Genomic DNA, 57671 nt, shown 5'->3' on the forward strand with positions numbered 1-57671 from the left:
CTCATGCGCCACCGGATGGACCGCAACCGCGCCCAGACCCGGGTCGGCTGGATGAACGGCATCCGGGAGGAGCGCCCCGAACTCCTGAAGGCGGTCCTGGAGGAGGTCGCACGGATCGGCCCCGCCACCGCCCGCGGCGTGGAGGCCGCGCTCGCGCACGACGTGCCGCGCGCCAAGAACCACTGGGGGTGGAACTGGTCCGAGGTCAAGAAGTGCCTGGAGTACCTGTTCTGGGTCGGCGACCTGACCTCCAACGGGCGCAACTCCCAGTTCGAACGCCTCTACGACCTGCCCGAGCGCGTGCTTCCGCCGGAGGTGCACGCCGCTCCGCCGACCGCTCCCGAGGAGGAGCACCGCGCGCTGGTGTCCATCGCGGCCCGTACGCACGGGATCGCCACGGAGCCGTGCCTGCGCGACTACTTCCGCCTGAAGTCCGCCGAGTCCAGGCCCGCCGTGGCCGACCTGGTGGACTCCGGCGAGCTGGTCCCCGTGCGGGTGGAGGGCTGGGACCGTCCCGCCTACCTGCACCGGGACGCCCGGGTGCCGCGTTCGATGTCGGCGCGGGCGCTGCTCAGCCCGTTCGACTCCCTGGTGTGGACGCGCGACCGCGCGGAGGAGCTGTTCGGGTTCCGCTACCGGCTGGAGATCTACGTGCCCGCCGCCAAACGGGTGCACGGCTACTACGTGCTGCCGTTCCTGTTGGGCGAGGACCTGGTCGCCCGGGTGGACCTCAAGGCGGACCGGGCGTCGGGGACGCTCCTGGCACAGCAGATCACGTTGGAGGACGGGGCTCCCCCGGAGACCGTGCCCGAGCTGGTCGAGCAGTTGGCGGAGATGGCCGCCTGGCTCGGGCTGGAGAACGGCGTCGGAGGCCCCGCCCTGACCCGCTGAGGTGCGGTCGGCCCGCAGCCGCGGCGCCGGGCAGGCCGGATGCGGAGCCGCGTGCCCGTCGCCGGGCTCGCGGCTCCGGTCCGCACGGTCAGACGCGCTCGATGACGGTGACGTTGGCCTGCCCGCCGCCCTCGCACATGGTCTGGAGGCCGTAGCGGCCTCCCGTGCGGTGCAGCTCGTTGACCAGCTTGGTCATCAGGATCGCGCCGGTCGCCCCCAGGGGGTGGCCGAGGGCGATCGCGCCGCCGTTGGGGTTGACCCTGGCCGGGTCGGCGCCCAGTTCGTCGATCCACGACAGCGGCACGGGGGCGAACGCCTCGTTGATCTCGGTGACGTCGATGTCGTCGATGCTCAGGCCGGCCTTCGCGAGGGCGATCCTGGTCGCGGGGATGGGGGCGGTGAGCATGTACACGGGGTCGTCGCCGACCAGGGAGAGCTGGACGATGCGGGCCAGCGGGGTCAGTCCGTGCTGCTCGACCGCGCGCTCGGAGGCGATGAGCAGGGCGCCCGCGCCCACGGAGATCTGGCTCGCGACGGCGGCGGTGAGCTCCCAGCCCTCCCGCAGCGGCTTGAGGCCGGCCATCCTCTCCAGGGTGGTGTCGGCGCGGATGCCCTCGTCCCGGCCCACCCCGGCGATGGGAGCGATCTGGTCGTCGAAGCGGCCGTCCTCCTGCGCCGCGGCGGCGCGCCGGTGGCTCTCCAGGGCGAACTCCTCCAGCTGTTCGCGCTTGTAGCCCCACTTCTCGCACATGAGCTGGGCGCCGCGGAACTGGGAGATCTCCTGGAGGCCGTAGCGCTCGGTCCAGCCCTCGCCGTACAGGGGCAGATCGTTGTCGAGGGCGAACTGGACGTTGGCGCCCATGGGGACCATGCCCATGTTCTCGACCCCGGCGGCCACCACCAGGTCCTGGGTGCCGGACATGACGCCCTGCGCGGCGAAGTGGATGGACTGCTGCGAGGACCCGCACTGGCGGTCGATGGTGACGCCGGGGACGCTCTCGGGGAGGCCGGCGGACAGCCACGCGGTGCGGGCCAGGTCGAGGGCCTGCGGGCCCGCCTGGCTGACCACGCCCATGATGACGTCCTCGACGGCGGCCGGGTCCACTCCGGTGCGACCGACGAGTTCCCTGAGCACGTGCGCACCGAGGTCCGCGGGGTGCACGGCCGCGAGGGCGCCCTTCCTGGTACCGACGGGGGTGCGAACTGCGCCGACGATGTATGCCTCGGCCACGGGGTCCTCCAAGAGCGTGGGTGACGATAACCGAACTGTATTCGGTTTCCTGGATCCGGCAAGCCCCCGACCCCGCGGAAACGTCGCCCGCGCAGGTCCGGGAGGCGCCGCCGCCGGTCGCTCCCCGGACCGCAGGCGGCTACAGCCTGTGGGCGCCCTCGCCGAGGCGTGAGGCGTCGCCCTCGTCGCCGAGGGTGTCCGTGGTCATCCGCTCCAGGGCGGCGACCACCTCGGGGTGCTCCTCCGGCGCGTAGTCGGCCAGCAGCGAGCGCAGGGCGACGCGCTGGGCGTCGAACACCGTGTGCGCCGCGTCGACCCCCCGCCAGTTGAGCTCCCAGGGCCCCTCCTCGCCCGTCAGGTATCCCGCCTCCACGAGCTCCTGGTGCACGCCCTCCCAGTGCTCCTCGCCCAGGCCGGACATCTCCGCCAGCTCCGCGGGGGTGAGCGGTCCGGTCACGCCCAGGTGGCTGAGCGCCCAGCAGGCCCGCGGGGAGATCTCCAGGCCGGCGGCTTCTCGCAGGCGTTCGTACATCTCGTCCGCGCCCTCCCTGCCGCAGGCCCGGTACACCTCGCGTTCGACGTGCTCCATCGGGCTGCGGCTCCCCGCCGCGACGGGCGGCATGGACTCGTCCAGGTCGGGCGTGCCGATGGTGGTGCGCAGGGGGACCTGCCGGAGGAACAGCGCGAGCACGAACCCCGCCACCGCCACCGGCACCGCGCACAGGAACACGGTGTCCACGGAGTCGGCGTAGGCCTGGAGGAACGAGGCCTGGGCGTCCGGGGGGAGCCGGTCCAGGCTGCGCGGGTCGCTCTCCAGGGAGGACGGGTCGACCCCCGGCGGCAGTCGGATCTCCCCCGCGCGGGCCGCCAGGTTGGAGGCCAGCTGCCCGGAGAACACCGCGCCGAACACGGCCGTGCCGAACGACCCTCCGATCGACCGGAAGAACGTCGCCGAGGACGTGGCCACGCCGAGGTCCGCGTAGGCCGCCGCGTTCTGGACGACCACGACCACCACCTGCATCACCAGACCGAGGCCGAACCCCAGGACGAAGAAGTAGAACCCCATCTCCCACAGTGAGCTGTCCGGTCCCAGGCGCGAGAGGAGGAGGAGCCCGACCGAGGTGACCGCCATGCCCGCCACGGGATAGAGCTTGTAGTGGCCGGTGCGGGTGACGAGACGGCCGCTGGTGATCGAGGTGAGGAACATGCCCAGCACCATCGGCAGCAGGTGCAGGCCGGAGGCCGTGGGGGACAGGCCGTGCACGATCTGGAGGAACAGCGGCAGGAACGCCATCGACCCCATCATCGCGAAGCCCACGCAGAACCCGATGGCCATGGCGACCACGATGGTCGGGTTGCGGAACAGGCTGAGCGGCATGACCGGGTCGGGGGCCCTCCGCGCCGTCAGCCACCACCCGACCCCGAGCACGGCGCCCGCGACGGCGAGCCCCACGACCTGCGGGGAGGCCCACGGGTAGACGCTGCCGCCCCAGGCCGCCACCAGGGTGAGGCACACGGCGGTCGCGGCCAGCAGGAGGATTCCGGCGTAGTCGACCCGGCGGCGGCCGGTCGCCGCGCTGGCGGGCAGGACGGCCAGCACGGTGGCGAACGCGACGACCCCCAGCGGGAGGTTCACGTAGAACACCCAGCGCCAGGACAGGTGGTCGACGAACAGTCCGCCGAGCAGGGGTCCCGCCACGCTGGAGATGCCGAAGACGGCGCCGAACAGCCCCTGGTACTTCCCGCGCTCGCGGGGGGAGACGACGTCGCCGATGATCGCGGAGGCGAGCACCATCAGTCCGCCCCCGCCGAGCCCCTGCACCGCCCGGAAGACGATGAGCTGGAGCATGTCCTGGGCGAGGCCGCACAGGGCGGAGCCGACCAGGAAGATCCCGATGCACAGCAGGAAGAGCTGCTTGCGGCCGAACTGGTCGCCGAGCTTGCCCCACAGAGGCGTCACGGCGGTGACGGCGAGCAGGTAGGCGGTGATCACCCACGACAGGTGGTTGAGCCCTCCGAGCTCGGACACGATCGTCGGCAGCGCGGTGGAGACGATCGTCTGGTCCAGAGCCGCCAGGAGGACGGTGAGCATCAGGGCGGTCATGATCACCGCGATCCTGCCGCCCCGGTGCTCTCTGCGGTCCCGGTGGTCGGCCTCATGCAGCGCCATCGGCTCTCCCCCGTGTCCGGCCGCGCACGGCTCGCGGCCTCGCTGCGGCCACAGTAGGAACCCGGAGGCTCCGGGGCGCGGAAAACCGCCCGCCGGGACGGGAACTTTGCCGTGGCTTGGAGCCTTCCCTTCAAAACCGAATATGGTTCGGTTACTGTGGCGTCATCCAGTGATCCCCGACACGTCCGGAGCAGAGCATGAAGCGGGAACTCTTCGACGCCGACCACGACCTCTTCCGCGAATCGGTGGCCGAGTTCCTCAAGCGCGAGGTCGCTCCCTTCCACGCGCAGTGGGAGAAGGACGGGATCGTCCCACGCGAGGTGTGGACCAGGGCGGGCGAGGTCGGCCTCCTCGGACACGGCGTGCCCGAGGAGTTCGGCGGCACCGGCCTCGACGACTACCGGTACAACGCCATCGTCAACGAGGAGATCTGCCGGGCCCACGCCAGCGGCCTGGGCGTGACCCTCCAGAACGACGTCATGGCCCCGTACATGGTCAGGCTGACCGACGACGAGCAGAAGCGCCGCTGGCTGCCCGGCTTCGCCGCCGGCGAGCTGATCACCGCCATCGCCATGACGGAGCCCGGCACCGGCAGCGACCTCCAGGGCATCACGACGTCGGCCGTCCGCGACGGCGACGAGTTCGTGGTCAACGGCTCCAAGACCTTCATCACCAACGGCATCAACGCCGACCTGGTCATCGTGGTCTGCCGGACCGACCCCGGGGCCGGGGCGCAGGGCTTCTCCCTCATCGCGGTCGAGCGGGGCACACCCGGTTTCGAGCGGGGCCGGAACCTGGACAAGATCGGCATGAAGGCGCAGGACACCGCCGAGCTGTTCTTCGACGACGTGCGCGTGCCCGTCGGGAACCTGATCGGCACGGAGGGTCAGGGCTTCATCCACCTGATGGAGAACCTGCCTCAGGAGCGGCTGTCCATCGCCACCTGCGCGGTCGCCTCCGCGGACGCGGTGCTCCAGCACACCGTCGCGTACTGCCGGGAGCGCACCGCCTTCGGTCGGTCGATTGGGCGCTTCCAGAACAGCCGTTTTGTGTTGGCCGAGATCGCCACCGAGGTGGACATCGCCCGCGCCTACGTGGACCGGGGCATCCAGCTGCTCAACCGGGGTGAGCTGACCGTCGAGGACGCCGCCATGGCCAAGTGGTGGACCACCGAGATGTGCAACAGGGCCGTGGACCGGTGCCTCCAGCTTCACGGCGGGTACGGGTACATGATGGAATACCCCGTGGCACGGGCCTGGCAGGACACCCGCGTCCAGACGATCTACGGTGGCACCACCGAGATCATGAAGGAGATCGTGGGACGCGGCCTCGGCCTGTGACCCGACAACCCCCGGGAAGGGTCGGAGCAGTCATGAGCGGTGCGTGGGACGGCCTCATCGTCATGGGCCTGCTGGTCGTGCTGCTCGTGATCGGCGTGCGCAGGCTCCGGCCCAGGATCCACATCCCGTGGGCGACCAGCGGGATCGTGGTCTTCTTCATCTTCGTCTGCCTGCTGCTGTGGGCCTGGTCCTGGAGGTAGGACCCCGGACGCGCACGTCGCCCGCCCGCCCCGGAGCGGGCGGAACGGGCGTCGCGGCGGCGCCTACGCGTAGGGGTCGAACTCGATGCCGTCGGGCTTCGCCTTGTCCAGAGCCCCCGGGAACGAGCCGTCCCTGAGGTCGAGCTGCGCGCTCCCGTAGTCGGCGGAAGTGAACGCGTCCCGGATGCCCGGAGGGTAGTTGTCCCAGCTCACCAGGGCCGGGTACTGCCACACGCCGTAGTGGTTCTCCGGAGGGTCGTCGTGCCCGGCCGCGAACCGGAAGGCGTGGGTGGACGCCCCGTCCTTGTGGTAGACGATCTTCGGGTGGGTGCCCTCCCACAGCACCTCGGAGGCGGGTCTGGTGTCGTAGTCGCCGTGCGCGGACGCCGAGACGTAGCGCGCCTCGTCGTCGAGCACCCACACCACGACGTGTTCGAGGTCGTGCCGGTGGCCGCAGCAGCCGTGGACGGTCTGGTCCTTCTCGAAGTAGAGCGCGTACATGTACGCGCACCACCCGCTCGCGTCGCACTTGGAGCGGGAGTACGAGTTCGTGTTGTCGAGGTCGGACCGGTCACGGCAGTTGCCGTTGAGGGCGCCGGAGGTCTTCAGCCCCTCGGCGATGGTCCCGTCGGAACCGATGGCGGGGGACGAATAGCAGCCGTCCGTGTCGTAGTCGAAGGCCGGCTGCCATTTTCCGTCGGCCTCCGCATAACTCGCCGGAAGCGCCGGGGGCGGTTCCGCGAAAGCGTAGGCCGGGAGCGCGATCACCAGCGCGACGGCTCCGACGAGGGAGCGGACGGCCAGTCGCGGTACGCGGCGGCGCAGCCCTCGCGCGGTTCGGGTCCGCTGCGCCGGAGCGGCTTCCCGGTGCGCCGCCGGGCCGCGTGGGGAACGGGGACCCACGCCCCTCCTGGCGAACGCGGCGATTCTCGCGCGGGCAGAACTGGTACGGGGAACCATTTCTGCGTCTTCCATCAACGCCCTCCACAATTCTGTTCGGTAACCGGTACATCCTTTTTCTGTTGTCGTCGGACAAATTAACCGCAAGGTTCCGCCACGACAAGGAGGGCAGGGCGGACATCCTCGTGTTCGCCGGGCGTTCGCCGCCCGGTCCCGCTGTCAGGGACCGCCGCCCGGCCCCGACGGCGGGGCCGGACGCCCCGCCCCTCACAGCCTCCCGGCGTCGATGATCCGCTGGAGGAACCGGCGGGTCCTCGGCTGCTCCGGGTCCCCGAGCACCTGGCCGGGCGGCCCCTGCTCCAGGATCCGGCCGCCCTCCAGGAAGCACACGGTGTCGGCGACCTGCCGCGCGAAGCCCATCTCGTGGGTCGCCAGCAGCATCGTCATCCCGTCCTCCCGCAGCCCCCGCACCAGGTCGAGGACCTCGCCCACCAGCTCCGGGTCCAGGGCCGACGTGATCTCGTCCAGCAGGAGCAGGCGCGGCGAGTTCACCAGGGCCCGCACGATCGCCGCCCTCTGCTGCTGGCCGCCGGAGAGCCGGTCCGGGTACTCGTCGGCCTTGGCCGCCAGCCCGACCCGGTCCAACAGCTCGCGGGCGCGCTCCGCGGCCTCGGCACGTTCTCGGCGGTGCACGCGGCGGGGCGCCAGGGTGACGTTGTCCAGCACGCTCATGTGCGGGAACAGGTTGAAGGACTGGAACACCATCCCGATCCGGCGCCGCACACGGTCCGGGTTCACCCTCGGATCGGTGATGTGCTCGCCGTCCAGGTGGATGGACCCGTCGTCGATCGGCTCCAGGAGGTTGGCGCACCGCAGCAGGGTGGACTTCCCCGAGCCGGACGCGCCGATCAGCACCACCACGCCGTGTTCGGGAACGTCCAGATCGAGACCGTCCAGCACGGCGGTGCCCCGGAACTCCTTGCGCACCCCCCGGAGGCGCAGCACCGGCACGGCGCCGTCGCCCGCCGCCGACAGGTGGGCCAACCGTTCCAGCTCGCTCATCGGCCGCCCTCCGCGGACTGGCGGCGTGCCGCCCGGACCGTCACCCAGTCGGTGACGGCCACCAACGGGATCGCCATCAGGACGAAGAGCACGCCCGCGACGATGTACGGGGTGAAGTTGTAGGTCTGCGCGGTGGCGATCTGCGCCGCCCGGATCGCGTCGATCGGACCCGCCAGAGAGATCAGCCCGACGTCCTTCTGCAGCGCGACCATGTCGTTGAGCAGCGGCGGGGAGACCCGCCGCACCGCCTGCGGCAGGACCACCCACCGCATGCTCTGCGCGTAGGTCAGGCCCAGGGAGCGGGCCGCCGCGATCTGGCTGGGGTGCACCGACTCGATCCCGGCCCGGAACACCTCGGCGATGTAGGCGCCGTACGTGATCACCAGGGCGATCCCGCCGAGCACCAGCACGCTCGGGGTGCCCTCCAGCCGCAGCCCGGGCACCCCGAAGGTCATCAGGTACAGCACGATGATCAGCGGGGCGCCCCGGAAGCCGTAGGTGTAGGAGGCCGCCAGGGCGCGCAGCGGGAAGAAGACGGGGCCCCGCAGGGTGCGCATGACCGCGACGACCAGCCCCAGCACCAGGGCGCCCAGCGCGCAGAACACCAGCACGCGCACGTTGAGCCACAGACCCGTGAGGATGGCGGGAAGCGCCTCGCGGGCCACGGAGGCGTCGAAGAAGGTCTCGCGCACCCGTTCCCAGCCCGGCGATCCGACGACCACCGTCACGAGGACGGCGCCGAGCAGCGCTGTGGACACCGCGCCGACCAGCACCGACCTCACCCCCTGGCGGCGCCGGAGGGCGGTCCGCTCGACCTCCAGGGGGCTGGGGGCGTACGCGGGGGCGTCGCCCCTCACGACAGCTCGGGCGCGTCGGCGGCCTCGGCCAGCCACTCCTGTTCGAGGTCGGCCAGGACGCCCTCCTCGCGGAGTGCGTCCACGGCGGCGCTGACGCAGTCCGTGAGCGGCGAGTCCAGGTCGAGCACGAGGCCGAACTGCTCGGCCTCCGCGTCCGACTGCGGGAGCTGGCCGACGATGGCGGCGTCCTCCAGTTCGGCCGACGTGACGTAGAAGGCGGTGGGCAGGTCGAGGACGACGGCGTCGACCTGGCCGTTCTCCAGCGCCTGCTTGGCGTCGTCGTTGTTGTTGAACACCAGGGGCTCCTGGTCGGGATCGACGCTCTCCACCAGTGCCTCGTAGCTGGTGGTGCCGACCTGGGCCCCGATCGTCAGGTCCCTGAGGTCCGCCAGCGACTCCGCTCCGGCGGCCTCCCCGCCGGACAGGGCGACGACCGCCTGGCGCACGTCGTAGTAGGGGGCGGAGAAGTCGACGGCCGACCGGCGCTCCTCGGTGACGGAGAACTGGTTGACGTCGAAGTCGTAGGCCTTGGGCCCGGGCTGGATCGCGTTGTTGAACGTGACGACGGTCCACTCGACCCGGTCCGCGGGGTAGCCGAGCCGGTCGGCGACGGCGTACGCCACGGCGGACTCGAAGCCCTCGCCGTTCGCGGGGTCGTCGTCGACGAACCACGGCGGGTAGGCGGGACTGTCGGTGCCGATGGTGAGCGTCCCCCCGGTCAGGGTGGGGAGGTCGCCCGGTGCGCACTCGGCGGCGGCGCCTGCTTCCGGTTCGGCCGCCTCCTCCGCGGGCGCACAGGCGGTGGCGGCGAGGACGGCCGCTCCGGCGGCGCAGGCCAGGACACGGCGGAACGGGCGGGGGCTGGGGGTCATCGTGGCTCCTGAGGGGGACGTGATCACCACAAATTACCTACTGGACCAGTGGGATATCCAGGTCTTCTACGTCACGAAACCGTCTGGCGCAGCGGCGTCACCGGCCGTGACCCCCAGGGGGGATCACTCCTCCGGCTTCTCCTCGTCCGTACCGTGCATCGGCATCTCGAACCAGACCGCCTTGCCGTCCGGCGTCGGCCGCGAACCCCAGCGGCTGGCCAGCTGCTCCACCAGGTAGAGGCCGCGCCCGCCCTCGTCGTCGGCGGCGGCGCTGCGGATGCGGGGCAGGCGCAGGTCGTGGTCGAAGACCTCGACCCACACGGCGGAGGCGCCGCGCCGCAGCCGGAGCAGGAACTCCTTGTCGGCGGGGTCCTCGACGGGCTCGTCGCCCTCCTCGGCCGCCTCCTCCAGAAGGTCCGTCCAGTCCTCGTCGAACTCGTCCGGCATCGACCCGCCGCCCAGCGGCGTCTCCGAGTCCAGGACCCCGTTGCCCGTGAACTCGCGGTGCACGGGGTGCGGGGTCGCGTGGATGACGACGTTGGTGACGATCTCCGAGACCAGCAGGCAGGCCAGCTCGGACTGGTCGCGGTCCATCCCCCACTCCTTGAAGGTGTTGGCCGCCAGATGGCGTGCCTCGCCCACGGTGGAGGCCTCCGACGGGAACCAGCCCTCGCGCAGTGCCAGCTCGTCGGAGTGGGTGCGCACGACCAGCAGCGCGGTGTCGTCGTCCAGCTCGCCGGGGACGCTGTGCACGGCCGCCTCGGCGATCTCGTCCACGTCCTTGTCGGCGACCTCGGCGACCCGCTCGGCGAGCTTGGCCAGTGCGCGCTCGGGGTCGGGCGTGCCGCCGACCGGCCGCCGGTCCACGAGCCCGTCGGTGTACATGACCAGGGTCGCTCCGAGCGGGAGCCGCAGTTCGGCCTGGTGGTAGACGATGTCCTCGGCCGACCCGCCCTTGGCGCGCACGCCCAGCATGCGGTCGGCGACCGCCAGGTCGAGCTTGTCGACCGAGTCGGAGGTGACCAGCAGCGGGGTGGCGTGCCCGGCGTTGGCGTAGGACAGCTCGCGCGACCACGCGTCGTAGACCATGTAGAGGCAGCTGACGCTGGGGATCCAGTGGCCGCCGTCCTCGCCCTCCTCCTCGGGCTGGCCGAGCTGGCGGACCCACTCGTCGAGCTCGCGGAGGATGTCCGCGGGTTCGCGGTCGGCCTGGGCGAAGGCGCGCAGGGCGGCGCGCAGCTGCCCCATGACCGCGGCGGCGTGCGGCCCGCGGCCCTCCACGTCGCCGATGACCAGTCCGACGCGTCCGGCGGAGAGCGGGATGGCGTCGTAGAAGTCGCCGCCGACCTGGGTCTGCACACCGTACCCGTGCGCCTGGAGCGGCCCGGCGGGCTGGTAGCGGTGGGCGATGGTCAGCCCGTCCAGGTGCGGGAAGTGGTGCGGGAGGAGGCTCCGCTGGAAGGCGAGCGCGGTGCTGCGCTCCTCCTCGAACAGGCGCGCGTTGTCGATGCTCAGGGCCACCCGGGAGGCGATGGCGCCGACGAGGTCGCGGTCGAACCCGCCGTAGGTGCTCTTCTGCCGGGGGGAGAGCCCGGACAGCGCCAGGGTGAGTACTCCGAGGACCTCGCCCCGCGCCCGCAGGGGGGCGGCGATGGCGGAGGTGACGCCCACCTGCCGGGAGACCGCGTCGGAGCGGCTGCTGGGGGAGTTCTCGAACAGGTAGTCGCTGCTGACGATCGTCTCCAGGCGCCGCAGCGCCTGGGTGACGAAGTGGCGTTCGGGGTAGCGGACCTCGTCGCCGACCTCGAACCAGGTACGGGGCGGCGGTGTCCACCCCTCGGCGTGCACCGACACCTGTCTGACCAACCGGTCGTGGTCGTAGAGGTCGATGAAGCAGTGGTCGGCGAACTGCGGCACCAGGATGCCGGCGACGCCCTTCACCGTGGAGTCGAACTCCAGGGAGCCGGCGAGGCGGCTGCCGATGCGTTCGAGCAGGCCGTACTGCTCCTCCACCCGGCCGCTGCGCAGGGCTTCGCGGGCGATGAGGGTGATGCCGTCGATCTCACCGGACTCGTCGCGCATGGGCACCGCCTGGGCGCGCACGTGGATCCACGTGGAGTCGCCCTTGAGCACCGCGAACGTGCCCTCCCAGGGTTCGCCGCGCAGGACGCGGCGGGCCAGCTCGGAGGCGTGTTCGCGGTCGGACTCGTGGATACCGATGTCGAGGAGGGAGAGGCCGACGTAGTCCCGGCCGCCGACGAACCCGAAGAGTTCGCGGGCGAAGGGGTTCCAGTAGCGCAGAAGGCTGGACCTGTCGATGACGACGATGGCGATCTGCGCCTTGTCCACCACGGCGGCCGTGGCCAGCGCGTCGCTCTCCCGGAAGGGCTCACCCCACCGTGTCATCTAGCCGCCACCTCGCCGTCATGAGCTGCATACATGCCCGCTCCGGGTACCCCGAACGACCGCACCTTGGAGCGAGCGTAGCAACACCGTCAACGTTCCCGCAGCGCAATGTGACAATCCCGATGAGCAACCAATCAACGTGTTCGCGTGGTTCACGGCTTGGCGACGAAAATGTGTCCGGCGACGACCTCGGAGAGGTAGGAGCCCTCGGATTCGCCCCCGATCACGTGTACGCCCTCGTCAGAGGCCCGCAGCACCACTTCCTGCCCGGGTTGTACCCCGGATTCGCGCAAGGTGAGCATGATGTCGGCGTCCGACTGGATCTGCTCACTGATGCGCCGTACGGTCACGGTGGTCTCGCTGTTGCCCGCGACGTCGATCATCGGAACGATGGAGTCGTCGGTGAAGGGCTCGGGCGAGTAGTCCTCCAGGCCGAGCTCGTCCAACCCGGGGATCGGGTTGCCGTGAGGGCACACCGAGGGGGCGTTGAGCAGCGTCACCAGACGCTCCTCCACCGCCTCGGAGATCACGTGCTCCCAGCGGCAGGCCTCGATGTGCACGTCCTCCCAGGGCAGCCCGATGACGTCGACGAGCAGGCGCTCGGCGAGCCGGTGCTTGCGCATGACGTGCGTGGCCAGGCGACGGCCCTCGGCCGTCATGACGAGGTGCCTGTCGTTCTCGACCCGCAGCAGGCCGTCGCGCTCCATACGGGCCACGGTCTGGCTGACCGTGGGTCCGCTCTGGTGCAGGCGCTCGGCGATACGTGCCCGAAGCGGGACGATGCCCTCCTCCTCGAGCTCGAAAACCGTCCGGAGGTACATCTCCGTGGTGTCGATCAGCCCGTGTGCGGTCAAGTCTCCCCTCCCAAGGCTCTGCGCCCGACGCGCGGTCGCGGCGGGCACGGCAGGTCTCTCACAACACAGGCCGGGACCAGGTGATTCCCAGGGGCCGAGTGGGGACCGGGGCGTCCGCAGGACCGCGGGAGCGACCACCGATACGGCAAGCATATCGCGCCTCGGCGGAGCCGGATTTCTCCGGCGTCCCACAATGTGGACAGCGGGGGGCGACGCACGCCCCCGGACGCCGGAGTCGCTGGTCCCGGGCTTCCCGGGCCGTTCGGCTTCGGACGGATGCCCGACAGACTCTTGCGAAACGTCCGGCGGTGACCCACAGTGGCCCGGACGCACCCCGGGGCGACCGGGATCACGGAGGGCGGAGGGCCGCGCGGAGGGCCCCCGCTCCCCTGCGGGCGTCAGGGGGACAGCCGGTCGATCTCCCAGTCGTCCCCGTCACCGCGCAGGTAGCGGAACCGGTCGTGCATGCGGTCGGCGCCGCCCTGCCAGAACTCGACCTCCTCGGGGAGCAGCCGGAAACCGCCCCAGTAGGAGGGTCTGGGGATCTCCTCGTCCTCGGGCCACACGGTCTCGAAGCCCCGGTACAGCCGGTCGAGCTCGGCGCGGCCCTCCACCGGCCGGGACTGGCGCTCGCTGGCCCAGGCCCCGAGCTGCGAGCCGCGCGGCCGGGAGGCGAAGTAGAGGTCGTTCTCCGCGTCGGAGAGCCGCTCGACCCGTCCGGCCACCAGGACCTGCCGGCGGATGGCGTGCCAGGGGAAGAGGACGCTGGCGCGGGGGTCCGCGTCCAGCGCCCGGGCCTTCCTGGACGTGTAGTTGGTGAAGAAGCGCAGCCCGGTCCTGTCGTAGCCCTTCAGCAGCACGGTCCGGGCGCGGGGCATCCCCGTGGGCTCGACGGAGGCCAGGACCATGGCGTTGGGCTCGCCCAGGCCCGACGCGTAGGCCTCGTCGAACCACAGGTCGAACTGCGTCATCGGATGGGCCGCGAGGGAGGAGCGTCTCAGGGGTTCACCCGTGTACGGTTTCCGCAGTTCGGCGGGGTTTCGGTGGTCCACAACGGGCATCTTCTCGCGTCGGGCCGCCGCGCGCCACCCCGCCCCGCGCCCCTCGTGCGCCTCACCCGCACCCCGGTTCGTCCGGCCGGAGGTCGGCGCTGCTCATGCCGCACCGGTGGATGACGTGCTGGCGGTCGCCTCCGGAGCTCGGACCGACCAGGACCAGCTGCACCAGGCGCTCGGAGAACCAGTTGCCGTCGACCGAGCGGTCGAACTCGATGTAGCCCGACATGCCGGTGAGGCCGCTCGTCCCCTGGATGCCGGCGAGGAGCTGGTCGCGCCTGCCCTCGTAGTCCTCCTGGGTCCGGAGGAACGGCGTCCGGTCCAGGCCGACGAGGCGCAGCGGCCCCCGTGCGGAGAGCTCCTCCGGGGTCAGGCCGGTGTGCGGCATCGCCCGCGAGACGACGAGGAGGGCGTCGCTGGCCACGGCGGCGTGCGCGATGGACGGGAGCTCGGTCCGGGGCACGGGCCGCCCCTCGTCGTCCCCGTCCTCCTGGTAGAGCTCCTGGACGAGGCGGTCCACCGCGGTGTAGAACCCCTGCGCGTCGTCCTCCGCCAGGACCTCCGACTCGCCCCAGTCCCCGCTGGCGGCCAGCGGCGTGTAGAAGACCGGGTGCCGCAGGGACTGGCTGATGCGGTCCTCCTCGTCGGCGACGAACTTGGCGATGTCGTCCCCTCCCAGGATCGTCATGTCCCCTCCGACGCACGCCGAGCCGCCCGCCGTCTTGAAGTAGTCGTGGAAGGCGGTGAAGTCCGCGGAGCGTCCGGCGAAGTAGAGGAGGTCCGGCGGGTCCTCGGTGCACAGCCGGTCGAGGTGGTCGCGGAAGGTGGTGTCCTCCTCCAGGTCACCGCTCCGGTACAGCAGGGTTCCGTCGGCGTACTCCTGCGCGCCGAGCCCCCGCACCCCCTCCCAGACGGTGCCGCCCTCCTCCTCGAAGGCCGTCATGAACAGCTCGGCCAGGTGCGGGCCGTACTGTTCGTGCTCCCCGCCGTCCGCGGCCCTCCTGCCGCTGGCGATGGCCACGGCCGTACGGGCGGGCTCCAGCCCGTGCTCGGCCCCTTCCTCGGTGGTCCACGGCACCCCGTGGTAGGCCCAGTACGCGGCCTGCTCGGCGATGCGGCTGTTGGCGGGGGCGACGGGGAAGAAGAACTCGTTGTGCTGCCGCGCGCCGTGCTGGGCGACGTCGTCGTACGTGGCGGTCGTCCCGACCATCGGTATCCCGGCGTCACCGACGATCTGGATGGCCTCGCTGTTGGGCGCGACGCTGTGCCCGAAGCCGACCGCCCCGATCGGCCGGTCCATGCCGAGGTACGTGTTCTCGGCGCGGGCGGCGATCTCCCGCGCGGTCCTGTCGGCGTGGCCCCACCCCTCGCCCGCGTTGCCGATGAGGAGCTTGATCTTGGGCGTGCCGTCCCGGCCGACGAGCTCGTTGTGCTGGTCCTGCTGGAAGGCCAGGCCGAGCAGCTCGCCCTGGGCGCCGGACAGCGAGGGGTCGTCGGGGTTGGCGATGCCGAGCTCGGCGATGTAGGCGATGGTGACGTAGGGGTCCCCGCTCCCGTCGACCGCCCGGTTCTGGTCCCGGATGCGCTCGGTCACCTCCTCCAGCCGCTCGTGGAACACGAAGTCCCCGAAGGTGACCCCCACGCATTCGCCGTTCCTCGTGTCGACGCCGACCGGGACGACCAGGCCCCGCTGCACGCAGGGGTGGAGCGCGGGGACGACCACGACCCCCATGACCACCGCCAGGGCGACGCAGGCGGCGGAGCCCGCCGTCCAGAGCCCGGCGAGCACGGGGGCGGTGAACACCCAGACGGGTTCGGGCTGCCAGGAGCGCCCGAGCCAGGCGTCCTGCAGCGGTCCCACCTCCTGGCGGACGAGCCGGTCGGTGCCGAGCGTCCCGGCCGCGTGCCGGGCCCGGGTCCAGCGGCCGACCTCGGGCGCCTGCGGTGTGGCGCCCTCCCCCTCGGGGAGGGACGGGTACCTGCCGGTGTCCACCGCGCCCGCCACGAGCGAGGGGGTCCGGGCGTCGCGGACCTGCACGATGAGGAGCGGATCGGGGAAGCCGCGCCGCAACCGCTCGTCCTCGACGAGGAGGACGAGGTAGCGGGCCACGGGGTCCAGCCGGTCCTGTTCGAGGATGAGGGCGGGGCGCTGCCTGCGCTTGCGGCGCCGGCGTCCGGCGGCGCCGTAGGCGTGGTGGAGGTCGTCGAGGAAGGCGTTGACGGCGAGCCGGTGGACCCCGGGCGGACGTGTGTCGGCACTGATCCGGCCCGGGCCCCCGTCGGGGGCGTTGAGCTGGCCGAGAACGTGGATCCCGCGCTCCCGGTGGTTGGGGAGGGCCTTGTCGCCGCCCGCGCCGTGGGCGACGTAGCGGTGCCTGTTGAGCCAGCGGTAGGGCCGCCAGGGCAGGAGGAGGAAGAAGGCGACGACCGCGTAGGCGGCGGTCAGGCCGACGCCCGCGAGAAGGCCGATCAGCTCGTTGAGCTGTTGGGCGACCAGGCCGAGGACGGCGAAGGGGGTGGCGGTGACGACGAGGGAGACGACGAAGGCCAGCGGGGTGAGCACCTTCTCGTCGAGCTTGCCGAAGGTGACCTTGTCCGAGACGCGGGTCGCCCACCGGGACGTGCGGGAGGCGGCGAAGGCGAGCCAGCGCCAGCGCACGACGTAGAGGCTCCGGGTCCGCTCCCACCGGGAGGGCGCGTCGGCCGGGGCCGCGTCGTCCTCGGGCGCCGAGGTCCTCTGCTTGGCCAGGTCGAGGAGGAGCTCGCGCCGCTCCCTGGCCCTCTCCAGGCGGACGCGCCGCAGTTCGTTGATGACCTCCACCTGGGTCTTGCTGTCGCTGTGGAGCTCGGCCCGGTCCTGGGAGACCTCGGAGCCGGACACGTTGGTCTGCACGACGGCCAGATCGCACCTGCGCAGCCAGAGCAGGGAGCCCAGGCGGGTGAAGCGGGGCGGGGCCGGGGGCTTGCGGTGGCGCGGCGGCTCCGGCTGGTCGCCGAGGGGGGCGAGGCGGCCGTCGACGAGGTGCTCCAGCAGGTCGTAGAGCTGGTCGGTGGTGACGGGGGTGTCCGCGTCCGCCCCCTCCCCTCGCGGCGGCGGATCGGCCAGGGGTGCGCCGGTGCCCTCCACGTCGGTGTTCCGCGGGAATCTGCGCCTTCTGAACCGGTCCAGGGAGCCGCTCCCGCCGGCCCGGCCCGTCCGCACGGGCGCAGCGGAGCCGCTGCCGCCGCTCGCGCCCTCCACGGCCCCGTCCTCCGCGGGCTCCCCGTCCCCGGGCGTCCGGCCCCCTCCGGGGTCCCCCGCCTCGGGCAGACGCCACACGAGGTCCGCGCCCCCGCGTTCGAGGAGCATGCGCAGGACCTCGGGGCGGTCCGCGGAACGGCTGACGGCCAGGTCCAGGACGGGGGGCGGCTCGGCGACGTCGCCCCGTTGGAGGCCGTCGTGCTTGTCGGCGGGGAGGCGCCGGGCGACCCGGCGCTCCATGCGCGCGACGCGGGTGTACCGACGGCGCGGGGGTCGGGAGCGCAGGGCGTCGAAGACCGCCAGGAACCGGGGGGTCCTCCCCTGGTCCGCGACGTGCGCGCCGGACTGGTCGTCAACCACTCGCGGAAACCCCTTCACAGCTCGTGTGGTCTCGCCACTCCCCCCGAAGCGGCCCATTAGACAACAGTGGTAGCTGAAGATTCATCCGTTTTGGTCGAATTGGTACTGACCCATACCGGCCACAACTTCTGTGAATGTGACGATTCGATCCTCCGGTCACGCGCATTCACGTCCTGAATCTCTCCCCTGACCGGCGGTCTCACGGCTCCCACCACTACCCTGGGGACCGTGACCGACGAGATTCAGATCCCCGCGAACCTGCTGCCCGCCGACGGCCGTTTCGGCAGCGGCCCGTCCAAAGTCCGCCCCGCGCAGCTGGAGGCCCTCGCCTCCTCCGGCTCCCTCTACATGGGGACCTCGCACCGGCAGAAGCCGGTCAAGTCCCTGGTCTCCCGGGTGCGCGCCGGCGTGAGCGACCTCTTCTCCCTGCCCGACGGGTACGAGGTCGTCCTCGGCAACGGTGGGACCACCGCCTTCTGGGACATCGCCGCCCACGGCCTGCTGCGCTCCAGGTCCCAGCACCTGTCCTTCGGTGAGTTCTCCAGCAAGTTCGCGAAGGTCGCCAAGGGCGCACCGTGGCTGGGGGAGCCCACCGTCATCAGCACCGACCCCGGCAGCCACGGCGAGCTCGTCGCCGAGGCCGGCGTGGACGTGTACGCCCTCACCCACAACGAGACGTCCACCGGCGTGGCCGCGCCCATCAGGCGCGTCGCGGGCGCCGACGACGACGCGCTCGTCCTCGTGGACGCCACCAGCGGAGCGGGCGGCCTGCCCGTCGACATCGCCGAGACCGACGTCTACTACTTCGCGCCGCAGAAGAGCTTCGCCGCCGACGGCGGGCTGTGGCTGGCCGTCATGTCGCCCCGCGCCCTGGCCCGGGTGGACGAGATCGCCGCGAGCGGCCGGTACATCCCCGAGTTCTTCTCGCTGACCACGGCGGTGGACAACTCCCGCAAGGACCAGACGTACAACACCCCGGCCGTGGCCACGCTGCTGCTGCTCGCCGAGCAGCTGGAGTGGATGAACACCGCGGGCGGTCTGGACTGGACGGTGGCGCGCACCGCCGAGTCCTCATCGATCCTCTACGGCTGGGCCGAGAAGTCCCCGGTCGCGACCCCGTTCGTCACCGACCCGGCCAAGCGGTCCCAGGTGGTCGGCACGATCGACTTCAGCGACGACGTGGACGCCGCCGCCGTCGCGAAGGTGCTGCGCGCCAACGGCGTCGTCGACACCGAGCCGTACCGCAAGCTCGGCCGCAACCAGCTGCGCGTGGCCATGTTCCCGGCCGTCGAGCCGAGCGACGTCCAGGCGCTCACCGAGTGCGTGGACCACGTGCTCACCAGGCTGTCCTGACCCGTTCACCCCACGTTGCACAATGGTGGCCGACCCGTGTTCCCATGGGTCGGCCTCCCTCTTTCCCGGCATCTCGGCTTCTCAGGACGGTTCGGCTGTGCGCAGGAACAAGAACAAGCAGGAAATCCCCATCAAGATCATCTCCCACCGGGGTGCGTCGGGGCACCGTCCCGAGCACACCCTGGCCTCCTACGAGCTGGGGGCCCGCCACGGCGGCGACTTCATCGAGATCGACCTGGTCGCCACCCGGGACGGGAAGCTGATCTGCCGCCACGAGCAGGAGATCGGCGAGACCACGGACGTGGGCGAGCACCCGGAGTTCGCCGACCGGCGCACCACGCGCACCGTCGACGGCCGTGAGATCACCGGGTTCTTCGCCCAGGACTTCACCCTGGAGGAGATCCGGACCCTGCGCGCCGTCGAGCGCCTCCAGGACGTGCGCGCCATGAACGCCCTGATGGACGGGGCCTACAGGATCCCGACCCTGGACGAGGTGGTCGAGCTGGCGTTCTCGCTCACCAAGGAGCTGGGGAGGCCGATCGGGATCTACCCGGAGACCAAGCACCCGGCGTACCACGTCGCCCAGGGGCTGGAGCTGGAGCCGTCCCTGATCGCCACCCTGCGCGAGGCGGGGCTGACCGGCCCCGAGCCGGCGCTGCCGGTCTTCCTCCAGTCCTTCGAGGCCGAGAGCCTGCGCAAGCTCGCCGAGACCGAGCTGCCGCTCGTGTTCCTGCTCGGCACCCAGGACCACTGGCTGCACTACACGACCCCGGACGGCCTCGCCGAGGTCGCGACCTTCGCGCAGGCGATCGGCCCCGCCAAGAGCCTCGTCATCCCCACCGACGAGGACGGCACCCTGGGAGAGCCCACCGACCTCGTGGAGAACGCGCACGCGGCCGGGCTGCTGGTGCACCCGTACACCTTCCGCAGCGAGAACCACTTCCTGCCGGTCGACCTGCGCTCGGACGGCGAGCGGGGCGACTACGGCGGCTTCGCCGCGGAGTACGAGGCGTTCTTCGAGGTCGGCGTGGACGGCGTGTTCACCGACTTCTCCCGGCACGCCTTCCTGGTGCGCGAGCACTTCCTCGACCCCCAGCCCGTCGAGGGCTGACGCCCCCGGGGGCGCCCCGCGTCACTGGACGTCGAACTCGTTCCCCTCGGGGTCCCGCATGCAGACGTGCGAGGCCCCGGGCTCCTCCACGGACCGCACGTAGGTCGCCCCCAGCTCCTCCAGCCGCCTGACGGTGTCGGCCCGGCGCTCGGGGCCCACCTTCAGGTCGAGGTGCACCCGGTTCTTCACGGTCTTGGGCTCGGGCACGACCTGGAAGAGCACGCGGCGCCCCAGCCCGATCCCGTTGGTCTCGTCCACCGGGTCGTCGGGGTGCCGGATGGCGACGACCGTGGCGAAGACCTTGCGCCCGTCCACCTCCCGGTAGTCCTCCTCCTTCACGATCCCCTGCGCGACCAGGCGGTCGATGAGCACAGTGTTGTCCTCCGGCTCGTACTCCAGTGCCCGCGCCCAGAACAGTGAGAGGGCGACGGGGTCCGCGCAGTCCACCACGAGCTGCCATTCCACGGCCATCGGGGGTCTCCTCGCCTCGTCCCCGGGACCATCCGGCCATGGCCCCGGCAAGTGATTCCAGTTATACTGGTTACATGACCCGGAGTACAGCCGCCCTGCCGATGAACCCCGCACACGGCGCGCCCTTCGCCTTCGACCCGGGCGCCCTGTCCCTGGAACTGCTCGTCACCGGGGGCCCCGGCGCGTACGCGCGCTACGAGATCCTCCACGAGCCCCGGGACCTCGCCGACTGGCTCGCTCTGTCCCGGCTCCGCCTGGATCCGGAGCTGGTCGGCGTCTCCGAGTCGGAGCTCGGGGCCGCCCGGCGCCTGCGCGACTCGCTCCGGCGCATGGCCGACGCGCGCACGCGCGGGCTCCCCCTTCCCCCGGAGGACGTCGCCGAGGTCAACCGGGCCGCCGCCCACCCCCCGCTGGCCCCGGCCATGAGCCCCGGCGGGGAGCGCTCGTGGGTCCAGCCCGCCGACGCGACCGCCGTCCTGTCCGCCTTCGCCCGCGACGCGGTCGACCTGTTCACCGGCGACCTCGCCAACCGGATCCGCGAGTGCGGCTCCCACGACTGCCAGCTGGTCTTCGTCGACGCCTCGCGCCCCGGCCGACGGCGCTGGTGCTCCATGGAACGCTGCGGCAACCGCCAGAAGGTCCGGGCGCTGCGCGCCCGGAGGGAGACGGCGGAGGAGGCGCCGTGACGGCCGGCCTCTCGGGACCGCCGGGGATGCCGGGCAGGAGAGCGGCGCGTCCCGGCCCCTGTGACCGACCAGCCGACCCCGACGGGCCCGGGCGGCGTCAGCCCCGGCGGGCGAGCAGGACGATCCCGCCGATGAGCACCGCCGCGACCGCGACCCCGCCCAGGATGAACGGCAGCGCGCTCCCGTCCCCGCCGCCCCCGTCCGCCCCGTCCCCGCCGTCCTCCCCGGACGGGGAATCCGCCTCCGCCGCGACCTCCACCGGTTCGTCGGTCAGGTACCGGTCCTCCAGGGGGATCCGCCACACGGGCGCGTTCAGTCCCTCGGTCCCCGCCATGAGCGCGGTCCCGTCGGGCGTGAACGCCACCGACTCGCCCTGCTCCGACTCCGGCAGGTCGAAGGAGCCGAGCGGCCGGCCCGGCACCCCGTCGGTGGAGTCGTAGACCGTGGCCCCCCAGTAGGTGCGGATCACGTACCGGGTGCCGTCCGGGCCGAACGCCGCGTCGGTGGCGAACAGGGGCGCCGAGTCGATGCGCTCCAGCACGTTCGCGCCCTCGGGATCCAGGACCTCGGGAGCCGCGTAGAGGCCCCCGGAGAACTCCTTGGACACCACGTACATCCGCCCGTCGCGCGGATCGATCATCATCGACTCCGCGTCCCTGCCGCCGTCCGCGTACGTGAACGTCAGCGTCACCGGTTCGACCACCCCGTCGGCGAGGACCTCCGGTTCCGGGAACCGGTACACCCTGTACTCCGCCCAGCTGCCGCCGAAGTTGTCGCCGATGTCGGCCACGAAGACCGAGGGCGCCCCGTCGGGCCCCTCCGCGACGGCGACCGCCTCCCAGTCGCGCCGTTCCAGGCCGAGGGCGATCGTCGCGAGCGTCTGCCCGGAACCGTCGACCGCGTACACCTCGCTCGGGTGCTCCCCGCTGTCGTTGTGCGTCCACCACACGCCCTCGTGCAGAGCGGAGGGCGCGATGCCGCTGGACTCGGAGATCCTCGCGTCCTGGAACTCGAACGCCACCTCCGACCCCTCGGGCCCCTCGCCGCCCCTCGGGTAGTCGACTCCCCCGCTCGGGGCCTCCGGGTCCTCGGGGGAGGCCAGCGCCGGGGCGGCGGGGAGTACCGCGAGCAGTGCGGTCGCGACCAGCGCGAGCGGTCTTCTCATGGACGCCATCCTGCCAGGGCTCGGCGGAAGTGGCTTGCACCCGGGTGCGAGCGGGCACATTCGGCTTACGGAGCGCCGTAAGGAGAGCCTTCATGAGGATCGTCGCCTGCCTGAACGGGGACCGCCGCCCTGGGGCGCACCCCGCTCTGCCCGTGTCCGTGGACCAGCTGGTGGCGGACGCCCACGCGGTGGTCGCCGCGGGCGCGGACGCCATCCACGTCCATCCGCGCGACCCCGGCGGCGCCGAGTCGCTGGAACCGCAGGTCGTCGCGCCCCTGATGGAGGGTCTGCGGTCCGACGGCCCGGCCGTGCCGGTGTCGCTGACCACGTCGCTGTCCGCGGAGTCGGACCCGTGGCGCCGCTACGACCTCGTGCAGAGATGGGCGTCCCCGCTGTTACCCGACTCGGTCACGCTCAACCTGCACGAAGCCGGTTCGGTGGACCTGGCACACCTCCTGGACGACCGCAGGGTGGCCGTGGAGGCGGGGGTGTGGACGGTGGAGGCGGCCCGCATCCTGGTCGCCACGAAGATGCGGGTGTCGTCGGTGCTGGTCGAACCCACCCAGGTCGCGCTGGAGGACGCCGAGCGCAACGCCGACGCGATCCTCTCGCTCCTGGACCGGGCGCGGGTGGACGCCCCCCGGATGCTGCACGGGGCGGACGCGACCGCCTGGCCGATGCTGGAGCGGGCCGTGTCCGAGGGCTACGACGTCAGGATCGGCCTGGAGGACACGATGCGGCTCCCGGACGGCACGGAGGCGTACGACAACGCGGCCCTGGTGGCGCACGCGGCGAGCCTGGCCTCCGCCGCCGCCTGACCGGGACCGCGTCCGGGTGCCCGCGGGCCCTGATCACGGAGGGGCGACGGGGGCGGAACCCCGGGGCCGGTGTCGGGGCGGGCGGCGCCGCACGGGCGCGGCCGGGCTCAGCCCACCAGGGCGCCCAGGACCACGATCAGCATGATGGAGCCCAGGACCACAGGCAGCAGCCAGCGCTGCTTGCGGTTGTTGGTGAGCATGCTCATGACGTGCTCCGCTCCGATGGTCGGGTGGGATCCGGCTCCCAGCCTAACGCCCAGGTACGGACGGTCCGGTAGCGGTCCGCCGACTCGGGGAGGCTCTCCACCAGGTGCATCTCGCGCGCCTCCCACCTGCGGCTGCGCAGGGTTCCGAGGGAGTGGACGGTGCTGGCGAGGTCCCGTGCGGGGCGGCTCCGGGCGACCGTGATGTGCGGCACGTACGGGCGGTGGTCGACGGTGACGCCGTTCCGGTCGGCGGCGGCCCGCAGCCGGCCGACGAGGATGTCGAGGGCCTGGGTGTCGCCGTTGACGCCGGACCACAGCACCGAGGCGCGGGCGTTGCTGCGCGGGAAGGTCCCCCAGCCGCGCGCCGCGAGCTCCAGGGGCCTCCGGTTGCGGGCCACCCTCCCGAGCGCGGCGGTGAGTCCGGGCAGAAGGTCGTCGGCGACCTCGCCGAGGAAGAGCAGGGTCAGGTGCCATTCACCGGGAGGCGTCCACCGCAGGTCGGGGGTGTGTCGGCGCCCCCGGTCGACGGCCTCGCGCACCGTCTCCACCACGTCGGGCGGAGGCACCAGGGCAACGAACAGTCTCATCCCCCCATCCTTCCCTCCCCCTGCTCCCCTCCGCATCCCGGGGAGTAGGGTCTGCGGGGCCCCGTCACCGCGTCCCCGGAGCCGCCCGCCCATGCTCGTCATCTCCTGTGTGTTCCTCGTCCTCGCCCTGGGGTCGCTGGTCCGCACCACGACCGGGTTCGGCTTCTCCCTGGTGGCCGTGCCGCCGCTGGCCCTGCTCGTGGACCCGGTGACGGCGGTGGTGGTGGCCGGGCTGATGTCGGCCCCGGTGAGTGTGTGGATCTCCGCACGGGACAGGCGCCACGTGGACCGGCGCCTGGCTGCCCTGTTCCTCGGGTTCGGCCTGGCCGGGGTCCCGTTCGGCGTGTGGCTGCTCAACGCGCTGTCGGAGCGGGTCCTGATGGTGGCCATCGCCGTGATGGTCCTGGCCGGCACGTTCCTGGTGTGGCGGAGGACCCGGATCCCCGGGGGGACCCCCGTCCTGGCGGGGGTGAGCGCCCTGTCCGGCGCCTCGTTCGCGTCGACGGGCATCGACGGCCCGCTGATGGTGGCGGCGCTCCAGGGGACCGGGATGGAGCCACGCGTGCAGCGGGCGACCCTGTCGGTGATGTTCTCGGCGACGAGCGCCGCCTCGCTGGCGGGGTTCTGGGTCAGCGGCAGGTTGACGCCCGTGGTCGGCTCACTGCTGCTGGTCGGGATCCCCGCGATGCTGGTCGGCATGGCGGCGGGCGAGCGGGTCTTCCGGCGGCTGGACGCCGAGCTGTTCCGGCGCGCGGTCCTGGGCCTGCTGCTGATCAGCTCGGTGTCGGTGGTGACGCGGGTGGTCACCGCCTGACCGGCCGGGTCCGGTGCGGGCTCCGGCTTCCGGCCGTGCCCCGAGGACGGCGGGGCACGGCCGGTGTCTCAGGCGCGGGTGACCGCGTCCTCGGGGGGCTGCCGGGGGTCGTCGGACCCACCGGTGAGCTCGACCGCGGTGGCGCCGTCCGCCTCGCGTTCGACCAGGACCCGCTCGACCTCGACGGCCTCCTCCGGTCCGGGGGGCGCGGCCGCCCTCCGCCGTCCCGGGAGCAGGTCGCGCACCCTGACACCGTGCACCCTGAACAGCGGGCCGGTGAGCGCCGCGACCACCAGCACGGTGACCGTGCCGCCGATGACCAGGCTGGCCTGTGGCCCGAACGCGTCGGCCAGCAAGCCCACCGCGGGGGCGCCGATGGGCGCCACGCCCATGAACACCAGCAGGAACATGCTCATGACGCGCCCGCGCATCTGGGGGTCGACACTGAGCTGGAAGGTGGCGTTGAGGGTCGTCACGTAGGTCAGGAAGGCCATGCCCATGGGCACCAGCACCACGATGAACGCCACGTAGCCGGGCATCAGCCCGGCGACCACCTGGAGCACGCCGAAGGACATCGCCCCGATCAGCACCAGGCGCAGCCTGGGCCGGTCGCGCCGGGCGGCGAGGAGCGCCCCCACCAGAGCGCCCACGGCCAGGAAGGCGGCGGCCACGCCGAACGCGGCGGCGCCCGCCTCGAAGACGTTGTTGACCACCAGCGCGATCTGGTTCTGCCCGTTCGCCCCGAAGAACTGGGTGGCGGCGGCCAGGATCAGCAGCAGCACGAGGTCGCGTCTGCCCCCGATGTAGCGCAGCCCCTCGCGGATCTGCCCCTTGCCCCGGGGCACCGGCTCGGTGGTGGTCAGCTCGGCGGTGCGGATCATCGCCAGGGCGATGATCGTGAACCCGAACGAGGCCCCGTTGACGAGGAACACGGGACCGCTGCCGATCACCGCGATGAGCAGACCGGCGATGGCGGGGCCGGTGACCCTGCCGAGCTGGAAGCTGGCGCTGTTGAGGGCGATCGCGTTGGACAGGTGCTCGCGGTCGACCATCTCGGGGACGAAGGCCTGGCGCCCGGGGTTGTCGAGCACGGTGACCAGTCCGAGCGCGAACGCGAACACGTACACGTGCCAGACCTCGGCCGCGCCGGCGGTGGCGAGAACGCCCAGGGCGACGGCGAGCGCTCCCATGACGCTCTGGGTGCAGATCAGCAGCTTGCGCTTGTCCAGCCTGTCGACGAGCGCACCGCCCCACAGCCCGAAGAGGAGCAGGGGCAGGAACTGGAGCGCGGTGGTCATGCCGAGCGCGATGCCGCTGCCGCCGCTGAGCTGGAGGACCAACCAGTCCTGGGCGATGCGCTGCATCCAGGTGCCGGGGTTGGAGAGTAGCTGGCCGATGGCGTAGAGCCGGTAGTTGCGGACGGCCAGCGAGCGGAACATGGCGATACGCCGCATCAGTTCCCCCCGGCCCGGACGGGTTGCCGGGGAGGGACCGATGCGGCCACCGCACCATGGTGTGGACACATAAGTAAACGGCGTTGACTCATCACTGGAGTCAACGCCGCCCACTGTCGCAGGAATTCCCGCCCCATCCCCGGGACGCGAGGGGTCAGCCGATGAGCGCGTAGATCGGAGCCTCGGCGAAGTGGAGGAGGAAGACCGCGGAGACCACCCACATGAGGGGGTGGACCTGGCGCGGCTTGCCCTCGACCAGGCGCACGAACGTGAAGACGATGAACGCCATCCCGATGCCGTTGGCGATCGAGTACGTGAACGGCATGATCACGATCGCGAAGAACGACGCCAGGCCCACGGCCGGGTCCATGAAGTCGATCTTGCCGACCGGCAGCAGCATCATGAAGCCGACGATGATGAGGACCGGGGTGGCGGCCTCGAACGGCACGATGGTGACCAGCGGCGCGAAGAAGGTCGCGACGAGCATCATCAGTCCGGTGACGATGGGCGCGATGCCGGTGCGCGCGCCCTCGGCGACGCCCGCGGCGGACTCCGCGTAGACGGTCGCGATGGAGGCGGAGGCGACACCGCCGAAGATCGTGCCGAACGCGTCCATGGCCAGGACCTCGCGGGTCTTGGGCAGGTTGCCGTCCTCGTCGATCAGGTCTGCCTGGTGGGCGACGCCGACCATGGTGCCCATGGTGTCGAAGAAGTCGGCCAGCATCAGCGTGAACAGCAGCATGACGACGGTGGCGATGCCCACGTCGGACCAGCGGGCCGCGATGTTGAAGCCGCCCTCGGCGAAGAGGCCGATCAGGGAGAGGTCCGGAAGGGCGACGACGTCGCCGAACGACGTCGGCAGGCTCGGGGTGGAGCCCGGAAGCTGCCAGGCGAGGCCCTCACCGCGGTCGCCGAACAGCGACTGGACGACGATCGCGGCGGCCGTGGAGACGACGATGCCCAGCAGCATCGCGCCGGGGACCTTGCGCACGTACAGCGCGATGGTGGTCAGGAGGCCGATGACGAAGACCAGCAGGGGGAGGGTGTTGAGGCCGCCGCTGCCGAGACTGACGATCGTGCCGCCGCCGCCCTGGATGAAGCCGGAGTTGACGAAGCCGATGATCGTCAGGAAGAGGCCCACGCCGACGCCGATGGCGATCTTCAGCCCGCCGGGGATGGCGGCGAAGACAGCGGTGCGGAAGCCGGTCATGACCAGGATCGTGAGGATGATGCCCTCGACGATCAGCAGGAGGAAGACGTCGGACCAGGACATCAGGGGCGCGACACCGTACGCGACGACGGCGTTGAGGCCCATGCCCGCGGCGAGCGCGAACGGGTAGCGGCTGACGATGCCCATCAGGACGCTGCTGATCGCGGCGACCAGGGCGGTGACGGCGACGAGCTGGGGGACCTCCAGGACATCGCCGTTGACGTCGGCGGTGCCGTTCAGGATCAGGGGGTTCAGCACGATGATGTACGCCATGGCGAAGAAGGTCGCCAGACCGCCACGGATCTCGGTGCCGAAGGTGGAACCGCGCTCGGAGATGTGGAAGAAGCGGTCCACGGGGCCCCTGGGGGCGGAGGCCGCTCTGTCGTCGGTGGGGGATGGAGTTGGTGCGTTCACGTCGTCAGCCTGACCTGGTCGTGTTACCGGACAACAAGGATTCTGCGCCAGATTAGTTGCATCTTCATACAACGGCCGACACGTGTTTCACACGAGTTTCATATAAATCACCATATGGTCGGATGATCCGAGGACGGAGTGTGACGAACACTTCCCTGGTCGGAGCTCCGGGCCCGGGAGCACCGGCGCCGCCTCCGTGTGAACGGATAGCCTTGGACCGTGCGCAAACCTCGCCAGCCCGACCCGGAAGTCCATGAGAGCGACTACCGCGTGCCCGCCGCGATCGGCACCCTCGCGTGGGCCGTCGCCCTCGTCGTCCTCGTCGCCATGGGCGACGCCCTCCCCCAGACCGAACGCTGGTGGATCGGCGTCTGCGTGACCGGCGCCGCCCTCGGCGTGTTCGGATTCCTGTACATTCCGCGCCTGCTCCGCAAACGCGACGAGTCCGCCGAGCGCGTGGCCTCCCGCCGTTCCGACACCACCTGACCAGGTCGCACCCCGCTGTCAGCGGGGCACCGCTGTTCTGCCCGATAATGGGCGGGTGTCTGAGACAGAATTCCCGCGCGGCCTCGCCGACCGACTCCGCGGCATCCTCATCGACGCCGACTACACGGTGTCCGGCGTCCGCGACCGGCTCGGCGACGCCGCCGCCCGAGCACTGGCCCGCGAAGAACTGGTGCCCGCCCTGCGCGCCACCGGCGGGGAGGAACGGCTCGGACTGCTGCTGCGCCTGTGGTGGCTCCAGTCGCCCATCCCCGCGCGGGCCGCGCGGGCCGTCCTGCCCGTGGACGAACTGGCCGAGGCCGGGTTGGTCACCGTCGAGGAGGGCGCCGGCGGGCCCGTCGTGCGCGCCCTCGTCCACCTCGGCCCGTGGGACCTGGAGGACGGCAGACCCGGCTTCGTGGTCTCCGACCCCAAGGTGCGGCCCGGCAGCGGCGCCGTCCCCCGCCACGACCACGTGGTGGGCGCGGGCAACGCGTCCGCCACCCTGTCCCAGCTGATCGTCGACGGCCCCGTCGAACGGGCCCTGGACGTCGGCACCGGCTGCGGCGTGCAGGCGCTGCACCTGGCGTCACGGGCCCGCGAGGTGGTCGCGACCGACCTCAACCCGCGCGCCGTGCGCCTGGCCGGGATCAGCCTCGCCCTGTCCGGGGTCGCCGACGCGCGCCTGGCCCAGGGCTCCCTCTACGAGCCGGTCGAGGGCGAGCGGTTCGACCTCATCGTGTCCAACCCGCCGTTCGTGATCACCCCCGACTCGTCCCGGTACACCTACCGGGAGTCCGACCTCCCCGGCGACACCGTCTGCGCCGAACTGGTGCGGCAGGCTCCCGCGCACCTCACCGAGGGCGGCTGGTGCCAGATCCTCGCGAACTGGGTGCACTCCGACGGCGACGACTGGAAGGACCGGGTCGGCGGCTGGGTGACCGGGACCGGCTGCTCGGGCTGGGTGGTCCAGCGCGACGTGCAGGATCCCGCCCAGTACGTCGAGCTGTGGCTGCGCGACTCCTGCGAGCACGGCACACCCGAGTACACCCGGCGCTACGACGCCTGGCTGGACTACTTCGAGCGCGAGGGCATCAAGGGCATCGGGTTCGGCTGGATCAGCCTGCGCAACGACGTGGCCCAGGACGCGACGGTGCGCGTGGAGGAACTCCGCCACGACATCGAGCAGCCGGTCGGCCCGTACCTGCCCGACGTGGTGGACGGTGCGATGACGGCGCTGCGGCTCACCGACGCCGCCCTGCTGTCGGCGCACGTCGCGCTCGCACCCGGTGTGATGGAGGAGCGGGTGGGCAGGCCGGGGGCGCCGGACCCGGAGAAGATCGTGCTGCGCCAGCAGAACGGCCTGCGCCGGGTCGCCCGGGTGGGGACCGTCGAGGCCGCCCTGGCCGGGGTGTGCGACGGCACCATGCCCGTGGGGCCGCTCCTGGACGCCATCGCCCAGCTGATCGGCGAGGACCCGGCGGTCGTGCGGGAGCGGACGCCGGACGCGCTGCGCACGCTCATCTCGGAGGGGTTCTTCCGGGTCGCCCGCTGATCCGCCCACCGCCCCGGCCCCCGGTGGCCGGGGCGGTCCCGTGTCCCGCCCCGGCGACTCCGGCTCAGGCCGGCCCGGCCGGGTCCTCCTCCGGCGGAGCCGTGTAGAAGGCGATGGTCCGCTCCGCCGCGGTGTGGGACAGCTCGAACCGGGAGCGGGTGTCGGACTCCGCGGTCAGGCGGCGTCGGCCGACGTCGGCGCGTCCCACCGGGCGGAGGCCCGTCCGTCACCCCTCCCCGGTGAGGACCACCTCGCCCGTGCCGCGTTCGACACCGTCCTCCACCAGGGCGAACCCCCGATCGTCCGCCGGGACCACGACCTCCGTGCCGCACTCCAGGACGACCGTGTGGGTCTCCCCCGGAGGGAACTCCCGCAACTCGACGGGCAGTCGCACCCCGCACTCACCGGACAGGCCTCCGTGACGGAACTCGATCGTGGGCCGGTACCCGGAGAAGAACGGCGTCCGGCGGCCGTCGTCGCCGTCGTACATCGTGAGGTCCGCGGTGATCTGCTCCCCGGGCGCGAAGACGTGCTCCGCCGGCCCGTCCTGCGCGGGCGTCGCGGGGGGCGGGGCGGCGTCCTCCTCCGCGCCGGAGCAGCCGGTGGAGAGGAGGAGGGCTCCCAGGGCGAGGAGGGGGAGGGTGACGCGCATGGGGGGATCCCGTCGGTGTCGTAACGCGGTCTCGGAGAAGGGGAGGCTATCCGGTGGACCGAGCAGGGTACGACCGCGTGCCCCGACCGGAGCGCCCCCTGTGGTTCGCCCTGCGACCTGCGGCGGCGCACCCCGCCGGAGCGGGGGACTCCCGGAGGGCGGCACGCCGTGCGGACGGTACCGTCTGCCCATGGCCCGAATCTCCGAACTCGTCCACTACCCCGTCAAGGGGTGCGCCGGAACCTCCCTGCGTTCCGCCCTCGTGACCCCCGCCGGGATCACCCATGACCGCACGTTCATGGTGGTCGACGGCGGCGGCGGCTTCCGCAGCCAGCGCAACGACCCCCGGCTGGCCCGTGTGCGGGCCGGGATCGGCGACGACGGCGCCCGCCTGCGCCTGGACACGGACGGGTTCGGTTCCGTCGACGTCGAGGTCGACCCCGGAGGACCCCGACTGGACGTCGTCCTGCACAGGAAGCCGTTCGTGGGCGTGGACCAGGGGGACACGGTCGCCGGATGGCTGTCCGACGTGCTGGGGGCGCCGAGCCGCCTGGTCCGGGTACCCGACGACCACGAACGCCTGACCGGGGGGACGACCCCGGGCACCAGCGGTTTCGCGGACAGCACCGCGGTCCTCCTGGCGTCCGGCTCCTCCCTGGACCTGCTCAGCGCGCGCATCCTGGAGCGCGGCGCCGAGCCCGTGCCGATGGACCGGTTCCGCGCCAACGTCGTGGTGTCCGGGTGGGAGCAGCCGCACACCGAGGACCGGGTGCGCTCCGTCCGCCTGGGGACCGTCGAGCTGGGCTACGCGAAGGTGTGCATCCGCTGCGTGGGGACGACCGTGGACCAGGTGCGGGGCGAGAGGAGCGGGCCCGAGCCGCTGCGGACCCTGGCGGGCTACCGGCGCGCGGACGAGGGCGGGGTGTCATTCGGCGCCATGTTCGCCGTCACCCGTCCGGGCAGTCTGGCGGTGGGCGACGAGGTCGAGGTGAGCGCGTGGGGCGAGCCGGAGCAGGGGCTCGGCGGGCGTCTGGCCGAGGTCCTGGCCTGACCCGGCCCCCGGCGGGGCCGGGGGCCGTGCGCGGCGCGGTCCCGCGCTACTCCAGGTCCGCCTCGGCGAGGAGGCGGGCGGCGGAGGACGGGTCGCGCAGCGCGGCGGCGACCAGGTGCCGACGGGGCCACTGCCCGGCACGCCAGCACAGGGCGCGCGCCAGGCCGTCGGTGGTGGACGCGTGCACGGAGCCGTCGCCGACGTACCACTCCAGTTCGACGCCGTCCACGGTGAGCGCCTCGTGGTGCAGGTAGGTGCGGTCCGGCTCCCCCGCGGGGTCCAGGAACAGGTCGGCCTCGCCGGGGACCGGCCGGACCTGCCCCGCGGATCCGATCCTCCCCGTGACCGACTCGCTCGCCAGGTCCAGGTCGAGTACGTCCGCCAGGGCCTCGGCGGCGTCGTCCGGGGCGAGGACCAGCGGCCGGCCCTCCAACAGCGGCAGCAGGTCCGGGGAGTCGACCACCAGGGCCTCCTCCGCGTCGGCGACCACGATCTCCCCGCCGCGCACGGCCCGTACGCGGGACGGCGGGGTCACCAGTTCCGTGTCGACGAGGGCCAGCGCGGTCCACACCAGGCGCAGCGAGGCCCGGTCCACGTGCCGTGCGGGGTCCGCCAGACGGGCGAGCAGGTCGTCCGGCCCCTCGGGGTCGGTGATCAGGTCGGCGAGGGTGGCGCGCACCCCCAGGGCGCGGGCGAACTCGGGGTCGACGTCGGCCGGGACCTCGTCGTAGAGACCCGACAGGGCCGGGTCGGCGTCGGTGGTGCGCAGTTCGACCGGCGCGCTGCCGCCCAGGAGGGCGCGGGTGCGCAGCCACCACGACGTGTACGAGGGCACGTCCACCACACGGCCGTCCGGCATCAGGAGGCGGGCGGGCTCGGTGACGGCCGCGCGGAGCGGTCCGCGGGACAGCATCGCCAGGGCCTGCGGCCAGCTGTCGTCGGCCACGCAGTCGAGGTCGGCGACGCACACGAGTTCGGGGACCACCGGCGGCAGATCGGGGTCGCCGACGCGTTCGAGGACCTCGTCGGCCCAGTCCTCCAGGCCGTCGGGCCCGTCCTCACCCGCGGCGCCGTCGAACTCCGCGACCAGGTCCTCCCCCAGTGCGGCCTCCTCGACCCGGACCACGTTGAGTTCCCAGAGGGCGCCGACCGCGCGCAGGGTGTCGGTCCCGTGGCGTTCGACGAGGTCCTCGTGGACGGTGCCGAAGGGGGCGTCGTCGACGAGCAGGGCCGCGAGGGGGGCGCCCGGGACGAGGAGTTCGGCGGCGACCGAGTAACCGTCCTCGTCGTCGCGCAGGGCGAGTTCGGCCAGCCAGGGCGCGTCGGCGACGGTCGTACCGGAGGCCGCGACGAGGTCGAGGACGGCCTCCGCGAGGGGCTCGGGGTCGTCCGCGTCGAGGGAGTCACGAACGGCCGCCTCGGTCCGCGGGTCCGACAGGACGGTGGCGGGGCCGGCCTCCACCGCACCCAGACGTTGCAGGAGCGGGTCGACGGCCTCGGGGTGGACCAGTCGGACGCCCAGCGTCGCGAGGGCCTCCGCGGAGATCCTGTCGCCCCGGGCGTCGCCGAGGTCGGCCCAGTCCTCACCGGGGAGGAGCAGGGAGCGGGGGCCGCGCACGAGGCGGCCGTCCGCCAGCGGGACCGGGAGGGAGCCGAGCTCGTCCAGGTCGGCGCCGCCGCTCCCGGCGATGTCGAGCGCGGAGTAGAGGGACGCCCACCAGCTCGGCGGCCGGTCGGTGTCCGCGAGCAGGTCGGCGACGTCGGCCAGGCCGAGGCGGTGGACGCGCAGGGCGGCGAGCGCCGGGTGGCGCGGGCTCCAGGACCCGGGAAGCAGCTGGGGGACGAGTTCGGCCAGGAGGGCGGCGAGGTCCGCGGCGCCACCGGTCCCGCCGGTGTCGAGCAGCGCCGCGTCGCGCGGGGCGACGGGCGCACCGGAGGCGGTGGTCAGGAACGGGGTGTCCTGGAGGGGTCCGGCGACGCGGGCGCGGAAGACGGCGTCGACGGCGCCGCCGCCCACGCGGGTGCCGGGTACGAGGTCGAGGGCGGCTCGGCCCTCGAACCGGCGCAGGAGCGCGCAGTAGGCCTCGGCCGCCTCCATGAGCAGCAGGTCGGTGGCCGCTCCGGGTTGGACGCCGCGCCGGTCGCTGCCGAGCGGGAAGGTGCCGATGAGGACGGCGGGGAGGTCGAGTTCGGTGTCGGTGGGGGTGGGCGCGTGGACGACGTTCTCGACGTCGGCGGGCAGGGTGGCGAGGGTGCCGTCGGAGGCCACGGGAACAGCCCAGGTCAGCGACCAGGAGGTGCGGTCGCGCTCCTCCGTCGGGCGGTCCGCCAGGAGGGCGGGGTCGAACTCCCCGGAGCGGCTGAGGACCCTCCACAGGGTGGTGCGCGTGCCCTCGGCGTCCCGGCGGCCGGTGACGAGGTCGGCGACGCCGGTACCCGCCACCTGTGCGGCGGAGGCGCTACCGGAGACGGAGGAGCCGTCCGGCGCGAGCGAGGCGGGGACGGCGTCCGGAACGTCCGCCGCTGCCGGGTCGGCGGGGTCCGCGGGCACGTCCTGCCGGGTGAGGACGTGCTCCTCCCCGTCCACGGACACGCGTACCTCCGCGAGGCCGGGCAGGGCCAGCAGCAGCGCCTCCCCGGTGCGGCCGAGGAGTTCGCGCACGCGCAGGCGCGCCGGCTCGTCGCGGAGCAGGAGGGTGACGACGGTGTCGTAGGCGCCCGGGGGCTCCGCCACCGCGGGGAACGGCAGCCGCAGCATGGGCACGTGCCCGGAGCGGCGGCCCACCTCGTCCACCAGGTCGGCGTGGGCCCCGCCTTCGGCCAGCAGCCCCGCGACGGCCTCGCGGGCGGCCTCGGCGCTGAAGCGGACCGCCGCGCCGCCGGAGTCGACGGTGACGTCGTCGCTGAGCGCCGCGACCGCGGAGAAGCCGACGCCGAAGCGTCCGGTCGCGCCCCGCTCGCCGCGCTTGGTGGAGGCGCGCAGCGTCGCCAGCGACTCCACCCCGTCGGAGGTCAGCGGGGAGCCCGTGTTCTCCGCGGTCAGCCGGAGGCCGTCCAGGGCCAGGCGCAGCCTTCCCGGCACACCGGCCCTGCGGGCCGCGTCGGCGGCGTTCTGGGCGAGTTCGACCACGACCCGGTCGCGGTAGCCGCCGAGCGCGAAGTCCTCCTCCGCGTTGGCGTCCTCCCTGAACCTGGCCGGGGCGTCGGCCCACGCCGCGAGGACGCGTCGTCGCAGTTCGGCGGTGTTGTAGGGGTCGACTGCCGAAGCGGTCACCGGCTCGGCCATGGTGGGTTCCTCCTGCGCTGCGGGGCACGACCCGGCACGGTGCACCCGGGGCGAGGGTGGGTGCGGTAGGAAGACCCTAGCCCACCGGGACGGGGGGCCAGGGTCTGACAGTGCGGCGGGGCGTGCTTTCTCCGGAGGCGGGACGCGGCCCGTCAGGACTCGGAGGAGACCAGTTCCAGCTCGGCGGTGTCGTCGAAGACGATGTGGTCGTAACCCATCTCGTCGATGACCGGGCCGCTGGGGCCGGACTGCGGCTCGGGGCGGCGCACCTCGGAGTGCGCGCCGCAGCCGTGGTCCATGGAGACGACGCGGCCGTCGTCGGGCGCGTACTCGTTGGTGCACACGCCGAACATCTGGCGCAGCTCACCGGCGAGCGGGGTCATGAAGCCGCAGGTGATGCAGCGGTCGGGCGCTGCCGCGGCGATCGGGCTGCGCGGACCGGCCTCGCCGTTGTACCAGCGCTCCGCGGCCTGCTCGCGCCCGGCCTCGGAGAGGACCTGGCGTCTGCCCAGCCCCAGCTCCCAGACCATCTGCTGGTCCACGCCCTCGTCGTCCAGCTCGCTCCCGGGCACCTGGGCGTAGCCGGGGATGAGGCGCTCGTCGCCCTCCTCCGTGGGGAGGAGGTCGCCGACGCCGAGGTCGCCGGGGAGCAGCCGCTCCTTCCAGGGCAGCCATTCGGGCGCCACGAGAGCGCCCTTGCCGGGGAGCAGAACGACCTCGTTGACCGTGACGTCCTTGGCGCGCGAGGCGCGGACGACGGTGACCGCGTAGTTCCACCCCGGGTAGGCGGGGTCGAGGCAGGTGAAGTAGTGGGTGACCAGGCGCGTGTCCTCGACCTGGGGGGTGAGCGCGTCACCCACCCATTCGGGTCGCCCGGCCTCGGCGGCCACCGAGCGGGCCAACTCCACCGCGTCGACACAGGCCTTGTCCGGTACAGGAGAACGTCGAGAAGGGCTCACGTTCCCCATTCTCACTGATCGCGAGCACCGATTTGACCATAACGCGGGTCAAGGTTCGCCCGATACATGCTCTTGATCAAGTCTTGCGGTGTCGCAGGGGCCCTCCCGGGGCGGAACGGGAGGGCCCGGAGGGCTCAGGCCTCCAGGTCGTCGGCCACCACGCGCAGCACGGAGGAGATCCTGGCGGCCTCCCTGTGCTCCGGGTGGCGGCCTCTGCGGTAGCCGGTGGACAGCCCCTCGAGCAGCTTGATGAGGTCCTCGGTGATGGCCACCATCTCGTCCGGTGTCTTGCGGCGGGCCCTGGCGACGGAGTGCTGGACGTCCAGGAGCGTGACCTGGAGAGCCTGTGCGCCCTTGCGGCCGTCCGCGACCCCGAACTCGACCCGCTGGCCGGGCCGCAGAGCCGCGGTGCCGGGCGGGAGCGACGAGGAGTGCACGAAGACCTCACCGCCGTCGTCGCGCGTGAGGAATCCGAAACCCTTGTCGCCGTCGTACCACTTGACCTTGCCGGTGGGCACGTAGAGACCTCGTGCTTTCGCTGGCGGGCGCCGGGGCCGGAAAGGCACGCGGGTGCCCGTGTCCCGCCCGATTCCCCGGGCTCCCGTGGTTTCCATGGGTGGTGGATCCAGGTTAGTGCGGAAGGCCGTCCGGAGGCGAGGGCGTATTCCTCCGGCGGGAAACCCGGCGGAACTCGTCGCGGGACGCCGAACGGTCTCCCCGGAACGCAGACGAGGCCCGGATACGGCTCACCCGGGCCTCGTACGGTGCTGGCGGCCCCCGCCGCTGGGTGCGGAGTGCGGGACGGGACCCGGCGGTGGAACGGGCCGCCTCGACCGGGGTGGCACCCGAACTGGAGGTCGGGTCACCGGTTACCGATACGACCGTCGTTAAGTGAAAGCGACGGTGTACTGACATGGTTACCCGAATCCGTGTCGCAGGACTCGTAGTAACGGGCCGACCGTAAAAGGTTATTCCTTAGCGTTTGCCAAGCAATGACCAGCCGGAACTGCACGAACGCCCGTCCGGCCCCTCCGGAGGACCCCGGCACGGGGTGACCGCGGGGTGCGCGGTGTCATGCCCGGGCGCGGCGCTCCGCCGCGTCGGCCGAGCGCCGCACCCTCGGGTAGAGGTAGACCACGCACACCAGGGAGCCCAGGGCGAGGCCGACGACCCCGGTGGAGGCCAGGGACTCCTGGATGTACTGGTCGACGAACCTGGCCTCCCCGTTCCACAGGGCCATACCGAGCAGACACGCCAGCAGGGGGACCCCGACGCCGACCCACTTGTCCCGGCCGGTCCACACCCGGCTGAGCACGACGAGCGCGGCGCCGAGCACCCACAGGTAGGCGAGGTCGAGGGCCCACGGCACCGTGAGCAGCATCAGGCCGAGGGCGGTGGCCTCGGCGGGATGGTGGCGGACCAGCGCCACCGCCCCGCGCGGGCCACCCCTGGCGGCGGTGCTCCGGGCGGCGCGGGCCGCGCGGTCCGCGTGGCGGCCGGTGATGTGGATGTCCGTCTGGCGCGGCCCCTCCACGAGGGACATCAGTCCGCGGCTGGGGCCGCCCCGCCAGGGCGGTGGCGGCCGGTCGGCGTGGCGCGGCCTCGGCGGGATCAGCTCCTCGTCCTCGATGTCGAGGTCCCTGCCCGCGATATCCCGTTCCACCAGGTCCTCCGGGCTGCCGAAGCCCCTGAGGATGCCTCGCACGGTCTCCGGGCCGTCGCTCTCCGCCGCGGCGCGGCGGGCGTCGATCCGCGAACGCACCTCCGTGAGGTAGGCGGTCCGCTCCCTCGGCGTCATCCGACCGTGCAGGACCAGGCCGACCTCGGACAGATAGTCCAGTACCAGTTGTTCCGAGCGCTGGGTCATGACTCCATAGTGGCCGAGAGCAACCTGGCCTTTAACCCCCCTTTCTGCATTTCGGTCACCGAATCCCCCTCGGATACGGACTCACTACCCGTGACGGGTGGTGACAACGGGGAACCGCGGGGACGCGCGCGAACACGGGGCCCGGCATCGCTTAGCGTGGACCCGATGACCGACAACGCAGCACCCGACGAGCACGACCCAGGAGAGGGGACCCCCGCGGCCTCCGCCACGGGCCGTCCCCCCACGTTCACCTCCTGGCTGCGGAGCCGGTCGGACGGGGAACTGGCCGCCCTGCTCTCCGCACGGCCCGACCTGGTGCAGCCGGTCCCGGCCGACATCGGCGCGCTCGCCGCCCGCGCCACCAGCCGCAACACGGTCCTGCGGGTCCTCGAACGGCTGGACCGGTTCACCCTCCAGGTACTGGAGGCCGTGATCGCACTGGGCGACGACCGGCTGTCCGAGCCGGTGGGGGTGCGGACCGTGGACCTGGCCGAGGCGCTGGGCACACTCCCCCGCCCCGGCGCGGCGGACGGGGCTGCGACCACGGCGCGCGGGGGGACGCCGACCGTGGCCGCCCCCGCGGGCGACCCCCTCACCGACGCCCTGGACACCCTGCTGGAACTGGCCCTCGTCTGGCCCGACCGGGGGCGGATCCGTCCCGTCCAGGTCCTCCGCGAGCTGATCCCCCACCCGGCACAGCTCGGACCGCCCGCGCGTGTTCTGCTCAACGGACTGCCGCACGGGGCGGCCACGCGGCTCGCCCGCGACCTCGTCCCCGACAGCACCGCGCACACGCCCGTCGAGACCGTCGCGACCTTCCTGGCCGACCCCGCGCGCGTCCTGGGCCTCATCGGGCAGGTCGGCCCGCAGGCGCGCAGGCTGCTGGACGGTATGGCGTGGGGCCCTCCCAACGGGACCGTCTCCGACGCCCGCCGCGAGGTCTCCCTCGCCACGGCCTCCTCCCCGGTCGAGACCCTGATCTCCCGCGCGCTGCTCCTCCCCAGCGGGGAGGACACCCTCACCCTCCCGCGCGAGGCCGCCCTGGCCCTGCGCTCAGGACAGCTGTTCCGCGAGGTCACCACCGCGCCGCCGCCGGTCGCGGGCACCGAGAACCCCGCGGACGCCGTCACCCGGGCGGCGGCCGGACAGGCGTTCACGGTCCTGCGGGCGATCGAGGAACTCCTGGAGCGCTGGTCCCAGGACCCGGCCGCCGTCCTCCGCAACGGCGGCCTGGGAGTGCGCGACCTGCGTCGCGCCGCCCAGGCGATGGACACCGACGAGACCACCGCCGCCCTGTTCGTCGAGGTCGCCCACGCCGCAGGGCTGCTCGGCACCGACGACCGGGTCGAGGGCGAGTGGCTGCCCACCCGCGCGTACGACCTGTGGCGGGAGACCCCGCCCGAACGCCGCTGGCTGCGGCTGGCCTCGGCGTGGCTGGACTCCGACCGGGTCGCGGCCCTGAACGGCTCACGCGACTCCGGCGGCCGGGTGCGCAACGTGCTCGGGGCCGGGCTGGTCCGGCCCGCCGCCCCGCAGTCGCGCCGGGACCTGCTGGGCGAGATGGCCACCGCGCCGCCCGGGTTCGCGGTGCTGCCCGAGTCGCTGTCCGCCCGCCTGTCCTGGCGCCGCCCTCGCCGCCAGTCCCCCGTCTACGCCGAGCTGGTGGAGATCGCCGCCTCCGAGGCTGCGGCGCTCGGGCTGACGGGGCGCGGGGCGCTGGCCGAGCACACCCGTCCGCTCCTGGACGGGGAGGACGACGACGCCGCGGGCATCCTCGCGGCGGAGATGCCGAAGCCGCTGGACTACGTGCTCGTCCAGGGCGACCTGACCGCGGTGGCACCCGGCCCCCTCGTGACCGGCCTCGCCCGCGACCTGGCGCTGGTCGCCGACGTGGAGTCCACCGGGGGCGCCACCGTCTACCGCTTCACGGAGGAGTCCGTCCGCCGCGCTCTCGACGCGGGGCAGGGGGTCGCCGACATCACCGCGCTGCTCGAACGCCACTCGCGCACCCCGCTCCCCCAGGCGCTGCGCTACCTGGTGTCCGACGTGGGGCGGCGGCACGGTCGGCTGCGGGCCGGTTCCGCCTCCAGCTACCTGCGCTGTGACGAGCCCGCACTGTTGGAGGAACTGCTCAGCGACCGCCGCACCCAGGACCTGGGACTGTTCAGGCTGGCGCCCACCGTGGTGGCGAGCCGCGCCAACCGGGCCTCCCTGATGGAGCGGCTGCGGCAGCTCGGCTACCACCCCGTGCCCGAGAGCGGGGACGGGTCCATGCGGTTGAGCCGCCCCGAGGCGCGGCGGGCCGACCCGGTGGACGCCCCGCCCCCGCCCGGGGGCTCCTTCCGGGAGATGGCGCGCGCGGCCGTGCGTGCCGTCCGGGCCGGGGACGAGGCGTCCACGGTGGCGCGCAGGCCGATCCCCCTGCCCGAGGACGGACCTCCGGGGTCGCGGACCGCGGCGGTGCTGGACGCACTGACCCGGGCGGCGAAGGACGGCCGGCGGGTGTGGATCGGCTACACGGACACGGACGGGCGGCAGGTGAGCCGGATCGTGGAGCCGTCGGGCGTGGACGGGGGCTTCCTCACCGCGTACGACGCGACACGCGCGGCCGTGCACCGGTTCGCCGTGCACCGCGTGAACGCGGTCGCCGAGCTGGACGGGCCAGGGGCGGGCCGGAGCGGCGGGTGACCTCCCCCGCTCCCGGCCGGACCCTGCCGTGTACCGGCGGCCCGGCGCGCGTAGGCGGACTCCGGGCGGTCGGCGCGGCGCGCTCCCGCCTTCGGTAGCGTTCTGTCGTTCTTTCACCACTGATGCAGAGGGGGCGCCGGATGGCGACCACACGTACCGCGACAGCGAACTGGGCGGGTGCGCTCCTGGACGGATCGGGCACCGTGTCCCTGGACTCCTCCGGAGCGGGCACGTTCGACGTCACGTGGGCCTCGCGGTCCCAGGAGCCCGACGGGCGGACCAGCCCGGAGGAACTGATCGGTGCCGCGCACGCCACCTGCTTCTCGATGGCGCTGTCCCACGGCCTGGCCGGGGCCGGGACCCCGCCGGAGAGCGTGCGGACCCAGGCGTCGGTGACCTTCCAGCCCGGCGAGGGGATCACAGGGATCGTGCTGAAGGTCCGGGCATCGGTCCCGGGGCTGTCGGCCGAGGACTTCCAGGCCGCAGCGCGGACGGCCAAGGACACCTGCCCGGTGAGCCAGGCGCTCGCGGGTACGACGATCACCTTGGACGCGGAACTGGCATGAGCCCGCGTCGGTCCGGTCGCTCCCGGACCGGCCCTCCCGGGGCGGGCGTGAGTCGGTGATCCGGCGCGTTCCGCCCCGGCCCGCGGCCCGCCCCCGGACAGTGGCGCGAGTTCCTGTACCCCTTCGCCGCTGCGGTCGACGAGCGGGACGACGAACTCGACCGGGGGGCGGGCACGAGCCCGCCGCGCACGCGCAGGCTCGTGGCGGCCCCGACCGACTAGGGTGGGGGCGAGTTGGTCGACCCACCGACAGCGAGAGACACCCCCATGAGCGACGCACCGCTGCCCCCCGGGGCATCGTCCCCCCGCGAGCACGGACGAGACGACCGCGGCGGCGGCCGTGGGACCGGCCGGGAGGCGCCACGGCGGGACGTCCCCGACGACCGGGGGCGCCGCGGCGCTGACCGGGACGAGCGTGACGAGCGGGACGACTCCCGCGAGGAGACCCGGACGGCGGCCCCCGGCGGGTCCAGCAGTTCGACCATGGCCCTGATCCTGCACGCGATCACCTTCGTGTGCTGCGCGAACTGGCTGTTCGGGGTCGCCGGGATCGTGTTCGCGGTGCGTGCCGCCCACGCGCGCGACCGCGGTCGCCCCGACCAGGCGGAGACGCTCACCCGCTACTCCTGGTACTGCCTGGGCGCAGGCGGTGTGATGCTCTTCGTGATGCTGGTCCTGACGTTCGTGATGTTCACCCAGGCGGGGTCGTGGATCCAGGGGATCGTCCCGGTGACCAACTACTGACCGCCGCTTGGCGAACCGTGCCGTCGGGCCCGGGTCCACACGCGACGGTCTGGGTATGCGGCAGTATGTGACGGCTGCGAGGGCGGCCTCGGCGACGGCGGGAGGCGGGACGAGCGGTGATGAGCGGCCAGGGCGGACCCAAGGCCTTCTGGGAGCGGGAGCAGGGCTCCACGCTCGGCTCGGTGCGCCCCTCGGCGGCGGTCGGCGCACGGATACCGGTCCCCGGAACCCCGACGACCGGCCCCTCCCCGCGCGACCACCGCCGAACGGGGCCGACCGGCCCTCCGGCCCGGCTGGGCGGAGCGGTCGCGGCCCTGGTGGTGGCGCTGCTCAGCCTGGTGGTGCCCGCCCTGGGGCTGTACCTGGGGATGTGGTTCTTCCTCCTGGTGGCGAACGTGCCCGGTATCGGCTTCGGGATCATGGCGGTCGTGCGCAACCCTGACGCGGCGGAGGTCGAGCGCTTCCTCCGGTACTCGTGGGCGTGCAACTTCGCCTACGCCGTGCTGTCGGTGGTGTTCCTCATCCCGATCATGGTCCTGGCGGTGATCATCCTCAGCGTCTGACCGGTCCCCACCGGACCTCTCGGCGCCCCCGCCCCGCTCCCGACGCCGCGCCAGGCGTCCCTCCCGCAATCCCCACACCCACACGTCTCGGAGATCACGACCTTGAGTGAGAACTGGCAGCCCGGGCCTCCCGGCGACCCCTACGGCACCCCCGCGGGCGGCCACCCCAGCCCCTACGGCGACCCCCACGGCGCCCCGTCGGGCGGCCACCCCAGCCCCTACGGCGACCCCCACGGCGCCCCGTCGGGCGGCCACCCCAGCCCCTACGGCGACCCCTACCCCCAGCCGACCGGCGGCTACGGGGCCCCGGCCGGATACGGCGCCCAGCCCGGCGGCTACGGCGAACCCGCCCCCGCGTACGGCTACGCCGTGGAACCGTACCGGGAGGCCGCGCCCAACCAGACGAGCGCGATCCTCGCGCTGGTGGTGTCCATCCTCCTCGTGGTGACCTGCTGCGGGGCCCTGGGGGTCGTCGGCCTCGTCTTCTCGGCGCTCTCCATGACGGAGAAGACCGACCCCGACAAGGCGCGGCGGCACCTCCGCTACGCCTGGATCGCCAACGGGGTGGTCCTGGGCATCCTGGCCGTCTGCGCGTGCCTGATCGGCTTCGCCATCGCCACCTCCGAGGCCTGACCTTCCGTCCGCGTCGCGACGGCCACCCGGAGCAGCGCATGCGGTCGCACCGGCGCAGGCGGGCGCCGTTCCGGCAGGCGGGAGCCGCCCACGACAGGTCTTTCGGTCTCAGGGCATGATCGGGGGCCCGGACGCGTTGCACCTGAGGCCGCCCCCGACCCGCGAGATTGAAGGTTCGTGTGTCCTGCCTGATCGTCCAGTCCGACAAGACGCTCCTGCTCGAGGTCGACCACGAGCTCGCCGGTGAGTGCCGCCGAGCCATCGCGCCCTTCGCCGAGCTGGAACGCGCACCCGAACACGTGCACACCTACCGGATCACGCCGCTGGCGCTGTGGAACTCCCGTGCCGCCGGGCACGACGCCGAGCAGGTCGTGGACGCGCTCATCCGCTTCTCCCGGTTCCCGGTGCCGCACTCCCTGCTGGTGGACATCGCCGAGACCATGCAGCGCTACGGGCGGCTGCGCATCGTCGGCGACCCCGTGCACGGGCTGGTCCTGGAGTCCTCCGACCGGGCCGTGCTGGAGGAGGTCGTACGGGCGAAGAAGCTCAAGGGCATGCTGGGCGACCGGCTGGACGCGGACTCGGTGTCCGTGCACCCCAGCGAGCGCGGCAACCTCAAGCAGGCGCTGCTGAAAATCGGCTGGCCCGCGGAGGACCTGGCCGGGTACGTCGACGGTGAGGCCCACACCATCGACCTGGACCAGGACGGCTGGGAGCTGCGCGGATACCAGAAGGAGGCAGCGGAGAGCTTCCACGCCGGCGGGTCGGGCGTGGTCGTGCTGCCGTGCGGGGCGGGCAAGACCGTGGTGGGCGCGGCGGCGATGGCGCTCACCGGGGCGACCACCCTCATCCTGGTGACGAACACCGTGTCGGTGCACCAGTGGAAGACCGAACTGCTGAAGCGCACGTCCCTGACCGAGGACGAGATCGGCGAGTACTCGGGCACACGCAAGGACATCCGGCCGGTCACGATCGCGACCTACCAGGTGATGGCCGCCAAGCGGAAGGGCGTGTACACGCACCTGGAGCTCTTCGACGCACGCGACTGGGGCCTCGTGGTCTACGACGAGGTGCACCTGCTGCCCGCACCGATCTTCCGGATGACCGCGGGCCTCCAGGCCCGGCGCCGTCTGGGGCTCACCGCGACGCTGGTGCGGGAGGACGGCCGCGAAGGCGACGTGTTCTCGCTCATCGGCCCGAAGCGCTACGACGCCCCGTGGAAGGACATGGAGAACCAGGGGTGGATCGCCCCGGCGGACTGCGTGGAGGTCCGTGTGGACCTGTCGGAGTCCGAGCGCCTGGCCTACGCGACCGCCGAACCCGAGGACCGGTACCGGTTCTGCGCGTCGTCCGAGACGAAGACCTCGGTGGTGCGGGAGATCGTGGAGCGCCACCCGGACGAGCAGGTGCTGGTCATCGGCTCCTACATCGACCAGCTGGACGACCTGGGGGCGTCCCTGGGCGCCCCTGTGATCAAGGGCGAGACCCGCAACAAGGAGCGGGAGAGGCTGTTCGACGCCTTCCGCTCCGGTGAGCTGCGCACGCTCGTGGTCTCCAAGGTCGCGAACTTCTCCATCGACCTGCCCGAGGCCGGTGTGGCGGTGCAGGTGTCGGGCTCCTTCGGGTCCCGGCAGGAGGAGGCGCAGCGCCTGGGCCGGGTCCTGCGCCCGAAGACGGACGGCCGCGCCGCGCGCTTCTACGCGGTGGTCGCCCGGGACACCCTCGACCAGGACTACGCCGCGCACCGCCAGCGCTTCCTCGCCGAGCAGGGGTACGCGTACCGGATCGCCGACGCGACGGACCTTCTGGCAGGCGAGGAGATCTAGGAACGGGCCGGGGCGCCGGACGCCCCCCACCCCCGGTGATGCGCCCCCCACCCCCGGTGATCTTGTACTTATAGCCGATCTCGACGCCCGAACCTCGCTATAAGTACAAGATCACGGCAGTGGGGGGCGGGGGCGGGGGCGGGGGCAGGGTGCGGACGCCCTCTCCGGAGACGGGAGCAGGGGCGGCCCCGGGCGGCGGGTCCCCGGTCCCGGCCCCCGTCACCGAGGACCCGTGTCGCCCGACCGGGCCCCGCTCACTCCGAACGCAGGCCCTCCGGGCGCATCGTCCGCAGCAGCGCGGGTACCGCGAGCAGGGTGGTCAGGGCCGCCACGCCCACGCCCGCACCCGCGATGACGAGGGTCTCCATCGGGATGAAGCGCACGGGGAGCCCGGCCACCCTCTGGACCATGACCCCGAGGGCGGTGCCCACCGCCGTGGCCAGCACGATGCCCAGGAACACGGGCAGCGTGGTCTGCCACACCACCGAGGCCACCAGCGTGCTCCGCCGGGCGCCGAACGCTGTGAGCACCGCGTGTACCCGCCGGCGCCCGCGGATCTGCTCGACCGTGCCCACCACCAGTCCGGCGGCGATCACCGTCAGGCAGGCCAGGGCTCCGGCGACGAGCGCGTCACGGATGTCGGCCATGGCCGGGTTGACCACGGTGGTGATCGGGACGTCCAGGCGCGCGGTCGGGTCCAGGGACCCGACGGTGTGCCTGAGCCCCTCCTCCATTCCGGGGACGGCCGGGTCGGCCCTGATCCAGATCGTGCTCCGGCCGGCGATCTCCTCGGGTACCGCGGCGGCCTCCGGGGTCGCGAGGACGACGTCCCGCGCCGTGTGCCCCATGGCGTTCCAGGGGTGTTCGAGCAGCGCTCCCTCGAAACCGGAGACCGGGGGCAGCACCCAGTCGCTCTCCGTCGCGTCCTCCCTCGGGCGGACCATGAGGGTGTCGCCGGCCTCCAGTCCGGGCAGCGCGCTGAACACGTCCCCGGGGGAACAAGCCGGCAGGTCGGCCATCTGTTGCAGGACGTCGCAGTCGGCGATCCGGACCGGGACGTCGGTACCGTCGCCGGTGGTGCCCCACACCGTGCGGAAGGCCGCCGCCTCCTCCACACCGGGCACGCGCGCCACGGTCCCGGCGGGGTCGTCGTCGGCGGGGGGCATCCACAGGTTCGCCTGGACCTGGAACCGGGACGAACCGAACTCGGTCTCCGCGTACGCCTCGTCGGCGGTGTCCGCGAGCGTCACCGTCGCATCGGCCCAGGCGTTCGCGAACAGGCTCTGCAGTGCGATGGCCCCCGCGACGGTCACCACGATGCCGCTGACAGCCCGGGTGGGCCCGCCACCCGCCGCCGCCAGCCGGCGCTGGGCGAGCTGGAGCGAGAGGGGGCCGCCCGAGGCGCGTCCGAACAGCCGGTCCACCAGCCAGGGCAGCACGGCGGTAGTGCCGAGCAGCGCGGCCAGGAGCCCGAGCACCGTCATCGGCAGCCCCCCGCCCCCGTTCAGGCCCAGTCGCTGGACCGTCTGGAGGTCCATGCTCAGCCAGATCAGGACCACCCCGAGCACCAGGAGCAGCAGACGCCACCACACCCTGGGGCGCGGCCGTTCGGCGCGGCGCACGGTGCCGAGCGGTTCGACCACGACCCCGCGCAGGGAGGCGAGCACCACCCACAGGGCGAGCAGCGGAACCCCGGCGAACACCAGTGCGCCGAGCACGGGGTGCGGTGTCACGTCCCCGGCGTACAGGCCGGGTCCCACCCGCACCGTCTCCACGATCGGACGCCCGGCGAGGAAGAGCACCGCCCCGAGCACCAGGCCGAGCCCGACACCGGGAAGGGTCTCACCTGCCGCGACGCGCCGGACGGCCCGGCGGTCGGCCCCCATGAGCCGCAGCGCGGCCAGGCGGCGCTCACGCTGTTCACCGCCGAAGCGCACCGCCGCACCGAGGAAGACCACGACAGGGGTGAGCATGACGACCGCGCCCACCATGCCGAGGAGCGCGACGACCGGCCCCCGCACGACGGGGCCGGGCTCCCCTCCGAACGCGGTGATCCGTATACCGGCGTTCTCCACGGCCAGGTCCTCGCTGCCGAGGTAGTAGGCCAGTTCGTGCGGTCCCAGGAGCCCCTCGGGGCCGATCTCCCCGACGACGGGGTGGTCGAACCGGTTCCGGAGGGCCTCCGTGCCCGGGGCGTCGAGCAGGTCGGCCAGCGCGGGGGAGAGGAGGAGCTCGCCCGGCCCGGGGATCTCGGTCACGCCGGGCGGGAGCGGGGGGTCGGCCCCCTCGGCCCGGAGGAGTCGCCCGTGGACCTCCTGCCCCTCGTGGACAGTGGTCGCGACGCCGATCAGCAGGGTGTCGTCGCCCGCCGGGGGCGCCGGGGTGGGGGCCACCTGGTGGTCCACGCGGGCCGCGTTCCGCTCGGACAGGTGGTCCAGGGCGGTCGGCAGGCCGGCGGTCAGGAGCAGCCCGGCGGTGGCCGCGCCGACCCCGATCGCCGTGAGGACGCTCCGGAGGACGACCTCCCGGCCGCCGCGCAGGGCGAGCTGCGCGCCCAGCAGGAGTTCGCCGAGGGGGGACGGGCGGTCGCGTTCCGGACCGGTTCCGGCGGGTGTGCCGTCTCGTGGGCTCATCCCGGCCCTCCGACGTCGAGGGTGCGGCCGTCCCGGCAGACGACCTCGCGGTCGGCGTAGGCGGCCACCCGGGCCTCGTGCGTCACCACGACCACGGCGGCCCCGGACTCCCGGGCCGCCTCGGTGAGCATGCGGATCACCCGTTCCCCGTTGAGGGAGTCGAGGGCGCCCGTGGGTTCGTCGGCGAACACCACCCGGGGGCGGGTGATGAGGGCCCGGGCCACCGCGACCCTCTGGCCCTGGCCGCCCGAGCACTCGCCGGGGGTCTTGTGCGCGAGTTCGCCCACGTCCAGCCGGTCCAGCCACTCGGCTGCGGCGTGCTCCGCCCGGCGGCGGGGCCGCCCGCCGAGCCGCAGGGGGAGCGCGACGTTCTCCAGGCAGGACAGTTCGGGGACGAGCTGGCCGAACTGGAACAGGAAGCCGAACTCCGAGCGGCGCAGCGCGCTGAGCCGGGTGTCCGAGGCGGTCACCAGGTCCTGACCGTCGTACTCGATGGACCCGGCGTCCGGCCGGACCACGCCGGCGAGGCAGTGCAGGAGTGTGGACTTCCCCGAGCCGGAGGGGCCCATGACGGCGACGACCTCGCCGGGGTACAGGTCGAGGGAGGCGTCCTCCAGGGCCTGGGTGAGGCCGAAGGCCTTGCGCAGGCCGGAGCCGGTGAGCAGGGGAGGTCCGAGGTCCTCGGGGAGGCGGCCGGGGAGGGCGTGGGAGGCGGGTCGGCTCATCTGCCGCGCACCTCGTCGGCGAGGTCGTTCAGCCGGGCGGCGGTCAGTTCCAGCCACCGCAGGTCGGCTTCCAGGTGGAACAGGGCGTGGTCGCAGATGAGCTGGTCGGACAGGTCCCCGTCGGTCTTGCGGCGGGTGAGTTCGCGCATCCGGCGCAGGTGCTCGGCGCGTTGGACGTCGAGGATCCCGTCGGCCGAACGGCCGGTGAGCAGGGCGAGCACGACCTTGGTGTACAGGGTGCTCTGGAGGTAGGGCTCGGGGTTCTCCGGTGTGGCGAGCCACTGTTCGACGTCGGTGACCCCGGAGTCGGTCACGGTGTAGCGCTTGCGCTCGGGGCCCGCGCCGGCTTCGATCGCCTCCACCTCCACCAGCCCGTGCTTGAGCAGGCGGGAGAGGGTGGCGTACACCTGACCGTAGGCGAGCGGCCGTGGGCCGGCGAAGCGCTCGTCGTAGGCCCGTTTGAGGTCGTATCCGTGTTGGGAGCGGGTTTCGAGCAGCCCCAGGAATGTCTGGCCGAGAGTCATGTCGGCGACTATACACGCCGCGTATACTCGCTTTGTATAGATAGGCCGCCGGACAGGTCGACGGGAGCTGACCGCCCCCACCTACCCCCCACCCCCGATGATCTTGTACTTATAGCCGATCTCGACGCCCGAACCTCGCTATAAGTACAAGATCACGGCAGAGGGGGGCGGGAGCAGGGGCGGGGGCGGGGGCGAGGGCAGGGTGCGGACGCCGTCTTCGGGCCCAGAGCCGGGACCCCGGGGCCGTCAGACGGAGGGCAGGCCGCCGATGACGTAGGTGCCCGCGGCGATGCCCCACGCCACCAGCGAGTAGCTGAGGGTGCGGGTGCGCAGGATCCGGTCCCCGCGAACGGACGGGGCGGTGAAGGCGGCCATGAGGAGCACCATCCCGAGGAGCGCGGGAATGGCGGAGGCCAGCGCGAACAGCTGGGTCTGGGCGGCGCAGGCGGCGTAACCGGCGGTGCCGGGATCACCACAGAACACGTCGTCCCCCGATCGGATCGTTCAGTGCGGGCGGTACTCCCCGACCGTACCGCTCCGGAGAGGGGTGGATCGTCGGTGATGCCGACCGCGAGGGTGCGAGGAGCGGGTTCGGGGCGCTCCTGACCGAACCACATTCGGCCCCTGGGCGACGGAAGCCACTCGGCCCCTTTACACGAGACCCCCTCGTGTCCAATCATGAGGGCAGTCCACCCCCTGGAGGTCCTCCCGTGCCCGACGAGCCCGCCCCCGCGACGGGGCCCCCGCGCTCCTCCCCCTCCGCGTACCGGACGGGGTTCCACTCGCTCCGTCACGGCGGCCTGAACTGGGACTCCCTGCCGCTCAAGCTGTTCGCCAAGGGCAATGCCCGCTTCTGGGACCCGGCGGACATCGACCTCGGTCGGGACGCCGAGGACTGGGAGAAGCTCGGTGGAGAGGCGCGCGAGCGCATCCTGCGGCTGTGCGCGTTCTTCGTGGCGGGCGAGGAGGCCGTGACCGAGGACCTCCAGCCGTTCCTCCGCGCGATGGCGGCGGAGGGCAGGCTCGGCGACGAGATGTACCTGACCCAGTTCGCGTTCGAGGAGGCCAAGCACGTGCAGGCGTTCCGGCTGTGGCTGGACGCCCTCGGCGTGCACGACGACCTCCACGAGCACGTGGACGCCAACCCGGGCTACCGGGCGCTGTTCTACAAGGAGCTGCCCGGATCGCTGGAGGCGCTCCTGGACGACCCGAGCCCCCGGAACCAGGTGCGGGCGTCGGTGACCTACAACCACATCATCGAGGGCTCCCTGGCGCTCACCGGCTACTACGCCTGGAACCACGTGTGCACGGTCCGGGACATCTTCCCCGGGATGCGGCAGATCGTGCGGAGGATCGGCGACGACGAACGCCGGCACATGGCGTGGGGCACCTTCACGTGCCGCAGGCACGTCGCGGCCGACGACGGCAACTGGGAGGTGGTGCGGGAACGGCTCGACGAGCTGCTGCCGCACGTGATGTCGACGGTGGAGCGGGGCGAGGAGCCGTCCGGGAGCTCCGGGCTGGGGCGCTACGAGCTGCCGCCGGGCGAACTGCTGAAGTACGCCGGGGACCGGGCGCTGCGGCGGCTCGGGGCGATCGAGTCCGCGCGGGGGGTTCCGCTGGCGCGTATCGACCTGGACTCGGCTCCGGAGGAGCTGGAGGAGAGGTTCGGGGAGGAGGACCGGGAGGCCGTGGCCGGGCTGACCGCGCGGAGGTAGGGGCGGGGCCGGGTCCCTACGCCTCAGAGGAAGGCGGTCCCGGAACTCCCTTCGCGCAGGACCAGGTCGATGGTGACGCCCGAGGCCACCACGAGGGTGCGCAGGGGCTCGGGCAGGCCCGCGTAGCGGTGGTGCAGGACGTAGGTGTCCGCCGCGGTGAAGAGTTCGCCCAGGTCGGGCAGCCGGCGGTCCACACGGGCCACCTCGTGCCCGTGGTGGTCGTTGATCCTGAAGTCGCGCCCGAGCAGGTCCCCCTCGATCGTGCCGAGCCTGCGCTTCCACGGGTCGAGCAGGGTGAACGCCGCACGGAAGAAGGTGAGGTCCTGTTCGATCGTGCCGACCCGGCGCCCGTCGGGCAGGCTCACGGCGGTCGTGGCGGTCATCCACGACCAGCTCTTGTGGATGGTCAGCCGGTGGTGGCCGTACACGTCGCCGACGAACAGCGTGTCCCGGGTGCTGCCCGTCGCGAACTGCTGGAGGAGTCGGCTGCCCGCGTCGGAGGCGTCCTGGCGCACGTGGGCGACCTGGCGGCCCGTGTGGTCGAAGCAGAAGTACTCCGAGTTCACGGCCAGGAGGTTCTTGGGCTGTCTCACCAGGAGGGGGTTGGCTGCCAGGAAGTCCATGGGCAGAACTCTAGACCGCGCCGCACGGCCCCGACCTCCCCGGTCGCGCCCCTCGTCACACGTGCCCCCGACGCCCCGCCCCTCCCGGGCGGCACGTCCCGTCCGGCCGGCGGAGGGGGCGGGACCGCGCACCTCGCCGTCCGCCGCGTCAGGGAGCGACGACCGCGTCGCGCCAGAGCTCGCGCCGACCGCGCTCGGCCTCCAGGGCGATCCGACCGAACGCCCTTCCGGTCCCCCGGGGACGCGGGTCCGGCGGTTCCCTCCCCGCCCTACAGTGGGGCCATGTCCTCGACCTCACCGGCACAGCCCGGTACCCCCGCCGTGATCGACGCCCTGGCCTGGGTGCACGTGCGCGACGGACGGCTGCTGTGCGTCCGCACCGAAGGCGTCGACCTGTTCTACCTCCCCGGCGGCAAGCGCGAGCCCGGTGAGAGCGACGAGGCCGCCGTGGCACGTGAGGCCCGGGAGGAGGTCGGCGTGGTGCTCCGCCCCGGGACGTTCCGGCGGGTGGCGGTCATCGACGAACTCGCCTACGACAAGGCCCCGGGGACGCGGGTGCGGCTGGCCTGCTACTCCGCGGAGCACGACGGGGAGCCCGCGGTGGCCAACGAGATCGCCGAACTGGACTGGATCGGCTTCGCCGAGCGGGAGAGGTGCGCCCCCGCGGTGCGCCGCCTGATCGACCTGCTGCACGCCGAGGGCGCCCTCGCCTGACCTCGGGGGCCACCCCCCGGCCCGCCGGAAACCCCCGGCGAACAGGCACGACGGGGCGGACCGGCCCCGAAAAACGAGTGGCCCCGCCCCGGTTCGCTGGTTACAGTCCGAGAACTGTGCGTGTACTTCCTCAGCCTCCGGGGCTTCCCGACCACCGTTCGGCCAACCGCTTCCTCCTGTGGCTCGCCCGCGCGGAGTGGCGCTCGCTCGCGTGGGCGGGGGGCGTGACCGGCGTCTACCGCCTCTGCGGCGTCCTCATGTCCGCGGCCGTCGGCGCCACCCTGGACTCCGGCGTGGTGGAGGGCGACCCCGGGTCGCTCCTGACCTGGTTCGGGGTCCTCACCGCGCTGACCCTGCTGAGCACGCTCCTCGTGCCGTTGGGAAACCGGGCCCAGTCGTTCAACTGGTACGCGTCCGCCTACCGCACCGTGCAGGTCGTCATCGCGAGGTCCGTCGCCCTGGGCCCCACCCTCACCCGGCGGCTGCCGTCCGGCGAGGTGGTCGCGGTCGGGACGGACGACATCGACAGGCTGGGCGACTTCTACTACGAGTCGGCGCTGATCCCCGCCTCCGTCATGACGGTCGGCGCGGTGAGCGTCCTCATGCTCTCGTCGCACACCGAGTTCGGCCTGATCGTGCTCGTCGCGGTGCCGGTGATGATGCTCGGCATGGTGCCGCTCCTGCGCCCCCTCTCCCGACGGCAGGAGCACCACCGCACCAGGCAGGCCGAACTGACCACGCGGGCCACCGACCTGGTCGCCGGGCTGCGGGTCCTGCGGGGTGTGGGCGGGGAGCGCACCGTCGGCGACCGCTACCGGGACGAGTCCCAGCGCGTGCGCGCCGCGGGTGTGCGGGTGGGGTGGATGGACGCCGCCCTCCAGGCCGTCCGCGAGCTGTATCCGGGGCTGCTGCTGGTGGGCATCGTCTGGTACGGCGCCCGACTGGCCCTCGCAGGAGAGATCACCGTGGGCCAGCTCGTGGCGTTCTACGGGTACACGGGCAACCTGGCGGTGGCGGTGCGGTACCTGATGCAGGCCTCGTCCGAGTTCGTCTCCGCCCGGGTCGCGGCGGGACGCGTCGTCCGGGTGCTCTCGCTGGAGCACGACCACCCCGACCCAGAGCACCCCGCGGAGGCCCCCTCGGCCCCGTGCGACCTGCGCGACCCCTCCAGCGGGGTCGTCGTGGCAGCCGGGTGCACCACCGGGGTGGTGTGCTCCGACGCGGCCGGGGCGACCGCTCTCGCCGAGCGCCTGGGCCGGTACCGCGACGGGGACGGGGACGGCTCGGACGCCCTGCTCGTCGAACGGGGGACCGGGCGGGAGGTACGCCTGCGCGACCTTCCGCTGCGCGACGTGCGCCGCCGTGTCCTGGTCGCGTCCAACGGCGCCCACCTCTTCTCCGGCAGGCTCCGCGAGGAGCTGTCCCCCGACGGCGGGCTGTCCGACGACCGCCTCGCCGCCGTGGTCCGGGCCGCCTGCGCCGACGACGTCGTGCGCCAGTCCCCGGCGGGCTTCGGGGCACTGCTCACCGAGCGCGGACGCGAGTACTCCGGCGGCCAGCAGCAGCGCCTCCGGCTCGCGAGGGCGTTCGGCCTGGACCCCGAGATCCTGGTCCTGGTCGAACCGGCCTCCGCCGTGGACGCCCACTCGGAGGCGGCCATCGGCGCACGGCTGGCCGAGGAGCGCGAGGGGCGCACCACCGCCCTGGTCACCACCAGCCCGCTCCTGCTCGACCACACCGACCGCGTCCTGTTCGTGGACGGCGGGCGCGTCGTCGCCGAGGGCTCCCACCGGGACCTGCTCGCGACCGTCCCCGACTACGCCTCCACCGTCCTGCGCACCGTCTCCACGAGTGGGAAGCCATGACCCGGACCACCGCACACACCACACCCCACGAGGCCCCGCCGGCGCCGCGGGCCGCGACCGCCGCGCTGCCGATCGCGTCGCTTCCCATGGTCCGGGCACGGCTGCGGCAGGCCGGACGCGACCACGGCCGGGCACTGCTCGCCGTCGTGGCCCTGTACGGGTTGGCGGCACTGGCCGCGCTGGTCGCCCCGTGGGTGCTCGGCATGGTCATCGACGCGGTTCGCGGAGGGGCCGCCCCGGACCGGATCGACCTGCTCGCCGTGGTGATCGTCGTCAGCCTGCTGTTCCACGCCGGGTTCACGCTCGTGTCGGTGGCGCAGTCGATCCGCTTCGGGGAGGAGGTGCTGGCCGAGCTGCGCGAGGAGTTCGTCCGCGCGGTCCTGCGCCTGCCGCTCGGAACGGTCGAGAGCGCCGGGACCGGGGACCTCGTGGCCAGGTCCGGCCGCGACATCGGCCACCTGAGCCACACGGTGCGCCACTCGGTGCCGGTCGTGGCGGTGAGCACGGTGACGGTGGCCGTCATCGTCACCGCGATCAGCCTGCTGCACCCCGCGCTGCTCCTGGCCTGGGCGCCGTCCCTGCTGATCATCTGGGCGTCCACCCGCTGGTACTCCCGCCGGGCCCCCGACGGGTATGTCCGGGAGCTGGCGACCTACTCCGACCTGACGCAGAGCGTCACGGACACCGTGGAGGGGGCGCACACCCTGGAGGCGCTGGGGCGCCAGATCCGCCAGACCGCACGGGCCGACGACATGGTGCACCGCGCCTACCTGGCCGAGCGGTACACGCTGTGGCTGCGGTGCGTGTGGTACCCGCCGCTGGAGTTCGCCTACCTGTTCGCGACCGCGTGCACGTTCCTGGTGGCGGGGTCCCTGTACGCGAACGGGCTGCTGACCGTGGGCCAGATCGCCACGGCCGTCTTCCTGTCCGTGCAGATGACCCGGCCCGTGGAACAGCTGGTGGACCAGGTGGACAGCCTGATGATGGGCCTCACGAGCCTGCGGCGCCTGCTCGGGGTGCGGCTGGCCGAGGAGCGGACGGGCGCCGCGGAGGCGGCCGGTGAGCACGTCCCGGGGTCGGTGGAGGTGCGCGGCGTGCGGTTCGGCTACACCGGCAAGGAGGTCCTGCACGGGGTGGACCTGGTCCTGCGTCCCGGTGAGCGGCTGGCCGTGGTCGGACCGAGCGGGTCGGGCAAGTCGACGCTCGGCAAGCTTGTCGCGGGCGTGCACGGGCCGACCTCCGGGAGTGTCCGGGTCGGCGGGGCGGACATGGCGGGGCTGTCGCCGGAGCTGCGGCGCGAACGGGCGATCCTGCTGAGCCAGGAGAGCCACGTGTTCCGGGGCACCGTCGCCGAGAACCTGGCGCTGGCCCTGGACGCCGCCGACGTGGACCGGGACCGGCTGTGGGAGGCGCTGGCCGCCGTGGACGCCGACACGTGGGTGCGGTCGCTGCCGGAGGGCCTGGACACGCGGGTGGGGTCGGGGCACCTGCCGCCGGACCCGGCCCACGTGCAGCAGCTCGCGCTGGCCCGGGTGGTGCTCGCCGACCCGGAGGTGCTGGTGCTGGACGAGGCGACGTCGCTGATGGACCCGGGGTCTGCCCGTCACCTGGAGCGGTCGCTGGCCGGGGTGCTGTCGGGGCGCACGGTGGTGGCGATCGCGCACCGGTTGCACACCGCGCACGACGCCGACCGGATCGCCGTGGTGGAGGGCGGACGGATCAGCGAGCTGGGCAGCCACGACGAACTGCTGGCTCTCGGGGGTTCGTACGCCGGCCTCTGGCACGCCTGGCACGGGGACGCCTGAGTCCGCACGCGCGGCCCAGCCGGCCGAGGGACGCCCTTCGGCCGGATCGGCGATCCTCCGCGCACACCGCCCCGGGTCCGGCGGTGTCGGCGGCGCGGACCGCGACCCGGGTCCCCCGAATGCCGGACACGGGCGCGGCCGGCACGGCGGCAGTGGGGCGGTACCGGCCCCGGACACAGCGAAACCGGGCGGCCCCGAAGGGCCGCCCGGTCGTCGCGGGCGAGGTCGCGTATCGGACCCCAGAACTCCAGGAGGTCCTAGAAGTCCATGCCGCCCATGCCACCGGTCGGGTCGCCGGCCGGAGCCGACGCCTTCTCCGGCTTCTCGGCGATGACGGCCTCGGTGGTCAGGAACAGACCAGCGATGGAGGCCGCGTTCTGCAGGGCGGAGCGGGTGACCTTGGTCGGGTCGATGACGCCGTCCTTGAACAGGTCGGTGTACTCACCGGTGGCGGCGTTGAGGCCGAAACCGGGCTCCAGGTTGCGGACCTTCTCCGCCACGACGCCGCCTTCGAGGCCGGCGTTGATGGCGATCTGCTTGAGCGGCTCCGCGATGGCGCGACGAACGATGTCGGCGCCGATGGCCTCGTCACCGTCCAGGTCGAGCTTGGCGAACGCGGGGACGCTGGCCTGCAGCAGCGCGACGCCACCGCCGGGCAGGATGCCCTCCTCGACCGCGGCCTTGGCGTTGCGGACGGCGTCCTCGATGCGGTGCTTGCGCTCCTTGAGCTCCACCTCGGTCGCGGCACCGGCCTTGATGACGGCCACGCCGCCGGCCAGGCGGGCGAGACGCTCCTGGAGCTTCTCGCGGTCGTAGTCGGAGTCGGTGCGCTCGATCTCGTTGCGGATCTCGTTCACGCGACCGGCGATCGCGGTGGCGTCACCGGCGCCGTCCACGATGGTGGTCTCGTCCTTGGTGACGACGACCTTGCGGGCGCGGCCGAGCATGTCGAGCTCGGTGTTCTCCAGCTTGAGGCCGACCTCCTCGGTGACGACCTGGCCGCCGGTCAGCACGGCGATGTCGCCGAGCTGGGCCTTGCGGCGGTCACCGAAGCCCGGAGCCTTGACGGCGACGGACTTGAAGGTGCCGCGGATCTTGTTGACGATCAGCGTCTGGAGGGCGCCGCCCTCCAGGTCCTCGGCGATGACGACGAGCGGGCGACCGGCCTGGAGGACCTTCTCCACGACGGGCAGGAACTCGTTGTTGTTCGAGATCTTGGAGTTGACGATGAGGATGTAGGGGTCCTCGAGGACCGTCTCCATGCGCTCGAGGTCGGTGGCGAAGTAGGGCGAGATGTAGCCCTTGTCGAAGCGCATGCCCTCGGCGAGCTCGAGCTCGAGCCCGAAGGTCTGCCCCTCCTCGACGGTGATGACGCCTTCCTTGCCGACCTTGTCCATCGCCTCGGCGATGGTCTCGCCGATCTGGGGGTCGCCGGCGGAGATCGAGGCGGTGGAGGCGATCTGCTCCTTGGTCTCGATGTCCTTGGAGAGGTTGCCGAGCTCCTCGTTGATGCGAGCCACGGCGGCCTCGATGCCGCGCTTGAGGCTGATCGGGTTGGCGCCGGCGGCGACGTTGCGCAGCCCCTCGCGGACGAGGGCCTGGGCGAGCACGGTGGCGGTGGTGGTGCCGTCACCCGCGACGTCGTCCGTCTTCTTGGCGACCTCCTTGACCAGCTCGGCCCCGATCTTCTCCCAGGGGTCCTCGAGCTCGATCTCCTTGGCGATGGAGACACCGTCGTTGGTGATCGTGGGGGCGCCCCACTTCTTCTCCAGAACGACGTTGCGACCCTTCGGGCCGAGCGTGACCTTGACTGCGTCCGCGAGCTGGTTCATACCGCGCTCGAGGCCGCGACGGGCCTCCTCGTCGAACGCGATCAGTTTGGCTGCCATTGGATTCTTGTCCTCCCGTGACCGGGCTGATACGCGATGGGACGAGGCATGCGCCCGCGACGGACGACCGGAGCGCTCCGACAACCCTGCTGTCGGATGCCACGGTCTCGCAGCCTCGATCCGGTTAGCACTCAAGGAAGGCGAGTGCTAACCAGGTCCCTTTTTAGCACTCGGCCATGGAGAGTGCAAACGATGTGGTCACGATTTCCCCACCCCTCATAACAGCCCCGACCTGCACATACACCCCATCATGAGCTGTTTTCCGCGCTCAGCGGACAGGTTCCGCCACCCTCCGTGCCTGCTCGGACAGTGCCGTCAGGAGCGAATCGGGACTCGCGGGAGGACACGGCGCGTCAGAGCTTCTTGAAGTACCGGACGATCGGCATCGGTGTGAGCCCCGCCCGGGAGTAGGTGCTCCGCGCCGGGGCGTGGCCCTCGTCGCCCCCGGTCTCGATGATCGCGAGACCCATGCCCCGGTCCCTGATCCAGTCCACCGCGAACTCCGTGAGAGCCACCCCGACGCCCCTCCCCTGGTGGCCGGGGTCGACGGCGAGGAACGTCACTTCCCCTTCTCC

Annotated in this window: 49 protein-coding genes (2 of these 49 cut by a window edge); 21 read left to right on the forward strand and 28 right to left on the reverse strand. The window is 72.7% G+C overall.

The features are described 5' to 3' along the window. A protein-coding gene (locus tag Q8791_RS05025) for a winged helix-turn-helix domain-containing protein (protein WP_330090375.1) crosses the window boundary here: on the forward strand, positions 1-891 show its 3' portion. It extends 333 nt beyond the left edge of the window; 891 of the gene's 1224 nt are visible here — the last part of the coding sequence; its start codon lies off the left edge, out of view; it ends in the stop codon at positions 889-891. Between the two features lie 88 nt (positions 892-979). Here the strand turns inward: Q8791_RS05025 and Q8791_RS05030 are convergent, their stop codons facing one another. Beyond that, positions 980-2122, reverse strand: coding sequence for an acetyl-CoA C-acetyltransferase (locus tag Q8791_RS05030; protein ID WP_330090376.1), 1143 nt, complete (start codon positions 2120-2122; stop codon positions 980-982). Between the two features lie 139 nt (positions 2123-2261). Continuing rightward, positions 2262-4292 carry an MDR family MFS transporter gene (locus Q8791_RS05035; protein WP_330090377.1) on the reverse strand — a complete coding sequence of 677 codons (2031 nt, stop codon included), beginning with the start codon at positions 4290-4292 and terminating at the stop codon, positions 2262-2264. Between the two features lie 197 nt (positions 4293-4489). Between Q8791_RS05035 and Q8791_RS05040 the strand changes: the two genes are divergently transcribed. Continuing rightward, positions 4490-5632: an acyl-CoA dehydrogenase family protein gene (locus Q8791_RS05040; protein WP_330090378.1), complete on the forward strand. Its 1143-nt coding sequence runs from the start codon at positions 4490-4492 to the stop codon at positions 5630-5632. 32 nt (positions 5633-5664) lie between these two features. Then, complete coding sequence (locus tag Q8791_RS05045; protein ID WP_330090379.1) at positions 5665-5832, forward strand: hypothetical protein; 168 nt, start codon at positions 5665-5667, stop codon at positions 5830-5832. 63 nt (positions 5833-5895) lie between these two features. Here Q8791_RS05045 and Q8791_RS05050 read toward each other — a convergent pair whose 3' ends face one another. The 8 genes from Q8791_RS05050 to Q8791_RS05085 all read right to left on the reverse strand — a co-directional run bounded on the left by Q8791_RS05050 (position 5896) and on the right by Q8791_RS05085 (position 17439). Next, the gene (locus Q8791_RS05050; RefSeq protein ID WP_330090380.1) at positions 5896-6735 is read right to left on the reverse strand and encodes an NPP1 family protein; all 840 of its coding nucleotides are present in this window, start codon (positions 6733-6735) and stop codon (positions 5896-5898) included. Positions 6736-6999: 264 nt separating this feature from the next. After that, positions 7000-7794: an amino acid ABC transporter ATP-binding protein gene (locus Q8791_RS05055; RefSeq protein WP_330090381.1), complete on the reverse strand. Its 795-nt coding sequence runs from the start codon at positions 7792-7794 to the stop codon at positions 7000-7002. Further along, on the reverse strand, positions 7791-8651 hold the full coding sequence (locus Q8791_RS05060; RefSeq protein ID WP_330090382.1) for an amino acid ABC transporter permease: 861 nt from the start codon (positions 8649-8651) through the stop codon (positions 7791-7793). Before Q8791_RS05060 ends, Q8791_RS05055 begins: the two co-directional genes overlap by 4 nt. After that, positions 8648-9523, reverse strand: a complete 876-nt coding sequence (locus tag Q8791_RS05065; RefSeq protein ID WP_330090383.1) for an ABC transporter substrate-binding protein — start codon at positions 9521-9523, stop codon at positions 8648-8650. The genes Q8791_RS05060 and Q8791_RS05065 overlap by 4 nt, the downstream gene beginning before the upstream one ends. Before the next feature lie 123 nt (positions 9524-9646). Continuing rightward, positions 9647-11929 carry a SpoIIE family protein phosphatase gene (locus Q8791_RS05070; protein ID WP_330090384.1) on the reverse strand — a complete coding sequence of 761 codons (2283 nt, stop codon included), beginning with the start codon at positions 11927-11929 and terminating at the stop codon, positions 9647-9649. A gap of 152 nt (positions 11930-12081) precedes the next feature. After that, the gene (locus Q8791_RS05075) at positions 12082-12783 is read right to left on the reverse strand and encodes a metal-dependent transcriptional regulator (RefSeq protein WP_330090385.1); all 702 of its coding nucleotides are present in this window, start codon (positions 12781-12783) and stop codon (positions 12082-12084) included. A gap of 398 nt (positions 12784-13181) precedes the next feature. Further along, positions 13182-13835 carry a pyridoxamine 5'-phosphate oxidase gene (gene pdxH / locus Q8791_RS05080; protein WP_330090386.1) on the reverse strand — a complete coding sequence of 218 codons (654 nt, stop codon included), beginning with the start codon at positions 13833-13835 and terminating at the stop codon, positions 13182-13184. Positions 13836-13896: 61 nt separating this feature from the next. After that, positions 13897-17439, reverse strand: a complete 3543-nt coding sequence (locus tag Q8791_RS05085) for an ABC transporter substrate-binding protein (protein WP_330090387.1) — start codon at positions 17437-17439, stop codon at positions 13897-13899. Between the two features lie 228 nt (positions 17440-17667). Between Q8791_RS05085 and serC the strand changes: the two genes are divergently transcribed. Next, positions 17668-18792, forward strand: a complete 1125-nt coding sequence (serC, locus tag Q8791_RS05090) for a phosphoserine transaminase (RefSeq protein WP_330090388.1) — start codon at positions 17668-17670, stop codon at positions 18790-18792. A 97-nt stretch (positions 18793-18889) separates the two neighbouring features. Next, the gene (locus Q8791_RS05095) at positions 18890-19903 is read left to right on the forward strand and encodes a glycerophosphodiester phosphodiesterase family protein (RefSeq protein ID WP_330090389.1); all 1014 of its coding nucleotides are present in this window, start codon (positions 18890-18892) and stop codon (positions 19901-19903) included. Between the two features lie 21 nt (positions 19904-19924). Here Q8791_RS05095 and Q8791_RS05100 read toward each other — a convergent pair whose 3' ends face one another. Then, entirely contained in the window at positions 19925-20374 is a 450-nt protein-coding gene (locus Q8791_RS05100) for a VOC family protein (protein WP_330090390.1), read from the reverse strand. A 74-nt stretch (positions 20375-20448) separates the two neighbouring features. On the opposite strand from Q8791_RS05100, the gene Q8791_RS05105 reads away from it, so the two are divergent. Beyond that, positions 20449-21060, forward strand: a complete 612-nt coding sequence (locus tag Q8791_RS05105) for a CGNR zinc finger domain-containing protein (protein ID WP_330090391.1) — start codon at positions 20449-20451, stop codon at positions 21058-21060. 97 nt (positions 21061-21157) lie between these two features. On the opposite strand, the gene Q8791_RS05110 is transcribed toward Q8791_RS05105, so the two are convergent. Next, entirely contained in the window at positions 21158-22225 is a 1068-nt protein-coding gene (locus Q8791_RS05110; protein WP_330090392.1) for a hypothetical protein, read from the reverse strand. 92 nt (positions 22226-22317) lie between these two features. Here Q8791_RS05110 and Q8791_RS05115 point away from each other — a divergent pair, with 92 nt between their 5' ends. Then, positions 22318-23043, forward strand: a complete 726-nt coding sequence (locus Q8791_RS05115) for a 3-keto-5-aminohexanoate cleavage protein (RefSeq protein ID WP_330090393.1) — start codon at positions 22318-22320, stop codon at positions 23041-23043. Positions 23044-23245: 202 nt separating this feature from the next. Here the strand turns inward: Q8791_RS05115 and thpR are convergent, their stop codons facing one another. Beyond that, complete coding sequence (gene thpR / locus Q8791_RS05120) at positions 23246-23836, reverse strand: RNA 2',3'-cyclic phosphodiesterase (RefSeq protein WP_330090394.1); 591 nt, start codon at positions 23834-23836, stop codon at positions 23246-23248. Positions 23837-23927: 91 nt separating this feature from the next. Here thpR and Q8791_RS05125 point away from each other — a divergent pair, with 91 nt between their 5' ends. Then, positions 23928-24650, forward strand: a complete 723-nt coding sequence (locus Q8791_RS05125) for a sulfite exporter TauE/SafE family protein (RefSeq protein ID WP_330090395.1) — start codon at positions 23928-23930, stop codon at positions 24648-24650. A 68-nt stretch (positions 24651-24718) separates the two neighbouring features. Here Q8791_RS05125 and Q8791_RS05130 read toward each other — a convergent pair whose 3' ends face one another. Both Q8791_RS05130 and Q8791_RS05135 read right to left on the reverse strand, forming a co-directional pair. After that, positions 24719-26104 (reverse strand): MFS transporter, encoded by a 1386-nt coding sequence (locus Q8791_RS05130; protein ID WP_330090396.1) that lies wholly within the window; start codon positions 26102-26104, stop codon positions 24719-24721. A gap of 154 nt (positions 26105-26258) precedes the next feature. Further along, a complete protein-coding gene (locus tag Q8791_RS05135; RefSeq protein WP_330090397.1) occupies positions 26259-27728 on the reverse strand; it encodes an NCS2 family permease in 1470 nt (489 codons plus the stop codon). A 219-nt stretch (positions 27729-27947) separates the two neighbouring features. On the opposite strand from Q8791_RS05135, the gene Q8791_RS05140 reads away from it, so the two are divergent. Both Q8791_RS05140 and Q8791_RS05145 read left to right on the forward strand, forming a co-directional pair. Beyond that, positions 27948-28214, forward strand: a complete 267-nt coding sequence (locus Q8791_RS05140; protein WP_330090398.1) for a DUF2530 domain-containing protein — start codon at positions 27948-27950, stop codon at positions 28212-28214. A 55-nt stretch (positions 28215-28269) separates the two neighbouring features. After that, positions 28270-29766, forward strand: coding sequence for a DUF7059 domain-containing protein (locus Q8791_RS05145; protein ID WP_330090399.1), 1497 nt, complete (start codon positions 28270-28272; stop codon positions 29764-29766). A 64-nt stretch (positions 29767-29830) separates the two neighbouring features. Here the strand turns inward: Q8791_RS05145 and Q8791_RS05150 are convergent, their stop codons facing one another. Then, a complete protein-coding gene (locus tag Q8791_RS05150) occupies positions 29831-29974 on the reverse strand; it encodes a hypothetical protein (RefSeq protein WP_330090400.1) in 144 nt (47 codons plus the stop codon). Positions 29975-29992: 18 nt separating this feature from the next. Beyond that, positions 29993-30418 carry a hypothetical protein gene (locus Q8791_RS05155; protein ID WP_330090401.1) on the reverse strand — a complete coding sequence of 142 codons (426 nt, stop codon included), beginning with the start codon at positions 30416-30418 and terminating at the stop codon, positions 29993-29995. Positions 30419-30608: 190 nt separating this feature from the next. Between Q8791_RS05155 and Q8791_RS05160 the strand changes: the two genes are divergently transcribed. Next, on the forward strand, positions 30609-31469 hold the full coding sequence (locus tag Q8791_RS05160) for an MOSC domain-containing protein (RefSeq protein ID WP_330090402.1): 861 nt from the start codon (positions 30609-30611) through the stop codon (positions 31467-31469). A gap of 46 nt (positions 31470-31515) precedes the next feature. On the opposite strand, the gene Q8791_RS05165 is transcribed toward Q8791_RS05160, so the two are convergent. The 4 genes from Q8791_RS05165 to Q8791_RS05180 form a co-directional block, all read right to left on the reverse strand. After that, on the reverse strand, positions 31516-34755 hold the full coding sequence (locus Q8791_RS05165; RefSeq protein WP_330090403.1) for a sacsin N-terminal ATP-binding-like domain-containing protein: 3240 nt from the start codon (positions 34753-34755) through the stop codon (positions 31516-31518). Positions 34756-34907: 152 nt separating this feature from the next. Beyond that, entirely contained in the window at positions 34908-35663 is a 756-nt protein-coding gene (locus Q8791_RS05170; RefSeq protein WP_330090458.1) for a DUF3027 domain-containing protein, read from the reverse strand. Positions 35664-35848: 185 nt separating this feature from the next. Then, positions 35849-36232, reverse strand: a complete 384-nt coding sequence (locus Q8791_RS05175) for a cold-shock protein (protein ID WP_330090404.1) — start codon at positions 36230-36232, stop codon at positions 35849-35851. A 554-nt stretch (positions 36233-36786) separates the two neighbouring features. Beyond that, positions 36787-37581, reverse strand: a complete 795-nt coding sequence (locus Q8791_RS05180) for a hypothetical protein (RefSeq protein ID WP_330090405.1) — start codon at positions 37579-37581, stop codon at positions 36787-36789. A gap of 165 nt (positions 37582-37746) precedes the next feature. Between Q8791_RS05180 and Q8791_RS05185 the strand changes: the two genes are divergently transcribed. The 6 genes from Q8791_RS05185 to Q8791_RS05210 all read left to right on the forward strand — a co-directional run bounded on the left by Q8791_RS05185 (position 37747) and on the right by Q8791_RS05210 (position 44600). Beyond that, positions 37747-40269, forward strand: coding sequence for a helicase-associated domain-containing protein (locus Q8791_RS05185; RefSeq protein ID WP_330090406.1), 2523 nt, complete (start codon positions 37747-37749; stop codon positions 40267-40269). A 140-nt stretch (positions 40270-40409) separates the two neighbouring features. Beyond that, complete coding sequence (locus Q8791_RS05190; protein ID WP_330090407.1) at positions 40410-40835, forward strand: OsmC family peroxiredoxin; 426 nt, start codon at positions 40410-40412, stop codon at positions 40833-40835. Positions 40836-41101: 266 nt separating this feature from the next. Continuing rightward, positions 41102-41578, forward strand: coding sequence for a hypothetical protein (locus Q8791_RS05195; RefSeq protein ID WP_330090408.1), 477 nt, complete (start codon positions 41102-41104; stop codon positions 41576-41578). 119 nt (positions 41579-41697) lie between these two features. Next, the gene (locus Q8791_RS05200) at positions 41698-42141 is read left to right on the forward strand and encodes a hypothetical protein (RefSeq protein WP_330090409.1); all 444 of its coding nucleotides are present in this window, start codon (positions 41698-41700) and stop codon (positions 42139-42141) included. 102 nt (positions 42142-42243) lie between these two features. Beyond that, the gene (locus Q8791_RS05205) at positions 42244-42774 is read left to right on the forward strand and encodes a hypothetical protein (RefSeq protein WP_330090410.1); all 531 of its coding nucleotides are present in this window, start codon (positions 42244-42246) and stop codon (positions 42772-42774) included. Positions 42775-42953: 179 nt separating this feature from the next. Then, positions 42954-44600 carry a DNA repair helicase XPB gene (locus tag Q8791_RS05210; protein WP_330090411.1) on the forward strand — a complete coding sequence of 549 codons (1647 nt, stop codon included), beginning with the start codon at positions 42954-42956 and terminating at the stop codon, positions 44598-44600. Between the two features lie 254 nt (positions 44601-44854). Here Q8791_RS05210 and Q8791_RS05215 read toward each other — a convergent pair whose 3' ends face one another. The 4 genes from Q8791_RS05215 to Q8791_RS05230 form a co-directional block, all read right to left on the reverse strand. Continuing rightward, entirely contained in the window at positions 44855-47233 is a 2379-nt protein-coding gene (locus Q8791_RS05215; RefSeq protein WP_330090412.1) for an ABC transporter permease, read from the reverse strand. Then, positions 47230-47958 carry an ABC transporter ATP-binding protein gene (locus Q8791_RS05220; RefSeq protein WP_330090413.1) on the reverse strand — a complete coding sequence of 243 codons (729 nt, stop codon included), beginning with the start codon at positions 47956-47958 and terminating at the stop codon, positions 47230-47232. The genes Q8791_RS05215 and Q8791_RS05220 overlap by 4 nt, the downstream gene beginning before the upstream one ends. Then, positions 47955-48482 carry a PadR family transcriptional regulator gene (locus tag Q8791_RS05225; protein ID WP_330090414.1) on the reverse strand — a complete coding sequence of 176 codons (528 nt, stop codon included), beginning with the start codon at positions 48480-48482 and terminating at the stop codon, positions 47955-47957. The genes Q8791_RS05220 and Q8791_RS05225 overlap by 4 nt, the downstream gene beginning before the upstream one ends. A gap of 246 nt (positions 48483-48728) precedes the next feature. Beyond that, on the reverse strand, positions 48729-48965 hold the full coding sequence (locus tag Q8791_RS05230; RefSeq protein ID WP_330090415.1) for a hypothetical protein: 237 nt from the start codon (positions 48963-48965) through the stop codon (positions 48729-48731). 227 nt (positions 48966-49192) lie between these two features. On the opposite strand from Q8791_RS05230, the gene Q8791_RS05235 reads away from it, so the two are divergent. Then, positions 49193-50200, forward strand: a complete 1008-nt coding sequence (locus tag Q8791_RS05235) for a R2-like ligand-binding oxidase (protein ID WP_330090416.1) — start codon at positions 49193-49195, stop codon at positions 50198-50200. A 23-nt stretch (positions 50201-50223) separates the two neighbouring features. Here the strand turns inward: Q8791_RS05235 and Q8791_RS05240 are convergent, their stop codons facing one another. Continuing rightward, positions 50224-50823, reverse strand: a complete 600-nt coding sequence (locus tag Q8791_RS05240) for an LURP-one-related/scramblase family protein (protein WP_330090417.1) — start codon at positions 50821-50823, stop codon at positions 50224-50226. 282 nt (positions 50824-51105) lie between these two features. Between Q8791_RS05240 and Q8791_RS05245 the strand changes: the two genes are divergently transcribed. The 3 genes from Q8791_RS05245 to Q8791_RS05255 all read left to right on the forward strand — a co-directional run bounded on the left by Q8791_RS05245 (position 51106) and on the right by Q8791_RS05255 (position 55207). Then, positions 51106-51537 carry an NUDIX hydrolase gene (locus Q8791_RS05245; RefSeq protein ID WP_330090418.1) on the forward strand — a complete coding sequence of 144 codons (432 nt, stop codon included), beginning with the start codon at positions 51106-51108 and terminating at the stop codon, positions 51535-51537. Between the two features lie 116 nt (positions 51538-51653). Next, positions 51654-53402, forward strand: coding sequence for an ABC transporter ATP-binding protein (locus Q8791_RS05250; RefSeq protein ID WP_330090419.1), 1749 nt, complete (start codon positions 51654-51656; stop codon positions 53400-53402). Further along, complete coding sequence (locus Q8791_RS05255; RefSeq protein WP_330090420.1) at positions 53399-55207, forward strand: ABC transporter ATP-binding protein; 1809 nt, start codon at positions 53399-53401, stop codon at positions 55205-55207. Before Q8791_RS05250 ends, Q8791_RS05255 begins: the two co-directional genes overlap by 4 nt. A gap of 257 nt (positions 55208-55464) precedes the next feature. Here Q8791_RS05255 and groL read toward each other — a convergent pair whose 3' ends face one another. Further along, positions 55465-57096 carry a chaperonin GroEL gene (gene groL, locus Q8791_RS05260; RefSeq protein WP_330090421.1) on the reverse strand — a complete coding sequence of 544 codons (1632 nt, stop codon included), beginning with the start codon at positions 57094-57096 and terminating at the stop codon, positions 55465-55467. 353 nt (positions 57097-57449) lie between these two features. Beyond that, a protein-coding gene (locus Q8791_RS05265) for a GNAT family N-acetyltransferase (RefSeq protein ID WP_330090422.1) crosses the window boundary here: on the reverse strand, positions 57450-57671 show its final stretch. 306 nt of this gene lie beyond the right edge of the window; 222 of the gene's 528 nt are visible here — the last part of the coding sequence; its start codon lies off the right edge, out of view; it ends in the stop codon at positions 57450-57452.

Source organism: Nocardiopsis codii, from assembly GCF_036327455.1.
In the GTDB taxonomy this organism is placed as follows: domain Bacteria; phylum Actinomycetota; class Actinomycetes; order Streptosporangiales; family Streptosporangiaceae; genus Nocardiopsis; species Nocardiopsis codii.

Coding starts and splice junctions, on each gene's coding strand:
- Q8791_RS05035 (WP_330090377.1), bottom strand. CDS start 4,292: ATGGCGCTGCATGAGGCCGACCACCGGGACCGCAGAGAGCACCGGGGC.
- Q8791_RS05040 (WP_330090378.1), top strand. CDS start 4,490: ATGAAGCGGGAACTCTTCGACGCCGACCACGACCTCTTCCGCGAATCG.
- Q8791_RS05045 (WP_330090379.1), top strand. CDS start 5,665: ATGAGCGGTGCGTGGGACGGCCTCATCGTCATGGGCCTGCTGGTCGTG.
- Q8791_RS05055 (WP_330090381.1), bottom strand. CDS start 7,794: ATGAGCGAGCTGGAACGGTTGGCCCACCTGTCGGCGGCGGGCGACGGC.
- Q8791_RS05065 (WP_330090383.1), bottom strand. CDS start 9,523: ATGACCCCCAGCCCCCGCCCGTTCCGCCGTGTCCTGGCCTGCGCCGCC.
- Q8791_RS05070 (WP_330090384.1), bottom strand. CDS start 11,929: ATGACACGGTGGGGTGAGCCCTTCCGGGAGAGCGACGCGCTGGCCACG.
- Q8791_RS05100 (WP_330090390.1), bottom strand. CDS start 20,374: ATGGCCGTGGAATGGCAGCTCGTGGTGGACTGCGCGGACCCCGTCGCC.
- Q8791_RS05105 (WP_330090391.1), top strand. CDS start 20,449: ATGACCCGGAGTACAGCCGCCCTGCCGATGAACCCCGCACACGGCGCG.
- Q8791_RS05110 (WP_330090392.1), bottom strand. CDS start 22,225: ATGAGAAGACCGCTCGCGCTGGTCGCGACCGCACTGCTCGCGGTACTC.
- Q8791_RS05115 (WP_330090393.1), top strand. CDS start 22,318: ATGAGGATCGTCGCCTGCCTGAACGGGGACCGCCGCCCTGGGGCGCAC.
- thpR (WP_330090394.1), bottom strand. CDS start 23,836: ATGAGACTGTTCGTTGCCCTGGTGCCTCCGCCCGACGTGGTGGAGACG.
- Q8791_RS05125 (WP_330090395.1), top strand. CDS start 23,928: ATGCTCGTCATCTCCTGTGTGTTCCTCGTCCTCGCCCTGGGGTCGCTG.
- Q8791_RS05130 (WP_330090396.1), bottom strand. CDS start 26,104: ATGCGGCGTATCGCCATGTTCCGCTCGCTGGCCGTCCGCAACTACCGG.
- Q8791_RS05155 (WP_330090401.1), bottom strand. CDS start 30,418: ATGCGCGTCACCCTCCCCCTCCTCGCCCTGGGAGCCCTCCTCCTCTCC.
- Q8791_RS05160 (WP_330090402.1), top strand. CDS start 30,609: ATGGCCCGAATCTCCGAACTCGTCCACTACCCCGTCAAGGGGTGCGCC.
- Q8791_RS05165 (WP_330090403.1), bottom strand. CDS start 34,755: ATGGCCGAGCCGGTGACCGCTTCGGCAGTCGACCCCTACAACACCGCC.
- Q8791_RS05180 (WP_330090405.1), bottom strand. CDS start 37,581: ATGACCCAGCGCTCGGAACAACTGGTACTGGACTATCTGTCCGAGGTC.
- Q8791_RS05185 (WP_330090406.1), top strand. CDS start 37,747: ATGACCGACAACGCAGCACCCGACGAGCACGACCCAGGAGAGGGGACC.
- Q8791_RS05190 (WP_330090407.1), top strand. CDS start 40,410: ATGGCGACCACACGTACCGCGACAGCGAACTGGGCGGGTGCGCTCCTG.
- Q8791_RS05195 (WP_330090408.1), top strand. CDS start 41,102: ATGAGCGACGCACCGCTGCCCCCCGGGGCATCGTCCCCCCGCGAGCAC.
- Q8791_RS05200 (WP_330090409.1), top strand. CDS start 41,698: ATGAGCGGCCAGGGCGGACCCAAGGCCTTCTGGGAGCGGGAGCAGGGC.
- Q8791_RS05215 (WP_330090412.1), bottom strand. CDS start 47,233: ATGAGCCCACGAGACGGCACACCCGCCGGAACCGGTCCGGAACGCGAC.
- Q8791_RS05220 (WP_330090413.1), bottom strand. CDS start 47,958: ATGAGCCGACCCGCCTCCCACGCCCTCCCCGGCCGCCTCCCCGAGGAC.
- Q8791_RS05225 (WP_330090414.1), bottom strand. CDS start 48,482: ATGACTCTCGGCCAGACATTCCTGGGGCTGCTCGAAACCCGCTCCCAA.
- Q8791_RS05240 (WP_330090417.1), bottom strand. CDS start 50,823: ATGGACTTCCTGGCAGCCAACCCCCTCCTGGTGAGACAGCCCAAGAAC.
- Q8791_RS05245 (WP_330090418.1), top strand. CDS start 51,106: ATGTCCTCGACCTCACCGGCACAGCCCGGTACCCCCGCCGTGATCGAC.
- Q8791_RS05255 (WP_330090420.1), top strand. CDS start 53,399: ATGACCCGGACCACCGCACACACCACACCCCACGAGGCCCCGCCGGCG.
- groL (WP_330090421.1), bottom strand. CDS start 57,096: ATGGCAGCCAAACTGATCGCGTTCGACGAGGAGGCCCGTCGCGGCCTC.